This is a genomic window from Paraburkholderia ferrariae NBRC 106233 (assembly GCF_000685035.1).
Classification (GTDB): Bacteria; Pseudomonadota; Gammaproteobacteria; order Burkholderiales; family Burkholderiaceae; genus Paraburkholderia; species Paraburkholderia ferrariae.
Genome location: NZ_BAYB01000012.1, coordinates 56,524 through 112,317, shown reverse-complemented (window position 1 = coordinate 112,317; position 55,794 = coordinate 56,524). Strand labels below are relative to the sequence as shown.

The 55,794-nt window shown below is 68.0% G+C and carries 52 protein-coding genes and 1 other RNA gene (2 of these 53 cut by a window edge); 27 read left to right on the top strand and 26 right to left on the bottom strand.

The window, feature by feature from the left end; translation table 11 throughout:
• Positions 1-1,037, top strand: the end of a protein-coding gene (gene ppc / locus BFE01S_RS14375) for a phosphoenolpyruvate carboxylase (protein ID WP_407668215.1). It extends 1,975 nt beyond the left edge of the window; the window shows 1,037 of its 3,012 coding nt (coding positions 1,976-3,012); the start codon falls outside the window, past its left edge; its stop codon occupies positions 1,035-1,037.
• A 91-nt stretch (positions 1,038-1,128) separates the two neighbouring features.
• On the opposite strand, the gene BFE01S_RS14370 is transcribed toward ppc, so the two are convergent.
• Positions 1,129-1,893: a class I SAM-dependent methyltransferase gene (locus tag BFE01S_RS14370; RefSeq protein WP_028226120.1), complete on the bottom strand. Its 765-nt coding sequence runs from the start codon at positions 1,891-1,893 to the stop codon at positions 1,129-1,131.
• Positions 1,894-2,120: 227 nt separating this feature from the next.
• Here BFE01S_RS14370 and BFE01S_RS14365 point away from each other — a divergent pair, with 227 nt between their 5' ends.
• The 3 genes from BFE01S_RS14365 (at position 2,121) to BFE01S_RS14355 (ending at position 5,474) form a co-directional block, all read left to right on the top strand.
• A complete protein-coding gene (locus BFE01S_RS14365; protein WP_028226119.1) occupies positions 2,121-2,939 on the top strand; it encodes a helix-turn-helix transcriptional regulator in 819 nt (272 codons plus the stop codon).
• A 150-nt stretch (positions 2,940-3,089) separates the two neighbouring features.
• Complete coding sequence (gene argH, locus BFE01S_RS14360; RefSeq protein ID WP_028226118.1) at positions 3,090-4,496, top strand: argininosuccinate lyase; 1,407 nt, start codon at positions 3,090-3,092, stop codon at positions 4,494-4,496.
• Between the two features lie 45 nt (positions 4,497-4,541).
• The gene (locus tag BFE01S_RS14355; RefSeq protein WP_028226117.1) at positions 4,542-5,474 is read left to right on the top strand and encodes a bestrophin family protein; all 933 of its coding nucleotides are present in this window, start codon (positions 4,542-4,544) and stop codon (positions 5,472-5,474) included.
• 37 nt (positions 5,475-5,511) lie between these two features.
• Here BFE01S_RS14355 and BFE01S_RS14350 read toward each other — a convergent pair whose 3' ends face one another.
• From BFE01S_RS14350 to apbC, 5 genes are all read right to left on the bottom strand, one after another.
• Positions 5,512-6,201, bottom strand: a complete 690-nt coding sequence (locus BFE01S_RS14350; protein WP_042337664.1) for a lysozyme inhibitor LprI family protein — start codon at positions 6,199-6,201, stop codon at positions 5,512-5,514.
• Between the two features lie 23 nt (positions 6,202-6,224).
• The gene (locus tag BFE01S_RS14345; protein WP_028226115.1) at positions 6,225-8,504 is read right to left on the bottom strand and encodes an arginine/lysine/ornithine decarboxylase; all 2,280 of its coding nucleotides are present in this window, start codon (positions 8,502-8,504) and stop codon (positions 6,225-6,227) included.
• 102 nt (positions 8,505-8,606) lie between these two features.
• Entirely contained in the window at positions 8,607-9,176 is a 570-nt protein-coding gene (dcd, locus tag BFE01S_RS14340) for a dCTP deaminase (RefSeq protein WP_028226114.1), read from the bottom strand.
• 231 nt (positions 9,177-9,407) lie between these two features.
• Complete coding sequence (locus BFE01S_RS14335; RefSeq protein ID WP_028226113.1) at positions 9,408-9,947, bottom strand: superoxide dismutase family protein; 540 nt, start codon at positions 9,945-9,947, stop codon at positions 9,408-9,410.
• A gap of 161 nt (positions 9,948-10,108) precedes the next feature.
• Positions 10,109-11,197 (bottom strand): iron-sulfur cluster carrier protein ApbC, encoded by a 1,089-nt coding sequence (gene apbC, locus BFE01S_RS14330; RefSeq protein ID WP_028226112.1) that lies wholly within the window; start codon positions 11,195-11,197, stop codon positions 10,109-10,111.
• A 275-nt stretch (positions 11,198-11,472) separates the two neighbouring features.
• Here apbC and BFE01S_RS14325 point away from each other — a divergent pair, with 275 nt between their 5' ends.
• Positions 11,473-12,126 (top strand): OmpA family protein, encoded by a 654-nt coding sequence (locus BFE01S_RS14325; protein WP_028226111.1) that lies wholly within the window; start codon positions 11,473-11,475, stop codon positions 12,124-12,126.
• 375 nt (positions 12,127-12,501) lie between these two features.
• Entirely contained in the window at positions 12,502-14,664 is a 2,163-nt protein-coding gene (gene metG / locus BFE01S_RS14320; protein WP_028226110.1) for a methionine--tRNA ligase, read from the top strand.
• Positions 14,665-14,786: 122 nt separating this feature from the next.
• On the opposite strand, the gene BFE01S_RS14315 is transcribed toward metG, so the two are convergent.
• Complete coding sequence (locus BFE01S_RS14315) at positions 14,787-19,067, bottom strand: translocation/assembly module TamB domain-containing protein (RefSeq protein WP_028226109.1); 4,281 nt, start codon at positions 19,065-19,067, stop codon at positions 14,787-14,789.
• Entirely contained in the window at positions 19,067-20,875 is a 1,809-nt protein-coding gene (locus tag BFE01S_RS14310; RefSeq protein ID WP_156967019.1) for an autotransporter assembly complex protein TamA, read from the bottom strand. The genes BFE01S_RS14315 and BFE01S_RS14310 overlap by 1 nt, the downstream gene beginning before the upstream one ends.
• A gap of 467 nt (positions 20,876-21,342) precedes the next feature.
• On the opposite strand from BFE01S_RS14310, the gene BFE01S_RS14305 reads away from it, so the two are divergent.
• From BFE01S_RS14305 to panD, 4 genes are all read left to right on the top strand, one after another.
• Complete coding sequence (locus BFE01S_RS14305; protein WP_028226107.1) at positions 21,343-21,528, top strand: DUF3460 family protein; 186 nt, start codon at positions 21,343-21,345, stop codon at positions 21,526-21,528.
• Complete coding sequence (locus BFE01S_RS14300; protein ID WP_028226106.1) at positions 21,528-22,430, top strand: segregation and condensation protein A; 903 nt, start codon at positions 21,528-21,530, stop codon at positions 22,428-22,430. Before BFE01S_RS14305 ends, BFE01S_RS14300 begins: the two co-directional genes overlap by 1 nt.
• A gap of 302 nt (positions 22,431-22,732) precedes the next feature.
• Positions 22,733-23,566, top strand: coding sequence for a pantoate--beta-alanine ligase (gene panC, locus BFE01S_RS14295; protein ID WP_028226105.1), 834 nt, complete (start codon positions 22,733-22,735; stop codon positions 23,564-23,566).
• Positions 23,567-23,697: 131 nt separating this feature from the next.
• A complete protein-coding gene (gene panD / locus BFE01S_RS14290) occupies positions 23,698-24,084 on the top strand; it encodes an aspartate 1-decarboxylase (protein WP_028226104.1) in 387 nt (128 codons plus the stop codon).
• Positions 24,085-24,206: 122 nt separating this feature from the next.
• Here the strand turns inward: panD and BFE01S_RS14285 are convergent, their stop codons facing one another.
• Positions 24,207-24,833: a ParA family protein gene (locus BFE01S_RS14285; RefSeq protein ID WP_028226103.1), complete on the bottom strand. Its 627-nt coding sequence runs from the start codon at positions 24,831-24,833 to the stop codon at positions 24,207-24,209.
• 271 nt (positions 24,834-25,104) lie between these two features.
• Between BFE01S_RS14285 and BFE01S_RS14280 the strand changes: the two genes are divergently transcribed.
• Complete coding sequence (locus BFE01S_RS14280) at positions 25,105-25,524, top strand: PaaI family thioesterase (RefSeq protein ID WP_028226102.1); 420 nt, start codon at positions 25,105-25,107, stop codon at positions 25,522-25,524.
• A 13-nt stretch (positions 25,525-25,537) separates the two neighbouring features.
• Here the strand turns inward: BFE01S_RS14280 and BFE01S_RS14275 are convergent, their stop codons facing one another.
• The gene (locus tag BFE01S_RS14275) at positions 25,538-27,049 is read right to left on the bottom strand and encodes a cobyric acid synthase (protein WP_174464452.1); all 1,512 of its coding nucleotides are present in this window, start codon (positions 27,047-27,049) and stop codon (positions 25,538-25,540) included.
• Between the two features lie 118 nt (positions 27,050-27,167).
• Between BFE01S_RS14275 and cobU the strand changes: the two genes are divergently transcribed.
• From cobU to BFE01S_RS14255, 4 genes are read left to right on the top strand one after another with little or no spacing between them, the layout of a single operon-like run.
• Entirely contained in the window at positions 27,168-27,707 is a 540-nt protein-coding gene (gene cobU / locus BFE01S_RS14270; protein ID WP_028226100.1) for a bifunctional adenosylcobinamide kinase/adenosylcobinamide-phosphate guanylyltransferase, read from the top strand.
• Between the two features lie 22 nt (positions 27,708-27,729).
• Entirely contained in the window at positions 27,730-28,665 is a 936-nt protein-coding gene (cbiB, locus tag BFE01S_RS14265) for an adenosylcobinamide-phosphate synthase CbiB (protein ID WP_028226099.1), read from the top strand.
• The gene (cobD, locus tag BFE01S_RS14260) at positions 28,658-29,719 is read left to right on the top strand and encodes a threonine-phosphate decarboxylase CobD (protein ID WP_028226098.1); all 1,062 of its coding nucleotides are present in this window, start codon (positions 28,658-28,660) and stop codon (positions 29,717-29,719) included. Before cbiB ends, cobD begins: the two co-directional genes overlap by 8 nt.
• Entirely contained in the window at positions 29,716-30,639 is a 924-nt protein-coding gene (locus tag BFE01S_RS14255) for a cobalamin-binding protein (RefSeq protein WP_028226097.1), read from the top strand. The genes cobD and BFE01S_RS14255 overlap by 4 nt, the downstream gene beginning before the upstream one ends.
• Positions 30,640-30,661: 22 nt before the next feature.
• On the opposite strand, the gene cobC is transcribed toward BFE01S_RS14255, so the two are convergent.
• Genes cobC through BFE01S_RS14230 form a run of 5 tightly spaced genes read right to left on the bottom strand, consistent with a single transcriptional unit; the run spans position 30,662 to position 35,010 of the window.
• Positions 30,662-31,252, bottom strand: coding sequence for an alpha-ribazole phosphatase (gene cobC / locus BFE01S_RS14250; protein WP_028226096.1), 591 nt, complete (start codon positions 31,250-31,252; stop codon positions 30,662-30,664).
• Positions 31,237-32,004: an adenosylcobinamide-GDP ribazoletransferase gene (locus tag BFE01S_RS14245; RefSeq protein WP_028226095.1), complete on the bottom strand. Its 768-nt coding sequence runs from the start codon at positions 32,002-32,004 to the stop codon at positions 31,237-31,239. Before BFE01S_RS14245 ends, cobC begins: the two co-directional genes overlap by 16 nt.
• Before the next feature lie 28 nt (positions 32,005-32,032).
• Positions 32,033-33,106, bottom strand: a complete 1,074-nt coding sequence (gene cobT, locus BFE01S_RS14240; protein WP_028226094.1) for a nicotinate-nucleotide--dimethylbenzimidazole phosphoribosyltransferase — start codon at positions 33,104-33,106, stop codon at positions 32,033-32,035.
• A gap of 36 nt (positions 33,107-33,142) precedes the next feature.
• Positions 33,143-34,012 (bottom strand): ABC transporter ATP-binding protein, encoded by an 870-nt coding sequence (locus BFE01S_RS38605; RefSeq protein ID WP_084169833.1) that lies wholly within the window; start codon positions 34,010-34,012, stop codon positions 33,143-33,145.
• Positions 34,009-35,010, bottom strand: coding sequence for a FecCD family ABC transporter permease (locus BFE01S_RS14230; RefSeq protein WP_245621104.1), 1,002 nt, complete (start codon positions 35,008-35,010; stop codon positions 34,009-34,011). The genes BFE01S_RS38605 and BFE01S_RS14230 overlap by 4 nt, the downstream gene beginning before the upstream one ends.
• A gap of 444 nt (positions 35,011-35,454) precedes the next feature.
• On the opposite strand from BFE01S_RS14230, the gene BFE01S_RS14225 reads away from it, so the two are divergent.
• The 5 genes from BFE01S_RS14225 (at position 35,455) to BFE01S_RS14210 (ending at position 38,039) form a co-directional block, all read left to right on the top strand.
• Complete coding sequence (locus BFE01S_RS14225) at positions 35,455-35,814, top strand: hypothetical protein (RefSeq protein ID WP_028226092.1); 360 nt, start codon at positions 35,455-35,457, stop codon at positions 35,812-35,814.
• Positions 35,811-36,137: a cell division protein ZapA gene (locus BFE01S_RS14220; RefSeq protein ID WP_028226091.1), complete on the top strand. Its 327-nt coding sequence runs from the start codon at positions 35,811-35,813 to the stop codon at positions 36,135-36,137. Before BFE01S_RS14225 ends, BFE01S_RS14220 begins: the two co-directional genes overlap by 4 nt.
• A 142-nt stretch (positions 36,138-36,279) precedes the next feature.
• A non-coding RNA gene (ssrS, locus tag BFE01S_RS42230) (6S RNA) lies at positions 36,280-36,461 on the top strand.
• A 174-nt stretch (positions 36,462-36,635) separates the two neighbouring features.
• Positions 36,636-37,094: an EVE domain-containing protein gene (locus BFE01S_RS14215; RefSeq protein WP_028226090.1), complete on the top strand. Its 459-nt coding sequence runs from the start codon at positions 36,636-36,638 to the stop codon at positions 37,092-37,094.
• 213 nt (positions 37,095-37,307) lie between these two features.
• Positions 37,308-38,039, top strand: coding sequence for an SIMPL domain-containing protein (locus BFE01S_RS14210; protein WP_028226089.1), 732 nt, complete (start codon positions 37,308-37,310; stop codon positions 38,037-38,039).
• An 89-nt stretch (positions 38,040-38,128) separates the two neighbouring features.
• Here the strand turns inward: BFE01S_RS14210 and lgt are convergent, their stop codons facing one another.
• Together lgt and BFE01S_RS14200 are read right to left on the bottom strand one after the other, a co-directional pair.
• Positions 38,129-39,037, bottom strand: a complete 909-nt coding sequence (gene lgt / locus BFE01S_RS14205; protein ID WP_028226088.1) for a prolipoprotein diacylglyceryl transferase — start codon at positions 39,035-39,037, stop codon at positions 38,129-38,131.
• Positions 39,038-39,238: 201 nt separating this feature from the next.
• On the bottom strand, positions 39,239-40,189 hold the full coding sequence (locus tag BFE01S_RS14200) for a LysR family transcriptional regulator (RefSeq protein ID WP_028226087.1): 951 nt from the start codon (positions 40,187-40,189) through the stop codon (positions 39,239-39,241).
• 232 nt (positions 40,190-40,421) lie between these two features.
• On the opposite strand from BFE01S_RS14200, the gene ilvD reads away from it, so the two are divergent.
• Positions 40,422-42,095: a dihydroxy-acid dehydratase gene (gene ilvD / locus BFE01S_RS14195; RefSeq protein ID WP_028226086.1), complete on the top strand. Its 1,674-nt coding sequence runs from the start codon at positions 40,422-40,424 to the stop codon at positions 42,093-42,095.
• A gap of 148 nt (positions 42,096-42,243) precedes the next feature.
• Entirely contained in the window at positions 42,244-42,633 is a 390-nt protein-coding gene (locus tag BFE01S_RS38595) for a c-type cytochrome (protein WP_084169831.1), read from the top strand.
• 41 nt (positions 42,634-42,674) lie between these two features.
• Here BFE01S_RS38595 and BFE01S_RS14185 read toward each other — a convergent pair whose 3' ends face one another.
• Genes BFE01S_RS14185 through BFE01S_RS14175 form a run of 3 tightly spaced genes read right to left on the bottom strand, consistent with a single transcriptional unit; the run spans position 42,675 to position 45,103 of the window.
• Positions 42,675-43,085 (bottom strand): DUF2486 family protein, encoded by a 411-nt coding sequence (locus BFE01S_RS14185; protein WP_028226084.1) that lies wholly within the window; start codon positions 43,083-43,085, stop codon positions 42,675-42,677.
• 35 nt (positions 43,086-43,120) lie between these two features.
• Positions 43,121-43,537 carry a DNA polymerase III subunit chi gene (locus tag BFE01S_RS14180; protein ID WP_028226083.1) on the bottom strand — a complete coding sequence of 139 codons (417 nt, stop codon included), beginning with the start codon at positions 43,535-43,537 and terminating at the stop codon, positions 43,121-43,123.
• A 54-nt stretch (positions 43,538-43,591) separates the two neighbouring features.
• Complete coding sequence (locus tag BFE01S_RS14175) at positions 43,592-45,103, bottom strand: leucyl aminopeptidase (protein ID WP_028226082.1); 1,512 nt, start codon at positions 45,101-45,103, stop codon at positions 43,592-43,594.
• A 131-nt stretch (positions 45,104-45,234) separates the two neighbouring features.
• Between BFE01S_RS14175 and lptF the strand changes: the two genes are divergently transcribed.
• From lptF to BFE01S_RS14160, 3 genes are read left to right on the top strand one after another with little or no spacing between them, the layout of a single operon-like run.
• Complete coding sequence (gene lptF, locus BFE01S_RS14170) at positions 45,235-46,335, top strand: LPS export ABC transporter permease LptF (RefSeq protein ID WP_028226081.1); 1,101 nt, start codon at positions 45,235-45,237, stop codon at positions 46,333-46,335.
• Positions 46,336-46,338: 3 nt separating this feature from the next.
• Positions 46,339-47,487 carry an LPS export ABC transporter permease LptG gene (lptG, locus tag BFE01S_RS14165; RefSeq protein WP_028226080.1) on the top strand — a complete coding sequence of 383 codons (1,149 nt, stop codon included), beginning with the start codon at positions 46,339-46,341 and terminating at the stop codon, positions 47,485-47,487.
• Positions 47,488-47,501: 14 nt separating this feature from the next.
• A complete protein-coding gene (locus BFE01S_RS14160) occupies positions 47,502-47,891 on the top strand; it encodes a sirohydrochlorin chelatase (protein WP_028226079.1) in 390 nt (129 codons plus the stop codon).
• A 103-nt stretch (positions 47,892-47,994) separates the two neighbouring features.
• Here BFE01S_RS14160 and cobA read toward each other — a convergent pair whose 3' ends face one another.
• From cobA to BFE01S_RS14130, 6 genes are all read right to left on the bottom strand, one after another.
• Entirely contained in the window at positions 47,995-48,783 is a 789-nt protein-coding gene (cobA, locus tag BFE01S_RS14155) for a uroporphyrinogen-III C-methyltransferase (RefSeq protein WP_028226078.1), read from the bottom strand.
• Between the two features lie 68 nt (positions 48,784-48,851).
• On the bottom strand, positions 48,852-50,180 hold the full coding sequence (locus tag BFE01S_RS14150) for a sulfate adenylyltransferase subunit 1 (RefSeq protein WP_028226077.1): 1,329 nt from the start codon (positions 50,178-50,180) through the stop codon (positions 48,852-48,854).
• 25 nt (positions 50,181-50,205) lie between these two features.
• On the bottom strand, positions 50,206-51,168 hold the full coding sequence (cysD, locus tag BFE01S_RS14145; RefSeq protein ID WP_028226076.1) for a sulfate adenylyltransferase subunit CysD: 963 nt from the start codon (positions 51,166-51,168) through the stop codon (positions 50,206-50,208).
• Positions 51,169-51,273: 105 nt separating this feature from the next.
• Positions 51,274-52,053, bottom strand: coding sequence for a phosphoadenylyl-sulfate reductase (locus BFE01S_RS38590; RefSeq protein ID WP_042337661.1), 780 nt, complete (start codon positions 52,051-52,053; stop codon positions 51,274-51,276).
• Positions 52,050-52,583, bottom strand: a complete 534-nt coding sequence (locus tag BFE01S_RS14135) for a DUF934 domain-containing protein (RefSeq protein ID WP_028226075.1) — start codon at positions 52,581-52,583, stop codon at positions 52,050-52,052. The genes BFE01S_RS38590 and BFE01S_RS14135 overlap by 4 nt, the downstream gene beginning before the upstream one ends.
• A 22-nt stretch (positions 52,584-52,605) precedes the next feature.
• Positions 52,606-54,285, bottom strand: a complete 1,680-nt coding sequence (locus BFE01S_RS14130; protein ID WP_028226074.1) for a nitrite/sulfite reductase — start codon at positions 54,283-54,285, stop codon at positions 52,606-52,608.
• 236 nt (positions 54,286-54,521) lie between these two features.
• On the opposite strand from BFE01S_RS14130, the gene BFE01S_RS14125 reads away from it, so the two are divergent.
• Together BFE01S_RS14125 and BFE01S_RS14120 are read left to right on the top strand one after the other, a co-directional pair.
• Positions 54,522-55,463 (top strand): CysB family HTH-type transcriptional regulator, encoded by a 942-nt coding sequence (locus BFE01S_RS14125; protein WP_028226073.1) that lies wholly within the window; start codon positions 54,522-54,524, stop codon positions 55,461-55,463.
• A gap of 118 nt (positions 55,464-55,581) precedes the next feature.
• Positions 55,582-55,794 carry the 5' end (the start) of an ABC transporter substrate-binding protein gene (locus BFE01S_RS14120; RefSeq protein ID WP_028226072.1) on the top strand. Its footprint extends 957 nt past the window's final position, so the window shows 213 of its 1,170 coding nt (coding positions 1-213); it begins with the start codon at positions 55,582-55,584; its stop codon lies beyond the right edge, outside the window.

Below are 55,794 nucleotides of genomic sequence, written 5' to 3'. Positions count from 1 at the left end.
CGAACTGGGAGCTCTACCGCGCGGAACTCGCGCTCGTCGCGCTGTTCCGCGAGCGCGGCATCACGCTGCGCCTGTTCCACGGCCGCGGCGGCACGGTGGGCCGCGGCGGCGGCCCGACCTACAACGCGATCCTCTCGCAGCCGCCCGGCACGGTGGACGGCCAGATCCGCCTCACCGAACAGGGCGAGGTGATTGCGAGCAAGTTCGGCAACCCCGAGATCGGCCGGCGCAACCTCGAAACCGTGGTCGCCGCGACGCTCGAAGCCACGCTGCTGCCCGAGGACCACGCGGGCAACTCGCCGCAGCAACTGGCCGCCTTCGAAGAGACGATGCAGGCGCTCTCCGACACGGCCATGGCCGCCTACCGCTCGCTCGTGTACGAAACGCCCGGCTTCACGGACTACTTCTTCGCCTCGACGCCGATCACCGAAATTGCCGAACTCAACATCGGCAGCCGCCCGGCCTCGCGCAAGCTGCAGGACCCGAAGAACCGCAAGATCGACGATCTGCGCGCGATTCCGTGGGGCTTTTCGTGGGGCCAGTGCCGGCTGCTGCTCACGGGCTGGTATGGCTTCGGCAGCGCGGTGGCGTCGTATCTCGACGAAGCGGGCAGCGACGCCGAACGCGCGCGGCGCCTCGCGCTCTTCCGCAAGATGTACAAGAGCTGGCCGTTCTTCTCGAACCTGCTCTCGAACATGGACATGACGCTCGCGAAGACCGACCTCGCGGTGGCCTCGCGCTACGCCCAGCTCGTCGCCGACAAAAAGCTGCGCAAGCACGTGTTCGAGCGCATCGTGGCCGAATGGGAGCGCACGACCAAGGTGCTGGGCGAAATCACGGGATCGAGCGACCGCCTCGCCGACAACCCGCTGCTCGCGCGCTCGATCAAGAACCGCTTCCCGTATCTCGATCCGCTCAATCACTTGCAGGTGGAGCTCATCAAGCGCTATCGCGCTGGCGACCCGAGCCCGCGCGTGCGGCGCGGCATCCATCTGACGATCAACGGGATCGCGGCGGGACTGCGCAATACGGGCTGAGCCCTCGCGCTGCGCCCGCCGGCAAACGGCGTCATGCCCTCGCGGGCACGACGCCGTTTTTTTCGTCCTTCGCAGGCGGAGGGCGGCGCGCTCAGTCGCGGCGCGTCGCCTCGATCATCAGCGCGTCGAGCTTGAACGAGCCATCGTTCTGCACATCGAAGTATTGGCGCACCTCGTCGGGCGCGCTCGCCCACATCGAGCGGATGGCCGTCACGCGCTCCGCCGGCGTGCGCATGCGCGCGACCCACGAATCGAAGTCGATGCCGATGCGCCAGCGCTCGCTCACCTTCGCGTCGAACCCTGCCGCATCGAGCATCGCGAGCCACTCGTCGGCGCGGTAGTCGCGAATGTGCGAGGCGTCGCGCAGGACTTCGACGGCCTGGATGTGCGTGTCGTAAAGCGGATCGTCGATGCCCGCGATGTCGATGAACTTGAGGCGCCCGCCCGGCTTGAGCACGCGATGCACCTCGGCGAGCGCCTTCGGCACGTCGCGCCAGTGGTGCGCACTCATGCGGCTCACGGCCCAGTTGAAGCTCGCGTCGGCGAACGGCAGGGTTTCGGCGGCGCCCTGCTGCGTGCGGACGGTGGCAAGGCCCCGCTCCTTTACGGCGGCTTCGACCGTGGCGAGCATCGGCGCGGCGATGTCGTAGGCCACGACTTCGCGCACGTGCGGAGCCACCGCGAAGCTCGCGTGGCCCGCGCCGCAGCCCATGTCCAGCACGCTCGCGTTGCCGCAGGTGGCCGCGAAGGTGGCGGCGAGGTTCTCCAGATCCGCGCCGCTCGCGTGGACCTGGCTCGTGAGATAAGCGGCGGCGGTCGATCCGAATGCGTCGGCAACCTGGTCATGGTGCTTCATGGCGTGCTCCTTTTATGCCTGTGGTGTGGCTCGCGCCGCACGCGTGGGGTTCGCGCGGCGCGGTTCGTTCGTCTGGGTCGTCTGGTGAGTTTCGTTTGTTTCGTTCGTGCAGATGGCGCGGCCCGTTCGCGACGCCAGCCGCTACAATAGAACCCGTTCTGTACCAGTACAAGATAAGCAGATATTCTGGTATTAACAGCACCAGAACCCGCACCCCTCCCGCATCCATGACTCTCGACCCCGCCGAATCCGGCTCCGCCCGCCCGCTCGACGCCACGCCCGCGCAGGCGCTGGGCGACTTCATCCGCGCCCACCGCGAACGCCTCTCGCCGCAGGCCGTGGGCCTGCCGCCGGGCCCGCGCCGCCGCACGCCGGGGCTGCGGCGCGAGGAAGTCGCGCAACTGTGCGGCGTGAGCCCGACCTGGTACACGTGGATCGAGCAGGGGCGGTCCGTCTCGGCCTCGGCGGACGCGCTCGCGCGCATCGCCGTGGCGCTGCAGCTCTCGCGCGCCGAACGCGCCTATCTGTTCGAACTCGCCGCCCAGCGCGACCCCGCCGAGCCCGACGTGGCGGCCACCGCCGACGCCCCCGCTACCCTGCTGCAAACCGTGCAGCTTGTCGATGCGCCCGCCTACGTGCTCGACCGCCAGTGGACGGCGCTCGCCTGGAACACCCACGCGACGGACCTGTTCACGGGCTGGCTCGACGGCGCGCACGACCGCAACCTGCTGCGCTTCACGTTCACCGAGCCGAGCGGCCGCGACCTGATCGTCGATTGGGAAACGCGGGCCCGGCGCCTCGCAGCCGAATTCCGCGCCGACTCGATCCGGCACCTGAACGACGCCCCCACGCGCGCGCTGATCGACGCGCTCACCGCCGCCAGCGACGATTTCGCGCGCTTCTGGGGCTCGCAGGACGTATTCGAGCGCGAGGGCGGCCGGCGCGAGTTCAACCATCCGCGCCACGGCCGCATCGCGTACGACCAGATCACCTTCAAGCCCGCGCACCGCGAGGACCTGAAGCTGGTGGTGCTGGTGCGGCTTTGAGCGGCGCGTGCCGGGCATCGGCCGCGCGGCACGCCGGGCCGCCCGGCCGCCGGGCCCGCCAATGGTAAAATCGACACCTTTCCCCGCCGTGCGCCGTCCCACCGGAAAGGCTGCGCGGCACGCCTTCTCACCTCGTTCGCGCCCATCACCATGACGTCCCAACTGCACAAAAAAGGCGAAGCCTGGTCGGCTCGCTTCTCCGAACCCATGTCGGAGCTGGTCAAACGCTATACGTCGTCGGTTTTCTTCGACAAGCGCCTCGGGCTCGTCGATATCGAGGGGTCGCTCGCGCATGCCGCCATGCTGGCCGCGCAGAAGATCATCGCCGCCGACGACCTCGCGGCCATCCAGCGCGGGATGGCGCAGATCAAGGGTGAGATCGAGCGCGGCGAGTTCGAGTGGCAGCTCGACCTCGAGGACGTGCACCTGAACATCGAGGCGCGCCTCACCGCGCTGATCGGCGACGCCGGCAAGCGCCTGCACACGGGCCGCTCGCGCAACGACCAGGTGGCGACCGACATCCGCCTGTGGCTGCGCGGCGAGATCGACCGCATCGGCACGCTGCTGGGCGACCTGCGCCGCGCGCTGCTCGATCTCGCGGACCAGCACGCGGGCACGATCATGCCGGGCTTCACCCACCTGCAGGTGGCGCAGCCGGTGACGTTCGGCCATCACCTGCTCGCCTACGTGGAGATGTTCACGCGCGACGCCGAACGCATGGCCGACTGCCGCAAGCGCGTGAACCGCCTGCCGCTGGGCGCGGCGGCGCTCGCGGGCACGAGCTACCCCATCGACCGCCACGCCGTGGCGAAGACGCTCGGCTTCGACGGCATCTGCGCAAACTCGCTCGACGCCGTGTCCGACCGCGACTTCGCGATCGAATTCACCGCGGCGGCCGCACTCGTGATGACGCACGTCTCGCGCTTCTCGGAAGAACTGGTGCTGTGGATGAGCCCGCGCGTGGGCTTCATCGACCTGGCCGACCGCTTCTGCACGGGCTCGTCGATCATGCCGCAGAAAAAGAACCCGGACGTGCCCGAGCTCGCGCGCGGCAAGACCGGCCGCGTGAACGGCCATCTGATGGGGCTGCTCACGCTGATGAAGGGCCAGCCGCTCGCGTACAACAAGGACAACCAGGAAGACAAGGAACCGCTCTTCGACACCGTCGATACGGTGGCGGACACGCTGCGCATCTTCGCGGAGATGGTGGCGGGCATCACGGTCAAGGCCGAGGCGATGCGCGCGGCGGCGCTGCAGGGCTTCTCGACGGCGACCGATCTCGCCGACTACCTCGTGAAGAAGGGCCTGCCGTTCCGCGACGCGCACGAAGCGGTGGCGCACGCGGTGCGCATCTGCGTGGACCGCAACTGCGATCTGGCCGACCTCACGCTCGACGAAATGCGCCGCGAACTGCCGGCCGTCTCGCACCTGCTGGGCGAGGACGTGTTCGAAGTGCTGACGCTCGAAGGCTCGGTCTCGGCGCGTAATCATCCGGGCGGCACCGCGCCCGAGCAGGTGCGTGCAGCCATCGCCGCCGCGCGCGCCGCGCTCAGCTAACGCCACGGGGCACGCCGCAAGGCGTGCCCTGCCCCTCGCGCGCCCATGATTATCCGCCCCCACCTCAACTGGTTCCGCATGCTGCTCGCGTGGCGCGGATCGGTGCTGCCGCAGTTGCTGCCGCGGCTTTTCATCGTGCTGTGCCTCTCGATCGTCGCGGTGGCGTCGCACGACCACATCCTCAAGGTCACGGTCAATCTGAGCACCGTGCCGTTCTCGCTGATCGGCATCGCGCTCGCGGTGTTCCTCGGCTTTCGCAACAACGCGAGCTACGACCGCTACTGGGAAGGACGCAAGCTCTGGGGCCAGTTGCTCAACGACACGCGCTCGCTCACGCGCGAAGCGCTGACCCTGCCGAACGGTGCGCAGAACGATAAGCGCGTCGCCGTGCGCGCGCGCGAACTCGTGCAGATCCTCAGCGCGCTGCCCCACGCGCTGCGCCATCAGTTGCGCCGCACCGACGCGCAAAGCGACCTCGCGCGCATCCTGCCGCCCGCGCTCCTCGAGCGCGTGATGGCTTCGCGCTTTCGCCCCATGACGCTCGTGCTGTGCGCTTCGGAATGGGTGCGCGAGGAGGCGCGCGAAAGCCGCCTCGACGGCTACGCCGTGCTCGCATTCGAGCGCAATCTGAACGGACTGTCGGATGTGATCGGCGGCTGCGAGCGCATTGCCTCGACGCCGCTGCCGTTCGCCTATACGGTGATGATCCACCGCACCGTCTACTTCTTCTGCGCGCTGCTGCCGTTCGGTCTCGTCGATAGCATCGGCGCGCTCACGCCCGTCTTTGCCGTGTTCGTCGCCTATGCGTTCATGGCGCACGAAGCCATCGCTTCGCAGATCGAAGATCCGTTCGGCACCGAGGACAACGACCTCGCGCTCAACGCGATGTCCACCTATATCGGGGTCGCGTTGCACGACCTCCTCGGCGATCCGACGACGCTGCCCACGCACGCGCCAGAAGAATTCATCATCGACTGAACGGCGCGCGCGGCTGCCGCACCGCGCTTGGCCGTCATCAGCGGTTCCCCACCGTCTCCGAAAGCCGCTTGAGCGTGGCGAGCCGCGCGCCCAGCAAGTCGAGGCGCGCGTGTTCGTCGACGAGCGGCGTGGTCGCGTCGCGATAGGCGCGCCACGTGGACTGCGCGCGCACGAGCGTGGCCCGCGAGTGCTTCGGCATGCGCGCGTAGAACTTGCGGTAGTAGCGGTTGAGGTCGTAGCGCACGTGCTCGCAGCGCGCGTCGGCCGAGCATGCCCGCACGGGCGGCGCGTCCTGCCGTGCGGCGTTCGCCGCTTCGAGCCGCAGCGCGAGCGCGCGGTCGCGCACCGGCTGCAGCCGCATGTCCGCTTCGTAGATCTGATAGGACGACGAACCGTTCGTGCTCGCGAACGCGGCGGCGAGCATCGTGTCCTCGGCGTCGCGCCACGCCACCCAGCGCTGCTGGCTCAGTTGCCAGCGCTTTTGCTGCGCGGGCGGCAGCTTCGCGAGCAACGCGTTGAGCGCCGCGTCGGCGGCGCCGCGCCAGGCGTTGCGCGCCTCGTCCATGCACTGCACCTGCCCCGCCGTCGACGAGCGGTCCGCGCGCGCGAGACACGCGCGCATGCCCGAATCGATCGGGTCGGCCGCCGCCACTTCCGCGTGGGCCGGGCCCGCGAAAAGAAGCCACGCCGCCATCAGCGACGCAGCGCCCCATCGGCCCGCACGCATCGTCCTGCCGCCTCTCATTGCGATCAGTCGCGCACGCAATCGACGAAATACTCGATGCGCCCGTTGATCATCTCGCCCACCAGACCGTGGATGTCCGTGTGGAAGCCCGGGAAGCGCTCGTTGAACTCGCGCGCGAACTTCAGGTAATTCACGATCGTCTTGTTGAAGCGCTCGCCCGGAATCAGGAGCGGAATGCCCGGCGGGTACGGCGTGAGCAGGATCGACGTCACGCGGCCTTCGAGTTCGTCGATGGGCACGCGGTCCACCTCGCGGTGCGCGAGCTTCGCGAACGCGTCGGACGGCTTCATGGCGGGCTCCATGTCCGAGAGGTACATCTCGGTCGTGAGGCGCGCGATGTCGTTGGCGCGATAGACGCTGTGGATCTGCTGGCACAGGTCGCGCAGGCCCACGCGCTCGTACATCGGATGCTGCGCGACGAATTCGGGCAGCACGCGCCAGAGCGGCTGGTTGTTGTCGTAGTCGTCCTTGAACTGCTGGAGTTCGGTGACCATCGAGTTCCAGCGGCCCTTCGTGATGCCGATCGTGAACATGATGAAGAACGAGTAGAGGCCCGTCTTCTCCACGATGATGCCGTGCTCGGCCAGATACTTTGTGACGATCGCGGCCGGAATGCCGGTCTCGCCGAATTCGCCGTCCACGTCGAGGCCCGGGGTGATGATCGTGGCCTTGATCGGGTCGAGCATGTTGAAGTTTTCCGCCAGCGCGCCGAAGCCGTGCCAGTGGTCGTTCGGGCGCAGCATCCAGTCTTCGCGCGAGCCGATGCCTTCTTCGGCCAGTTCGTCCGGGCCCCAGACCTGGAAGAACCAGTCGTCGCCGTATTCGGCATCGACCTTGCGCATGGCGCGGCGGAAGTCGAGCGCCTCGGCAATCGACTCTTCCACCAGCGCCGGGCCGCCCGGCGCTTCCATCATCGCCGCGGCCACGTCGCACGACGCGATGATCGCGTACTGCGGGCTCGTGGAGGTGTGCATCAGATACGCTTCGTTGAAGCGGTGGCGGTCGAACGCGCTGTCCTCCGAATCCTGCACGACGATCTGCGAAGCCTGCGAGATGCCGGCGAGGAGCTTGTGCGTGGAGTGCGTCGCGAACACGAGCGCCTTGGTGCGCGGCCGGCCCGCGCCGATCGCGTGCATGTCCTGGTAGAACGCGTGGAACTCGGCGTGCGGCAGCCAGGCTTCGTCGAAATGCAGCGTGTCGAGCATGTCGCCGAGCAGGTCCTTGATCATCTCGACGTTGTAGATCACGCCGTCGTAGGTGCTCTGCGTGATCGTGAGAATGCGCGGCTTGAGATTCGGGTTCTTCGCGAGCGCCTCGCGCGCGAACGGATTCGCGAGGATCTTCTTGCGGATGTTTTCCGGCTTGAACTCCTCGCGCGGAATCGGCCCGATGATGCCGAAGTTGTTGCGCGTGGGCGTGAGGAACACGGGGATCGCGCCCGTCATCGTGATCGCGTGCAGGATCGACTTGTGGCAGTTGCGGTCCACCAGCACGATGTCGCCCGGCGCGACCGTGGCGTGCCAGACGATCTTGTTCGACGTGGACGTGCCGTTGGTCACGAAGAACACGTGGTCGGCGCTGAAAATGCGCGCCGCGTTGCGCTCCGAGGCCGCCACGGGGCCGGTGTGGTCGAGCAGCTGGCCGAGTTCGTCCACGGCGTTGCAGACGTCCGCGCGCAGCATGTTCTCGCCGAAGAACTGATGGAACATCTGGCCAAGCGGGTTCTTCAGGAACGCCACGCCGCCCGAGTGGCCCGGGCAGTGCCACGAGTAGGAGCCTTCGTCGGCGTACTTCACGAGCTCCTTGAAGAACGGCGGCGCCAGCGCGTCGAGGTACACCTTCGCCTCGCGGATGATATGGCGCGCGACGAACTCCGGCGTGTCCTCGAACATGTGGATGAAGCCGTGCAGCTCGCGCAGGATGTCGTTGGGCAGGTGGCGCGAGGTGCGCGTTTCGCCGTACAGGAAGATCGGGATGTCCGCGTTGCGCTTGCGCACCGCCTCCACGAACGCGCGCAGCGCGATGATGGCCGGCGCGTGCGCGGGCGCGGCCTCGTCGCTGCCTTCCAGGTAGGGCAGCAGCTCGTCGTCGTCGATCGAGAGGATGAAGCAGGCCGCGCGGCTCGACTGCTGCGCGAACGAGGTGAGGTCGCCGTAGCTCGTCAGCCCGAGGACTTCGGCGCCCTCTTTCTCGATGGCTTCGGCGAGCGCCCGGATGCCGGAACCCGAGATGTTCTCGGAGCGAAAGTCTTCGTCGATGATGACGACGGGAAAACGAAACTTCATGGGCGAATCTCCAAAAGAAACGACCGCTGCATGTGTTGCGCAGCGGTCCCCGTATGTCGTTGGGGCGGCGGGCCTTTCAGGCCCGCGCCGCCGGGAGCCGGATCAGGTTTTCGGCAGCGTGACGCCGTGCTGCCCCTGGTACTTGCCGCCGCGGTCCGCGTAAGACACCTCGCAGACCTCGTCGCTTTCGAAGAAGAGCACCTGCGCAACGCCTTCGTTCGCGTAGATTTTCGCAGGCAACGGTGTCGTATTCGAGAATTCGAGCGTCACGTAGCCCTCCCATTCCGGCTCGAACGGCGTGACGTTCACGATGATCCCGCAGCGCGCATAGGTGGACTTGCCGAGGCACACGGTCAGCACCTTGCGCGGAATGCGGAAGTACTCCACCGTGCGCGCGAGTGCGAACGAGTTCGGCGGGATGATGCAGACATCGCCCTTGAAATCGACAAACGACTTCTCGTCGAAGTTCTTCGGATCGACGATGGTCGAGTTGATGTTCGTGAAGATCTTGAATTCGTCGGCGCAGCGGATGTCGTAGCCGTAGCTCGAGGTGCCGTAGCTCACGATCTTGCGCCCGTCTTCCGACGTGCGGACCTGATCGCGCACGAACGGCTCGATCATCTTGTGCTCTTCGGCCATGCGCCGGATCCATTTGTCGGATTTGATTGCCATATGGGTCGCTTCGGGTCGCTGTACGTCGCGTTAAGTCGCTGCGTGCCAGTGGAATGACGAAAAGGGGGCGTAAAGACCGCCGCCGCTCACGAAAGGCGCTCATTTTACGCGATGTGCAACGGCATGCCGGAAAGTGCGTACGCGGGGGCCTCTGCCGGGGCGGCCGCCCCCGCGCCTGGAGGCGGCGCGGCGGCACGGCGGTGCAACCGGCGCAACCCGCGCCGTCCAGGCTCACTGGGCGCGGATCACGCCGCAGGCGAGCGCCGGGCCGGTGCCGCGCTGCGGGTAGGCATAGGGATCGATCGGGTCGCGGTGCAGCAGCACCGCGCGCTGAACCACCGAGCGCACGCCGTCGAGCGACACATCGGGGGCGACGATGAAGCCGGTGGCCACCCCGTTCGAATCGGCGTGAATGTTGCCGAGATCGCCTTCCACGCGGGCGCCGCTCTTCAGGCGCTCGGCGGCCGGCGCGAAAACGTCGCCCGCGCTCGACGCATCGGCGGCGTTGCAGTCGCCGCGCTCGTGCACCTGCAAGGCGTGATCGCTGTCGGGCTGCAGGCCCACGAGGTTGTAGTTCACCTGAACGCCGTCCGAGCGCTCGACGAACGACACCGTGCCGCGCGCCTGAGCGCCCATCGTGGGCAGCAGCTGCGCGGCCGCGTGCTTGTCCTGCTGCCCCATGAAACTGGTGCAGCCGCCGAGCAGCATGCACGCAGCCACTGCCAGTACGACGTACGGATACCCCGCTTGCCTGTCGTGTCCTTTACCCATTCGATCCTCTAGCCGGCCGGGGGCTGCCCCTGCAGCCTTCGAACCGGACCCGATGAAGCCCACATCATACCGCGCGCCTCCGCGTCTGCGCGCGTGCGGGGCCGCACGATGGCGGCACGACAGCAGCCACGCGGGCCCGACCGGCAACGAAGCCGGGGGGCTCAGGTGTTCTGCACGACGATGCTGGGAAACTTCGAGGTCATGTCGCGCGCGCGCTCGGCGATCTGGATCGCCACGCGTCGGGCAATCGCGCGGTAGGTTTCGGCGATCCGGCCGCCGGGGTCGGCCGCCACGGTCGGATGGCCCGAATCGGCCTGCTCGCGGATCGCGATGTCGAGCGGCAGGCTGCCGAGCACCTCGACGCCGTACTCCTTGCCCATGCGCTCGCCGCCGCCGGCGCCGAAAATATGCTCGGCGTGGCCGCAGTTCGAGCAGACGTGCACGGCCATATTCTCGACGATGCCGAGAATCGGAATGCCCACCTTCTCGAACATCTTGAGGCCCTTCTTCGCATCGAGGAGCGCGATGTCCTGCGGCGTCGTCACGATCACGGCCCCGGTCACGGGCACGCGCTGCGAGAGCGTGAGCTGGATGTCGCCGGTGCCGGGCGGCATATCGACGATGAGATAGTCGAGCTCGCGCCAGTTCGTCTGCCGCAGCAGCTGGTCGAGCGCGGAGGTGGCCATCGGGCCGCGCCAGACCATGGGGTTGTCCTGCTCGATCAGGAAACCGATCGAGTTGGCCTGCACGCCGTGGCCTTCGAGCGGGTTCATCGACTGGCCGTCGGGCGACTCGGGGCGGCCTTCGATGCCGAGCATCATCGGCAGCGAGGGACCGTAGATGTCGGCGTCGAGCACGCCCACCGAGGCGCCTTCGGCGGCGAGCGCGAGCGCGAGGTTCACGGCCGTCGTGCTCTTGCCCACGCCGCCCTTGCCCGACGCGACGGCGACGATGTTCTTCACGTTCGGCAGCAGCTTCACGCCGCGCTGCACCGTATGGGCGACGATCTCGCTCTTTACGGCCACGCGGCTCGACTTCACGCCGGGCACGGCGGCCAGCGCGGCCTCGAACTGGGCGCGAACGGCATCGAACTGGCTCTTCGCCGGATAGCCGAGCACGACTTCGACGCCCACCGTCTCGCCCTCGAGCGTGACATTGCGCACGCCCTTGCCCGCCGCGTAAGGCCGGCCCGTGTTGGGATCCGTGAGGGCCGCGAGCGCGGCATCGACCAAAGCCCGATCTATGCTCATTGAAACTCCGTGGGGAACGCCGGCGCCCAGCCGCAAAATGATCGCGCTGGCGCCGGAAAACGAAAGAAATTGTTAAGCTGCATTGCAGATTTCACGGCGGCGAGGCACCCTTCGCGTGCAGCGGACAACGCTTCGGCTGCCGCGCCTCGCAAACGCAGTCTTCAAGCCGTCATTGTAGTAGCTGCTGCCGCGGGGCGCCCGAAGACCCTGACTCCCGTCGGGACCTCCGGGCACGCCGCAGCAGCCACCCTGTTCCATTCCAGAGAGGAAAGAAAATGAACACAAGAATCATGACTCGCCTGTCCGTCTTCGCCATCGCCGGCGCGCTCGTCGCCGGCTGCGCCACGCAGCAGGGCACCAACACGGCCGTCGGCACCGGCATCGGCGCCGGCACGGGCGCGGCGATCGGTGCGATCTTCGGCGGCGGCAAGGGCGCGGCGATCGGCGCCGGCGCCGGCGCGCTGGTCGGCGGCGTGGCCGGCTACAACTGGACCGCGATCCACAACAAGCTCACGGGCGCGACCAAGGGCACAGGCACGCAGATCACCGAGCAGCCGGACGGCTCGCTCAAGCTCAACATCCCGAGCAACGTGACGTTCGACACCAACAGCTACGCGATCAAGCCGTCGTTCGCGCCGGTGCTCGACCAGGTGGCGCAGACGCTGCAGCAGAACCCGGAAGTCGTCGCCCAGGTGGTGGGGCATACCGACAGCACGGGCCAGCCCGCGTATAACCAGACCCTCTCGGTCAACCGCGCACAGAGCGTGGCCAACTATCTGATGCAGCGCGGCGTGGCGGGTCAGCGCCTGTCGGCCGACGGCCGCGGCGACACCCAGCCGATCGCGGACAACAGCACGGAAGCCGGCCGCGCCGCGAACCGCCGCGTGGAAATCTATCTGCGCGCGACGGCACAGCATCAGGGCGGCTGAGAACAGGCGGGACGGACGGGACGAAGCATGGAATAAAGCGCTGGACGGACGGCCGCAAGGCCGTTCCGGCAGGGCTTCGAGCGCAACGCATCGCGGCCCTGCAAAGAGTCGAAAAAATTTTCGAACTCTCTTCGTATCCCGCTGTCTCTCTTTACGGTACGTGGCTGGCCTTGCCGCCGCGTCACCATTCTCCTCTTGTCGTTGTTGCTCCGGGGCCGTACGTACTGCCCCGGTTTTTTTTGCCTCGCGTTTGTGCAGTGCAGCATGCGCCCGCGCCGGCCCGCCGCTCCCGGAGCGCTTTCCGGCCCAGCCCGCGCGCCGCGGCGGCCCTGCTAGAATCGCAGTTTCCCCTTGCAACACCGGACCTCCCCCAATATGTCAGCACCCGCCACCGACCTCAGTGCCGCCGGCGCGCCTGCCACAGCCAGCGGCCGCCGCCAGATTCTCGTCACGTCCGCCCTGCCCTATGCCAACGGGCAGATCCACATCGGCCATCTGGTCGAGTACATCCAGACGGACATCTGGGTTCGCACGCTGCGAATGCACGGCCACGAGATCTATTACGTCGGTGCCGACGACACCCACGGCACGCCGGTCATGCTGCGCGCCGAAATGGAAGGTCTCACGCCGCAGCAGTTGATCGCGCGCGTCTGGCAGGAGCACAAGCGCGACTTCGACAGCTTCGGCGTGTCGTTCGACAACTATTATTCGACCGATTCCGAAGAGAACCGCGTGCTCTCCGAATCGGTCTATCTGGCGCTCAAGGAAGCGGGCTTCATCGAGACGCGCGACATCGAGCAGGCCTACGATCCGGTCAAGAACATGTTCCTGCCGGACCGCTTCATCAAGGGCGAGTGCCCGAAGTGCGGCGCGAAGGACCAGTACGGCGACAGCTGCGAAGTATGCGGCTCGACCTATGCGCCCACCGACCTGAAAAATCCGTATTCGGTGGTCTCGGGTGCGACGCCCATCCGCAAGACCTCGACGCACTACTTCTTCCGCCTTTCCGACCCGCGCTGCGAAACCTTCCTGCGCGGCTGGGTGGCCGGGCTCGCACAGCCGGAAGCGACCAACAAGATGCGCGAGTGGCTGGGCGACGCGGGCGAATCGAAGCTTGCCGACTGGGACATCTCGCGCGACGCGCCGTATTTCGGCTTCGAGATTCCCGGCGCACCCGGCAAGTACTTCTACGTGTGGCTCGACGCGCCGGTGGGCTATTACGCGAGCTTCAAGAACCTGTGCGAGAAGCGCGGCATCGACTTCGACGCCTGGATCAAGCCCGGCTCGACGACCGAGCAGTACCACTTCATCGGCAAGGACATCCTGTACTTCCACACGCTGTTCTGGCCGGCCATGCTCGAGTTCTCGGGCCACCGCACGCCGACCAACGTGTTCGCGCACGGCTTTCTGACCGTGGACGGCGCGAAGATGTCCAAGTCGCGCGGCACCTTCATCACCGCGCAAAGCTACATCACGACCGGCCTGAATCCCGAGTGGCTGCGCTACTACTTCGCGGCCAAGCTCAACGGCACGATGGAAGACCTCGACCTGAACCTCGAGGACTTCCAGGCGCGCGTGAACAGCGACCTCGTCGGCAAGTACATCAATATCGCGAGCCGCGCGGCGGGCTTCCTCATCAAGCGCTTCGACGGCCGCGTGCAGGACAGCGCGATGCAGCACCCGCTGCTCGTGCAGTTGCGCGAAGCGATTGCGCCCATCGCCGCGCACTACGAGGCGCGCGAGTACAGCCGCGCGCTGCGCCAGACGATGGAGCTCGCCGACGCCGTGAACGCCTACGTCGATACGGCCAGGCCGTGGGAGCAGGCGAAGGACCCGGCCAACGCCGTGGCGCTGCACGAGACCTGCAGCGTGAGCCTCGAAGCGTTCCGCCTGCTGTCGCTCGCGCTCAAGCCCGTGCTGCCGACGCTCGCCGAAGGCGTGGAAAGCTTCCTCGCCGTCGCGCCGCTCACGTGGACCGATGCCGCGAAGCCGCTCTCGTCGCAAACGCCCATCAACGCGTACAAGCACCTGATGACGCGCGTCGATCCCAAACAGATCGAAGCGCTGCTCGCCGCCAACCGCGATTCGCTGCAGGCCGCCGAAGCGCCGGCGGCCGCGGCGGCCGATGCGAACAAGAAGTCGGGCGCTGCGAAGGATGCAAAGAAGGACGCAAAGCCGGCCGAAGCGCAAACGCCCGAGGTCATCTCGATCGACGACTTCGCGAAGATCGACCTGCGCGTGGCGCTGATCGTCGATTGCAACGTCGTGGAAGGCTCCGACAAGCTGCTGCAACTCACGCTCGACGTGGGCGAAGGCCGCACGCGCAACGTGTTTTCGGGCATCCGCTCGGCGTACCAGCCGGAAGACCTCAAGGGCAAGCTCACGGTGATGGTCGCGAACCTCGCGCCGCGCAAGATGAAGTTCGGCATGTCCGAAGGCATGGTGCTCGCGGCCTCGTCCGCCGACGAGAAGGCCGAACCGGGCCTCTACATCCTCGAACCGCACAGCGGCGCGAAGCCTGGGATGCGGGTGCGGTAAGTCACGCGCAAGGCCCCGCACGCTCCCGCGGCGGGGCAACGGCACGCAAAAACGCACCTGAGCACAAAGAGAAGCACGCCCCCGGGCGTGCTTTTTTTATCGCCGAAAAAACCGTGCACCCGCTACCAGCGGAAGCGGTCGAAGCGCCGCGTATAGGAGATGTCCACGCCGTAGAAAGTGCCGCCGTAACCCACCACCGACCAGTAGCGCGAGAGATTGATGGTGGCCTTGATCGCGTTCGAGGCCGACTGCAGCCCCTGCTCGTAGCCGATCACGAGCCGTTCGTTGATCGCCTTCGAGAGCATCACCACCTGCGGGTCCGTGAGGCCCACTTCGCTGCGGCCAATGGTGAATTCGTCGAGCCCAACCGACTGCGCGATGCGCTTGCCGCTCGCGCTGCCGAGCAGCGCGAGCGCCGTCGTCATCGCGTTCTGCTGGCCGAGGTTGTTGCCCTGATCGGTGCCGTGGCCGAACAGCAGCCACGAGAGCTTTTCGTTGTCGGGCACGTTGGGCTCCGAAACGAGCTTCGCCACGGGCGCCTGCACCGTGCCCGTCACCTGCACGCCCGCCTCGACCTCCTGGTTGCGCCGCATCGCGAGAATGTTGATGCCCGGGTTGCCCACCGGCCCGTTGAACGTGAAGAAGCCGTTCTCGATATTGAGCTTGCGGCCGAAGGCCGTGTACGACGACCCTTCCGTCACGCGCACGTTGCCCACCGCGCGCAGCGGCAGGTCGGGCGCACTCGTCGCCGTGATGGTGCCGGCGAGCCCCAGATCGGCGCCCTGGCCGCGGAAGCGGAAGTTGCGGCCCAGGTCGATGTCGATGTTCGCGCGCGGCGCAAAGCGCGGCGCCGGCCGGGTGGAAGCCCGCGACGCCTGCTCGTCGAGCGACGGCGTGCCGCCGCGCGTCGTGCCGTCCGGGCGCACGATCACCACGTCGTCGCCGAGTTCGGGCGCGGCCGATTCGGGCAGGTCGAAGAGCGCGTGATCGACCGTGAACTTGCCGTTGATCTGCATGCCGCCCAGATGCCCGTCGTTCGCCACGCTCGCGCTGCCCGACAGCGAGAGCTGCCGGTCGGGCGCCGCGAAGAGTTCGAGCTTGTCGGCCACGATGCTGGCCGTGAGGTCGGGCTCGTCGTGGTCGAGCGCCACACGGCCCGTGGCGCGCAGCGTGCCGCTCGCGCCGTGGAACTCCACCTGCTGGAAGTCCACGAGGTTCTGCGAGAGCATCACGCGGACCACGCCGTCCTTCAACTGGATGCCCTGATCGACGAGCGTGGCGGAAAGCCCGTCGCCGATCAGCGAGCCCGAGACGTTCGGCTTCGCGAGCGTGCCGCCCAGCGCGAGTTGCAGCGCAATGTGCCCGTCGAGCACGTAGTTCGGGCCGAACAGGCCGCCCGTGGTCTTGAGCGAGGGCACGTTCGCCTTGATCGTGCCGCCCAGCGCCGATCCTTCGGATAACGTAAGAATTCCGTTCTCCGGCGCGAGCGCGGCGTTCGCATCGACATCGAGCACGCCGATGCGGCTGGCCTGCGCGTGCGCCGTCACGTCGAGCCGGTTGCCGCCGCTGAACGCCGCGCGCGCATGGATGTCCGAAATGCCGAGCGAGGCGAGGCCGCGCCCGATCTCGGCCGTGATGTCGCCCGAGCGGCGCTTGAGCTGAACGTAGCCCGTGGCGCTCTGGCCGAGCGCGAAGTCCCAGTTGCCGTCGAAGATCAGGTCGGTCTTGAGCGTGGAGGGCTTGCCCGTGATCTGCTGCTGAAGCTGCAGGATGCGCGCCACCGAAACGTCGGTGATCGAGCCTGCCGAACGGATGCGGCCGTGGTCGAGATCGAAGGATTTGAGATCGAGCACGGCCCCCAGCATCGCGAGACGCGTGGCGCCGAGCGTCACCTTGCCCGCGCCCGCGCTGACCGCGAGCGGCGCTTCGAGGTTCACGTCGGGCGAGCCGCGGTTCTGCAACTGCGTGATCGTGCCGTCCCAGCGCGAGCCGTCGCGCGTGTCGGAGAGGCCGCCGTTCGCGGCCAGTTCCACGTCGATCGCCTGGCCCTGCACCTTGCCCTTCGCGCTGGCCGTGAGCGTGTGCTTCGCGCGCGTGCCCGAGAGGCGCGCCGTGAGCGTCGCGATCTCGACGCCGGCCGCGGCGATATCGCTCGCGTCGGCGCTGAAGGCGAGCGCGCCGTTCGCACCGTCGCGCGCCTCGGCATGGCCCTCCGCGTGGCCGATGCGGTTCTCGCCGAATGCCACGCCGCTCGCCTTGTAGTCGAGCGCGACATCGGGATGCGCAAAGCTGCCCGTGAGATCACCGCTCGCGGCAACCTGGCCCGCCACGCCGAAGCCCAGCCGGTCGAGTTGCGGCGCGTTCACCGTAAAGCGCAGACGGTCGCCGCTCGCCCCGAAGCTGCCTTGCAGATCGACCTCGTTGCCCGCCACCGAGAGATTCGCGCGGCTCGGCAGAATGCGCGAGCCCGCGAGCTGGACGACGCCCTGCCCGGTGAGCGGCAGGTCGTCGTACACGCTCTGGCCGAGCTTGAATTCGGCCTTGGTGGTGAGCATGGGCGCGAGCATGCCGGTCGCGCTCAACGTGCCGTTCACGCGCGCCTCGATACGGCGTGACGGCGCAGCGGCCGGTTTGCTGCCGGCGCGCGCCGGGGGGGCGCTTTTCACTGCTTTCGCTGCTTTCGCCGCTTTCGCCGGCTCGCGCGCGGGAGCCGCCCTGGCCGGAGCCGGCGGCGGGCCCTGCGAAGTCAGCGAGAGCGGATCGAAATTGGACAACGCGGCCTTCAGCGCGTAGGTGGAGTTCGCGTCGTGCTTGATTTCGCCCGAGAGGTCGAGATGCCCCGCGCCCGAACTCACGCGCACGTCGCTCAGGGAGAGGCGCGCCGGATCGAACGTCACCTTGCCCTGCGCGCGCAGCGCGGCCTTCGGATCGGCGAGATCGAGCGTGATGCTTTGCACGTCGTCGGCAAGACGTACCGTGACGGGACCGGCCAGTTGCGTCGGACGCACGCTCGCCTCGATCGCATTGAGGTCGAGGCCCGCCACCTTGAGATCGAAACGGCCGTTGCGCCCGCTGATCGCCCCGCCGCCCGTCACGGTCGCGTTCTTCACGAGCCGCACGTTCAGGTTCGAAAGACGCTGCATGTGGGCGTCGAGCACGACATCGGCATGGGCGTCGATGAGCGGCAGCAGATGCGCGTCGATGGCGCCCGGCTTCGCGTTCACGATCGACACGCTGCCTGCCACGGCGAACCCCGCGGCAGCGGGCTTGCCGTGAGCGTGGACTTGCGGCGTAACGACGGCCGATGTAGCCGATGCAGCCGATGCCGCGGGTGCCGCCGCGCCCGAAGCGGCTCCCTTGCCAGGCGACGCCTCGCCCTGCGGCACGAACGCCGCGACCGCGCCGTCGACAGGCTGCAAATCGGCGCGCAGCGCGAGGTCGGCGAACGGCGCGCCGGGCGCAAACGCCTGCGGATTCACATGATCGAACGCGAGCGTCGCGCGCTTGAGCGGTACGGCGGCAAACGGCGTCGCCTCCACGTGCGCGCGCCCGGCGAGCTTCAGCCCGCTCGCGTCGAGATCGGCGCTCAGCGCTTCGAGCGAGCCGCCCACGCGGCCGTTCACCTGCACGGCCTCGTCGTTCACCTTGCCCGAGTAGCCGAAGTCGCCGGAGACCGCGAACGGCCGCACGCCGTCGAGCTTCGCCTCGGCGCTCACCGCGCCGTACGGCGTATCGAGCTGCTCGACGGTCGCCTCGTGATGGCGTCCGTCGCTGCGGCCGTGAAAGGCGAAGTCGGCAAGTTCGGTGGTCGAAGCGCCTTCGTGCAGCGTGAGCTTCGCCACGCGCAGGTCGCGGATCTCGAGCGCGAGCGGCAACTGCAGATCGCTGGGCAGCGTCATGGGCGACGACGGTTCCGTCGAAGGCACGATCCGCACGTCGACGTCGCCGATATGCAGGTAGCTCACCACGAAGCGCCAGGGCCGGCCCGTGAGCAGCCACTGGCCGCTCGCCCGGTCCACGGCGATCCTCGTGCCGTCGGCGCCGCGCCAGCTCACGTCGCGCAGACGCACGCCCGTGGCAATCGTGCCGCCTTCGAGCGTGCCGCCCAGTTGCCCGCCGAGCAGCTTCACGGCGGCGCGCCACGCGCAGGCCGTGCCGCGCTCGGTCGTCACCGCGCCGTAGAGGAGTCCCGCCACCAGCGCGACGATCAGCACCGGCACGGCAATCGCCCAGGCGAGCGCCTTCCAGAGGCGGCGCGGGCGGCGCTTCGGAGGCTCGGGCGGCCCGGGCGGCGGCTCGTGTGGCTCGGTTGGCCCGGGCGGCATCGGCGGAGGCGGCGTGCGTGACTCCCCCGGCGGGACCCGTGGCGCGGGCGACGTGGGCGGCAGGGCGGGCGTCGTCATCAGAAGGCGATCCCGAGCGTCAGATAGGGCCGCACGCTGCGCGTGCGAAAGCCGTACGCCACGTCGATGTTGACCGGGCCCACGGGGCTGCGCCAGCGCGCCCCGAAACCCGCGCCCGGATAGAAGATCTTCTCGCCCCAGGTGTCGGTGGCCGTGCCCACGTCGAAGAACGTGGCCGCGCCCCAGTCGCGGTTGAACCAGTGCTGGTACTCGGCCGATCCGGTCACGAGATATTTGGTCGGCAGGATCGAACCATCGACGTCGTTGCCGATGCTGTCGAAGGCGTAGCCGCGCACCGAGTTCGAGCCGCCGGCGCGAAAGAGCAGCGAAGCCGGCACGTTGCTCGAACTCGAACCCGTGAACACGCCGCCCATCTCCGCGCGAAAGAGCACGAGGTCGTCGCGGCCGATCGGCAGGTATTGCTGGCCGCGCATGTAGCCGCGCACGAAGGTGGCGTCGGCGAGCGCGTTTTTCACGGCGAAGCCCGCCTCGACGTGAACGAGGTTGCCCGAGCGCGGGAACAGCGGATCGTCGACGTCGCGGCGCGTCCAGGACCATTGCGGCACCAGCGCGCGGGCGACGGAGGGCGGCCCCGAGTTCTGGTCGAGACGGTCCTGGTAGTAGAAGAGCGAGTAGGAGTAGTCGTAGTTCTGCGACGTGCGCGTGCGCTGCACCCCGCCGCGCACGCTGTAGATGCGCGTGTCGGACACGTCGGTGGTCGTGTACGAGATGAGCGCGCTGTTGGTCCAGGCGCGCGGGCCCGGCGGCATCGAAAGCTGGATCTGGCCGTACTGCTGGATCTGGTCGAGCCGCCCCTGCACCTGGAGCGGCCACGCCGCGCCGAAGGTGTCGAGATAGGTGTACGAGCCCTGCACGTGCGGGCCGGTATCGGTGGAGTAGCCCACGCCGCCGCGAAAACTGTTGTACGGGTACTCGCTCACCTTCACGTGCAGCGGCGTTTCGAGCGGCTTCTGGGTGTTGTCGTCCACGTCGATCGCCACGCTCGCGTAGTACGGCGTGTTCTGCAACTGGCGCTGCAGCTCCGTCACGCGGTTGACGTCGTAGATCTCCCCCGGCCTGATGGGATTCACGTCCGTCACGATGGATTCCGGATAGCGCCGCGGGCCCGAAACGTCGAGCGCGCCCATCGTGAAGGTCGGCCCGCTGTCGAATGTTACGGAAAGCTTCGCGTCGTGCCTGAGCGGATCGACGCGCGCCTCGGATTGCACGATCTTCGCCCCGAGATAGCGCCGCGACTGCAGCGTCTTGAGCGCCGCGTTCTTGGCGTCGCTCCAGCCCGACTGCGTGAAGGCGTCGCCGTCGTGCAGCGAGAATGCGAAGCGCGCGGCGTTCTCCTGCTTCCTGTCCTCGGTGAGAACCGGGCCGCGGAAAGTCAGATCGACCGAGGAGATGGTGGTGCGCGGCCCCGGGTCCACGCTCACGCGCACCGTGCGCTTGCCGTTCACGGTGCGCACGTCGGTGCGCACGACGGGCGAAAAATAGCCGTCGGTCGAGGCGAGATCGCGTACCTGCTGGGGCGTGGCGGTGACGAGAAAGCCGAACTGGTCGTCGCTCACGTCTTTGCGGGTGGAAAAGCGCGCGATGTCGAGGTGCGCCTCCAGCAGCTTCTTCAGCTCGCGCGGCGTGGCGTCGATCTGCACGTCATAGACGGTGGGCTTGTGCGACCAGGGCAGCAGGTCGGAGAGCGCGGCCCGGGCGGGCGCGGCCGGCAGCAGGACGGCGGCGAGCAGGCCCGCGGCGCACCAGCCGGCGCCGCGCACGGCGTGCGCGTGCCGCACGGCCCTCAAGGGATGTGAGGGACGCCGCCAAGCGCGCCATGCTTCGATCACCCTTCCTGCCAAACAAAACCTCCAGCCTTCGCGAATCGGGTTGCCGCGGAATGCCGCCGGGAACGACGCCGGGGCGCAAACGCGTTATTTGAACATATCGGCGGGGGATTTCCCCAGCACGTGCCTCCTCTGACGGCGTGTCCGGAGCCCGGACGGCGGCCCGGACCCTGGCCCCGATGGCTGCCCGGATGGTTACCCCGGATAGCCACCCCGATGGTTGCCCGGATGACAACCGGGATGACCACCGGGACGGCAGCCCGGAGAACAACCTGGCCAGCAACGCTGGCCGGCGGCCGCAGCGGCCCTTTCGACGCGCCGCCTGCGCGGATGTTCCCCACGGTGCGCTTGCGGTAAAATTGCCGGCGACACAAGAACAGCGGCGGTCCCGCCCCCGAGCGGCCCGCCATTTTTGACGGACGTCAGCCATGTATCAGTCGGACATCACGCAGTTCATCAACCAGCTCAAGCAGCAGAAGCCGCAGCTCGAGGAGCAGCAGCGCAAGGGCCGCTCGCTCCTGTGGGACAAGCAGCCGGTCGATCTCGACGAACGCGAGCGCCAGCAGGCCTCGCGCGTCAAGCAGACGTCCTACGTCTACTACCAGAACTTCTGATGGCCGAGGCCGACGGGGCCGGCGCGCCCGAGGCGCACCACGGCGCGGCCCCCGCGCCGGCCAGTGCGGACAACGACGCGCTGACCGCCCCCGCAACCGACTCGACGCCCGACACGGTCGATGGCGTCGCGTTTGCGCGCCTGTACGGCGAGCCGCTCTTCAAGCTGCCGCAGGACCTGTACATCCCGCCCGATGCGCTCGAAGTCTTCCTCGAAACCTTCGAAGGCCCGCTGGACCTGCTGCTCTACCTGATCCGCAAGCAGAACTTCAACGTGCTCGACATTCCGATGGCGGAGGTCACGGCCCAGTACCTCGGCTACGTCGAGCAGTTGCGCAAGACCAATCTGGAGCTCGCGTCCGAGTACCTGCTGATGGCCGCGATGCTCATCGAGATCAAGTCGCGCATGCTGCTGCCGGTGAAGAAGGCGGATACGGGCGAGGAAGCCGAGGACCCGCGCGCCGAACTGGTGCGCCGCCTGCTGGAATACGAGCAGATGAAGCTCGCCGCCCAGCGCCTCGACCAGTTGCCGCAGCTCGGGCGCGACTTCATGCGCGCCGAGGTGTACATCGAGCAGAGCATCACGCCGCGCTTTCCCGACGTGGACAGCAACGACCTGCGCGCCGCGTGGGCCGACGTCATCAAGCGCGCGAAGCTCGTGCAGCATCACAAGATCTCGCGCGAGGAGCTTTCCGTGCGCGAACACATGAGCGTGATCCTGCGCAAGCTGCAGAACGCGCGCTTCATGGAGTTCTCGGAACTGTTCGACGTCACGCGCGGCGTGCCGGTCGTGGTCGTGAACTTCATCGCCATGCTCGAACTCTCGCGCGAATCGCTCATCGAGATCACCCAGGCCGAACCGTTCGCGCCCATCTACGTCCGGCTCGCCTATCTGCCGGCCTGAAGCACGCCGGACCGGCGTCTGAATCCGCGCCGCAACCGGCGCTCGAACCGCCCCGCCCGCCGTCATGGCCCCGATTTCGGCGCCCCGCTGCGCGCGGCCTGCGGGAAAGCCCCCCTTCCGCAGCGGCTGCGTTGCGCGTCCAAATCCTCTACAATCGCCCGCGCCTGCCCCTGCCCGGACTCAGCCCGGACGGGACGGGCCTGCGCCGCCCGAACGACGGCACTCCGTAACCGGCCCGCCGCACGCGGCCGCCGGTGGCTGCAACCCCGTCTTGCCCCGCGCGAGGCATAACGCATCCGATCATGAAAGTCATCAGCTCGATTCACGAACTGCGCGACCAGTTGCGCGGCCAGAACCGCACCGCGTTCGTACCGACCATGGGCAACCTGCACGAAGGCCATCTCTCGCTGATGCGGCTTGCGCGCCAGTACGGCGACCCGGTGGTGGCGAGCATCTTCGTCAACCGGCTGCAGTTCGGCCCGAACGAGGACTTCGACAAGTACCCGCGCACGCTCCAGGACGACATCGAGAAGCTGCAGAAGGAGAACGTGTACGTGCTGTTCGCGCCCACCGAGGCCGACATGTACCCGCAGCCGCAGGAGTACCGCGTGCACCCGCCGCACAACCTGGGCGACATTCTCGAAGGCGAGTTCCGCCCCGGCTTCTTCGAAGGCGTGTGCACGGTCGTGATGAAGCTGATGTCGTGCGTGCAGCCGCGTGTGGCCGTATTCGGCAAGAAGGACTACCAGCAGCTCATGATCGTGCGCGCGATGTGCCAGCAGTTCGCGCTGCCGACCGAGATCATCGCTGCCGAAACCGTGCGCGACGCCGACGGCCTCGCGCTCAGCTCGCGCAACCGCTACCTCACGCCCACCGAGCGCGCCGAAGCGCCGCAGCTCGCGGGCGTGCTGCGCGCGATCCGTGAATCGGTGCTGTCGGGCCGCCGCGACTTCCCGCAACTCGAACTCGACGCCATGGCCACGCTGGCCGCGCGCGGCTGGAAGCCCGACTACATCGCCATCCGCAAGCGCGCCGACCTGCTGGCGCCCACGGCGCAGGACGCCGAGGCCCCGCTCGTCGTGCTCGCCGCCGCGAAGCTGGGCGCCACGCGCCTGATCGACAATCTCGAAATCTGACCCGCCGCTTTCCCGGTTTCTCCCGGGTTTCTCCCGGGTTTCCCCCGTTCACCGGGCGCCCGTGCCGGCCGCCCCAGCCTGACTTGCGGGCGCGCCGCACCCCGCCCGCAAGACGCAAGAGGAGATGCACCATGCAACGCCACATGCTGAAGTCGAAGATCCACCGCGCCGCCGTGACGCACTGCGAACTGCACTACGAGGGTTCGTGCGCCATCGACGAAAATCTGCTCGAAGCGGCCAACATCGTCGAAAACGAGCGCATCGACATCTGGAACATCAACAATGGCGAGCGCTTCTCGACCTACGCGATCAAGGGCGAGCGCGGCAGCGGCATGATTTCGCTGAACGGCTCGGCGGCACGGCGCGCGCAGCTGGGCGACCTCGTGATCATCGCGGCCTTCGCGAACGTGGACGAGGCGGAGCTGAAGGCGGGCTGGAAGCCCGATCTCGTGTTCGTGGACGAAAACAACCGCATCAAGGGCAGCCGCGACCACGTGCCGACCCAGAACTGGACCTGAGATCCCGTCCCCGCGCCGCGCGGAGCGTAACCGCGTGGCGCCCTGCCGGCGCGCTATTTTCCAGTTAGTTGCCGCTCACTTCCTGCGGCCTGCCGGCCGCGCAGCGGACCTTCCGCGGCCGGTCACTTGCGGTCGATCCACGCCAGGATCGACTGCCACTGCTCCAGATCCTTCTCCACCCGGCTCTTCGCCACATCCCACAGCGTGAGGCCGTGCGCGGCCAGTTGCACGTAGTTCTGCGTGTCGCGCAAATAGCCCAGCACCGGCAGGTTCAGCCCCTCCACGAAGCGCTGAAGCTGCTCCGCCGAACGCGTGCGCGCGTCCACCCGCATGCCCACCACCCCCACCTCGATCGCGCCCTTGCGCACGGCCTTCTCTTTCGCAAGGCGGTCGAGGAAGTCCTGGGTGGCGAGGATGTCGAACATCGAGGGCTGCAGCGGCACGATCACCTTGTCCGCCAGCGCCAGGATGGTCGCGAGCCGGTTGCCGTGCAGGCCCGCCGGGGTATCGATGACTGCGTGCTCGAGTCCCTTGGGCGGTTTCTGGGGGTTGTCCAGATCGACGTTCCAGCTTTCGATGCCGGACAGCGCCGCGGGCCGCAGGTCGAGCCAGGCGTGGGCCGACTGCTGCCGGTCGAGGTCGGCCAGCGCCACCCACTCGCCCTGCGCGGCAAAGTAGCCGGCCAGATTGGTGGACAGCGTGCTCTTGCCGACGCCGCCCTTGGGATTCGCCACCACGATTACCGTCATGAATACTCCCGTCAGGAAGGCTGGCGCTTCAGGCCAGCCGGATTGCCGATATGTTCCGATGCGTTTTACCGTGTTTTCCGGGCTTTTGCGCGCTCATGCGGACGTTTTCCGGCATGCACCGCACCACGGAACCGGGCAAGGCCCGCCTCGCGGCAGGAATCCTGCCGGCGCGCCCGCCCAACCGTCCGATAATATCGGCAAATCCGGCGGCGCCGAAGTCCCCGGGCGGACGCCCTCTACCATTGATCCCTTTTTCGAGGAAACGTTTCCCATGAGCACGCTGCGCCCCGAAATCACCATCGACGCCCTGCACGAGCGCCAGCAGGGCCGCCTGCCGGAACTGCTCGGCTTTCGCGCGGTGGCGCTCGAACAAGGCACGCTGCGCGCCGAACTGGACGTGCGCAGCAACCTGCTCGCGCCCAACGGCTTCCTGCACGCGGCCACGGTGATCGGTCTCGCCGACACGGCTTGCGGCTATGCCTGCTTTGCCCATCTGCCGGCCGGCGCGAAGAACTTCACAACCATCGAGCTCAAGAGCAACTTTCTCGGCACCGCGCGCGAAGGCACGCTCACGGCGGTCGCGACGGGGGTGCACCTCGGGCGCAGCACGCAGATCTGGGACGCCACGGTAAGCGGCCCCGACGGCAAGACCATCGCGCTCTTTCGCTGCACGCAGATGATCCTTTACTGAATCGGGCGAGACCTTAACCGATGGCGGCGAACACGCGGTCCAGATCGAGGCTCGCGGCAAGCGTGTCGGCGAGTCGCTCCAGCGACGCCTCGCGCAACGCCGGATAGTCCACCGTGCGCGCGGCGGCGAGGCCCGCCCAGCGCAGCAGCGCGGTGCAGGCCTCGGGGGTGTCGAACAGGCCGTGGACGTAGGTGGCGAGAATCTGCCCGTCGGCCGACAGCGCACCATCGGGCCGCGTGCCCCGCGCCGCGCCCCCATCCCCATCGAGGCTCAGCGCTGCCGCGTCGAGCGCCGGTCCGCGCGTCTCGCCCATGTGGATTTCGTAGCCCTTCACCTGCGCGGCCTCGCCCGCCAGCGCCAGCGTGCCCGTCACGTTCTTCAGCGTCTTTTCGCGCGTAAGCTCCGTTTCGTAGTCGAGCCAGCCGAGGCCCGCCACGGCGCCCGGCGCGCCCTCCACGCCATGCGGATCGGCAATCGCGCGGCCCAGCATCTGCATCCCGCCGCAGATGCCGATCACGCGCCCGCCGTAGCGCAGATGCCGCGCAAGCGCCTCCTCCCAGCCGTGCTGGCGCAGCCAGGCGAGATCGTCGCGCACGTTCTTCGAACCCGGCAGGATCACGAGATCGGCGGGCGGCGGCGCGTGGCCGGTGCGCACGTAGCTGAATTCGACCTGCGGGTGCGCGCGCAGCGCGTCGAAATCGGTGTGGTTGCTGATGTGCGGCAGCACCGGCACCACCACGCGCAGCGAAGCGCCCGAAGCGTCGGCGCGAGTGTGGGCGGCGCCGGGCAGCATGTCCTCGGCGTCGAGCATGAGACCGTGGAGATACGGCACGACGCCCAGCACGGGCTTGCCCGTCTGCGCTTCGAGCCATTCGAGCCCCGGCGCGAGGAGCGTGGGATCGCCGCGAAAGCGGTTGATGACGAAGCCCTTCACGCGCGCACGCTCGCTCTCCGAAAGACACGCGAGCGTGCCGATCAGATGCGCGAACACGCCGCCGCGGTCGATATCCGCCACCAGCAGCACCGGGCAGTCCACCGCCTGAGCAAACCCCATGTTCGCGATGTCGTTGGCGCGCAGGTTCACTTCGGCGGGACTGCCCGCGCCTTCCACGAACACGGTGTCGTACTGCGCGCGCAGCCGCGCGTACGACTGCAGCACGGCCTCGCGCGCGAGCGGCTTGTAGTCCTGGTACGCGCGCGCATCGAGGTTCATGCGCGCCTTGCCGTGGATGATGACCTGCGAGCCGAGGTCGCTGTTCGGCTTGAGCAGCACGGGGTTGAGATCCGTGTGCGGCGCGATGCCCGCGGCAAGCGCCTGCAGCGCCTGGGCGCGCCCGATCTCGCCGCCGTCCACCGTCACCGCGCTGTTGAGCGCCATGTTCTGCGGCTTGAACGGCGCCACGCGCGCGCCCGCGCGGCGCGCGAGCCGGCACAGGCCCGCGACGAGCGTGCTCTTGCCCGCGTCGGAGGTGGTGCCCTGGATCATCAGCGTGCCGCGCGGCACGGCGGGAATCGGTGCGGTCATGGCTGCGGTTATCGGGTCAATGGGGGTGAAATCGCGGGAAAGGACTATCGCCTGCGAACAGGCGGGCATTATCCCATCGCGCCGCAGCCGCGCAGGCACATGCCGGTACAATCACGCGATGATTTCGCGCGACCTCACCTTCATTGTCGGCGGCGCGCGCTCGGGCAAGAGCGCGCATGCCGAGCGCCTCGCCCGCGAGAGCGGCCTGCCCGTCACCTATATCGCCACCGCGCGCATCGGGGACGGCGAGTTCGCGCAGCGCGTCGAACACCATCGCGCGCGACGCCCCGCGCACTGGGCGCTCGTGGAGGCGCCGCTCGATCTCGCCGGCGCGCTCGAAGCCGCCGCCGCGCCCGGCCAGTGCGTGCTGATCGACTGCCTCACCCTCTGGCTCGCCAACCTGCTCTGTCCGCCGGACGCCGAAACGCCGCGCAGCGACGGGTCCGAACGCATCGACGCATTCGCCGCTGCCTGCGAGCGCGCGCAAGGCACCGTGCTGGTCGTGAGCAACGAGATCGGCATGGGGGTGGTGCCGCTCGGCGCGGCGACGCGTCTTTTCGTCGATGAACTCGGACGGCTGAACCAGCGCATCGCCGCGCTCGCCGACCGCGCGACGCTCGTCGCCGCCGGCCTGCCGCTCGCGCTCAAGACCCCGTGATGCCGCTTCCCGATCCGCGCCGATGCTGACCCTGCCCGTCACCGCCGCGCTCGCCGTTGCAGGCGTTGCCGTCGATCGCTTTTTCGGCGAGCCGCGCCGCGCCCATCCGCTGGTCGCGTTCGGCAAGCTCGCAAGCCGGATCGAAGCGCGCCTGAACACCGGGCGGCGCGGCCGCCCGCTCGGGCTCGCCGCGTGGCTGGCCGTCGTCGCGCCGCCCGTGCTCTGCGCTGCGCTCCTGGCGGCGCTGCTGCCCTGGCCGCTCGCAGCGGCGCTGCACGTGGCGCTGCTCGGGTTCGCGCTCGGCGCGCGCAGTCTCACGGAACACGTCGCACCGATCGGCGCCGCGCTCGCGCAACGCGACCTCGCCCGCGCCCGCGCGCTCACTTCACGCATCGTTTCGCGCGATACGTCCCAGGCCGACGCCACCTCGCTCGCGCGCGCGGCCGTCGAATCGGCGCTGGAAAACGGCAACGACGCCATCTTCGGCGCGCTGTTCTGGTTCGCGATTGCAGGCGGCCCGGGCGCGCTCGCGTTTCGCCTCGCCAATACGCTCGACGCGATGTGGGGCTACCGCACGCAGCGCTATCTGCGCTTCGGCTGGGCGGCCGCCCGCATCGACGACGTGCTCAACTGGATTCCCGCGCGCCTCACGGCCACGAGCTATGCGCTGCTTGGCGACACGCGCGTCGCGCTGCGCTGCTGGCGCGAGCAGGCGCGCCGCTGGGACAGCCCGAACGCCGGGCCGGTGATGGCCGCGGGCGCGGGCGCGCTGAACGTGCTGCTGGGCGGCGCGGCCGTCTATCACGGCACGATCGAGCAACGGCCGCTGCTCGGCGCGGGCTCGCCGCCGCGCGCGCAGGACGTCGATGCCGCGCTGCGGCTCGTCGAGCGCACGACCCTCCTGTGGCTCGCCGTGTTGATCGCTCTCGCCTTCGTGAGCGCGGCAAGCCATGGCTGAGCGCACGAACCCCAGCGCGCCGCCGCGCCTCGTCGCCCACGGCGGCAACCTGCACGAAGCCGCGCGCCGCTACGGCATCGCCTGGGAGACGTGGATCGATCTCTCCACGGGCATCAATCCCCATGGCTATCCGGTGCCGCCGGTCCCCGCCGCCGCCTGGCGGCGCCTGCCCGAAGACGGCGACGGCTTCGCGGCGCGCGCCGCGCGCTACTACGGCGCACCGGATGCCGCGCACGTGCTGCCCGTGGCGGGCAGCCAGGCCGCCATCCGCGCGCTGCCCGCGCTGCTGCCGCGCGCACGTGTGGCCCTCGCCCCGCTCACCTATGGCGAGTACGCCCCCGCGTTCGCGCGGGCGGGCCACGCGATCGTGACGCTCGACGTCACGGGCGAAACCTTGCCCGACGACGCCACGCACGCAGTGCTCGTGAATCCTAACAATCCGACGGCAACGCATCTCGACGCGCGCACGCTGCTGCGCTGGCACGCGCAACTGGCGGCGCGCGGCGGCACCCTGATCGTCGATGAAGCGTTCGCCGATGCCTTCGCGCCCGCGCATAGCGCCTCGCTGGCACGCGAGGTCGCGCGCGAAGGGCTCGTGGTGCTGCGCTCGCCGGGCAAGTTCTTCGGGCTCGCGGGCGCGCGCTGCGGATTCGCGCTCGCGCAGCCTGCGCTGCTCGATGCCTTGCGCGCCGCGCTGGGCGCGTGGACCGTGAGCGGGCCGGCCCGGCATGCGGTCTCGCATGCCTTCGACGACACGGCCTGGCAAAGCGCCATGCGCACGCAGCTCGCTCACGAAAGCGCACGGCTCGACGCGCTCCTGCGCGAGCACGGCTTCGCGCCGCACACGACGCCGCTCTTCGCGTGGATAGTGGACACCCGCGCGCCCGCGCTCCAGGACGCGCTCGCGCAACGCGCGGTGTGGACGCGCCGCTTCGATGCGCCCGCGAGCCTGCGCTTCGGCCTGCCTGCGACGCAAGCCGAATGGCAGCGTTTCGAAATCGCCCTCGCCGACGCCGTGCGCGCAATCGGCCCGGCTGCGGCCCACGCCTCGTGAAAGTCCGCCGCCTCGCCGCTACGCTTGCGCTTTGCGCGCTGCAAGCGTTGCTCGTTGCGCAAACCGCATGGGCCACGGTCAGCGCCGTCGACGACGCGGGCAACACCGTCACGCTCGCCGCCCCCGCGCAACGTGTAGTGAGCCTCGCGCCCCACGTCACCGAACTCGTCTATGCGGCAGGCGGCGGCGCGAAGCTCGTAGGCGCGGTGAGCTATAGCGACTATCCGCCCGAGGCCAAGGCCATCCCGCGCGTGGGCGACAACCGTTTGCTCGACCTCGAACGCATCATCGCGCTCAAGCCCGATCTGATCGTGGTCTGGCGGCACGGCAATGCCCAGCAGCAACTCGACCGGCTGCGCGAACTGCACATCCCGCTCTTCTTCAGCGAGCCGCGGCATCTGGACGACGTGGCCACATCGCTCACGCGCCTGGGCGTGCTGCTCGGCACGTCGCCCACCGCCGAACGCGCCGCGCGGGATTACCGGCACGACATCGCGCAACTGCGCGAGCGCTACGCCGGGCGCACGCCGGTCAGCGTGTTCTACCAGGTGTGGGACCAGCCGCTGATGACACTCAACGGCGAGCACATGATCAGCGACGTGATCGCGTTATGTGGCGGGCGCAACGTGTTCGCGGCGCTTCAGCCGCTCGTGCCGACCGTCTCCACGGAAGCGGTGCTCGCCGCCAATCCCGATGCGATCGTCACCTCGTCGCAAGGCGCCACGGCGCCGGACAAGCCGCTTCCCGGGCTCGAGCGCTGGCGCGCCTGGCCTTCGCTCACGGCGATGGCGCACGGCAATCTCTTCGCCATCGACGGCGACCTCCTCACGCGGCCCGCGCCGCGCATCGCACAAGGCGCCGCCGATCTGTGCAAGGATCTGGAGCTCGCCCGCGAGCGCAACGCCGCCGCCAAGCATTGATTCGCATTCCGAATCGAATGCGCTAGACGTTCCAGCGCACCAGCACCCACGGTCCGCCCGCTGCTTCGCGGCGCAGCCAGACGAGCGCACCGTACTCCAGCGGCCAGCGCGCGCAACGTGCAAGCGGCAATTCGAGCGAGTGCGCCGTAATCGCGCGCATCACGCCCGCGTGCGTCACGATCCACGCGGTCTCCTTGTCGGCCGTTGCGCACGCGTGGCGAAACCACGCCTCCACGCGCGCCTCGAACTGCGCGACGCTCTCGCCGCCGTGCGGGCGCGCATGGTCGAAATCGGCGGCCCACGCGTCGATCTGCGCGCGCTCGATCGCGTCCCAGCGCTGCAGTTCCCAGGCGCCAAAGTCCATCTCCGCGAGCCGCGCGTCCGTGGCCGGTGTCGCGCCATGTTGCGCGGCCAGCGCGCTCGCCACGCTCGCGCAACGCACGAGCGGACTCGACGCGATGCGCGCCGGCGGCCGCACGCCGAGCGCATCGAGCCGCTGCGCGAGCCGCACGGCTTCATGCGCCGGATCGCCGGCGAGCGCCACGTCGCTCCTGCCGTAGCAGACACCCGGCGCCACGGCCACAGCGGGATGGCGGATCAGAACGAGATCCATGCGAGGCCCACCAGGTAGAGGGCGAGTTCGAACACCTGCTGCGCGAAGCCGAGGCAGTCGCCCGTATAGCCGCCGATGCGCTTCACGAAGTAACGTCCCAGCAGATAGCGCAGCACCGCCAGCACGGCGAGCGACGCCACGCCCGCGCGCCAGTCGGGCCAGGCCGGCCAGAAAAGCCATGGCAGCCCGAAAACGGAGGCGCACAGCAGCGCGCCGGCGCCCATGCGCTGCGCGACCGGCTTCGCCTTGCCTTCGGCGCGCACGTAGTCGAGCGAGACGAGATAGCTGATCGCGCACGCACGGCTCGCAGCATGGCCGGCGATCATGAGCGCCGCGGCGCGCATGGGCGGCAGCGACGCCAGCGTTTGCCACTTGAGCATCAGCGCAACGACGAGCCCGATCGCCCCAAACGCGCCGATGCGCGAATCGTGCATGATGCGCAGCACGTCCTCGCGCGTGTAGCCGCCGCCGAAGGCATCGCAGCAATCGGCGAGGCCGTCTTCGTGAAAGGCGCCGGTCGCGACGAGCGTGGCGCCCATCGAAAGCAGCACCGCCACGCCGGGCGGAAAGACCCGCAGCGCGACGAGATACACCAGTGCCGCAAGCGCCCCCACGAGCGCGCCCACCAGCGGAAAGTAACGCGCCGCCGCATTGAGCCACGCGGGCTCGAAGCCCACCCAGCGCGGCACCGGCACGCGCGTGAAGTAGCCGAGCGCCGTGAAGAAGTAACGCAGTTCGGCGAGCGGATTCATGGGGCGGGTCTCGCGCAAGGCATCGGCATCACTTGCCGCGATCGCTGCGGTTATCCACGCCGGCCGATTCGAAACTCGCCATCTCGTTCAGGAACGCGCAGGCTGCGCGCAGCAGCGGCACCGCGAGCGCCGCGCCCGTGCCCTCGCCCAGCCGCAGGTCGAGCGAGAGCAGTTCGCGCGCGCCGAAATGATCGAGCATGCGCCGATGCCCCGCTTCGTTCGAAGCATGCGCGAACACGCAGTAGCCGCGCACATTGGGTGCGAGCGCATCGGCCACGACCAGCGCCGCGGTCGCGATGAAACCGTCCACGAGGATCGCCATGTGCGAGCGCGCCGCTTCGAGGTACGCGCCCACCATCATCGCGATCTCGAAGCCGCCGAAGGTGGCGAGCACATCGAGCGGCTCATGCACGTTCGCATGGTGCGCGAGGGCCGCGGCCAGCACGTTGCGCTTCTTCGCGAGACCCGCATTGTCGAGACCCGTGCCGCGCCCCACGCATTCGTCGATCGGCACGTTGCACAGGCGGCTCATGAGACAGGCCGCCGACGAGGTATTCGCAATGCCCATCTCGCCGAAGCCGATCACGTTCGTGCCGAGCGCCGCGTGATGGCGCACGCGCGCGGCACCCGCTTCGAGCGCGGCGATGGCCTGCTCGCGGGTCATCGCCGGCTCGTGCGCGAAGTTGCGCGTGCCGCGCGCGATGGGCGCCTGAATGAACGAGGGGAACGGCGGCACGGGCGGCAGGTCCGTCGCAACGCCTGCATCGACGATCTCCAGCACGAGGCCCGCTACGCCGCTGAACGCATTGATCGCCGCGCCGCCCGCGAGGAAGTTGGCCACCATCTGCGCCGTGACCGCCTGGGGATAGGGGCTCACGCCCTCGTTCGCCACGCCATGGTCGCCCGCGAAGACGATCATCGCGGGCCGCGCCACCGTGGGCCGCACCGTGTGCTGGATCAGGCCGAGCTGACGCGCCAGCGATTCGAGGCGGCCGAGGCTGCCGGGCGGCTTGGTCCTGGTGTCGATGAGATGCTGGAGTTCGTCGCGCAGCGAGAGATCGAGCGGTTCGATGTCGAGCAGTCCGGAAAAGGTCGGCGTCATGTTGGATTCAGAAGAGTTCAGGTGGTGCAATGTGCATCAGACATCGTGCTCGCGCGGCACTGCCTGGCCGTGCGCGGGTGCCGGTGCTGCTGCCGGCCCGGGCCCGGACACGGCGCCGAGCGCGGGCACCAGCGCTTCGTGCCGGCCATCGCGGATCAAGACGAGCGGGTGGCCGAACGCGGCGCTGGCCCGCTCGGGCGTGAGCACCTCGCGGACCGGCCCCGCATGGAAGCCGCCGCGCCCGTCGAGCAGGAGCGCATGCGTGGCGTAGCGGCGCGCCAGGTTGAGATCGTGACAGGAAAAAATGATCGCGCGCGCCGGCGTGCTCGCCCAGCGCACCAGCGCTTCGAGACACGCCACCTGATGATGCAGGTCCAGATGCGCGAGCGGCTCGTCGAGCAGCAGGAGCGGCGCCTCCTGGCAGAGCACGGCGGCGAGCGCCACACGCTGCCGCTCGCCGCCCGAAAGCGAAAGCACGTCGCGTGCGGCCAGCGCTTCGAGACCGAGCATCGCCAGCGCCGCGTACGCGGCTTCGCGATCCTCGCCGCGCTCCCAGCCCCAGCCCGCGAGATGGGGATAGCGGTTGAGCAGCACGATGTCGAGCACGCTCGCGCTGAACGCGTCGCGCACGTCTTGCGGCATCAACGCGCGGTGCAAGGCGAGTTGTGCGGCAGGCCACTGGCCAAGCGCGCGCCCTTCGATTTCCACGTGCCCCGCCGCGCCCGCATGCAAGCCCGCCAGCGCGCCGATCAACGTGGTCTTGCCCGCGCCGTTCGCGCCCGCGATGCACCAGATCTCGCCGGCACCGAAACCTTGCGTGAGCGCTTCGACAAGCGTGCGCGAGCCCGCGCGCAAGCTCAGCGCGCGGGCGGCCAGCAAAGGATGGAAACGGGACGCCGGGTTCATCGCGCGCGCCGCTGCAGCAACATCCAGAGGAACACGGGTACGCCCGCAAGCGCCGTCACCACACCGACCGGCAACTGCGCAGGCGCGGCCAGCGTCCGCGCCGCGAGATCGGCCGCCATCACCGCGAGTCCGCCCGCGAGCGCGGCGGCCGGCATCAGCATGCGCTGATCGTTGCCGAACGCGAGCCGCAGCATATGCGGCACGACGAGCCCGACGAAACCGATCGTGCCGCCCGTCGTCACCGCGGCCGCCGCCGCGATCGACGCGGCGAGATAGACGACAAGCCGCAGGCGCCGCACCGGCACGCCGAGCGCCTGCGCGGCAGCGTCGCCGCGCAGCAGCACGTTCAGTTGCGGCGCTGCGGGCACAATCACAACGAGCAGCACCGCGAGCGCCACGAGCGCGGCCCATGGCATGCCCGCGCCATTGAGGTCGCCCGTGAGCCAGAACAGCATGCCGCGCAGCCGCGTATCGGGCGCGAGCGTGAGCAGCAGCGTGATGAGCGCGCCCCACCCCGCCGCCGTCACCGCGCCCGTCAAGAGCAGACGCGGCGAGCTGTCCTGCGGCTCGCCGCGCCATAGCTCGCGGCGCGCGAGACCGAGCACAAGCAGAATCGAAGCGAACGCGCCGGCACAGGCGCTCGCCTGCACGGCCCACCATGCCGCGCCGGCAATCATCGCGACAATCGCGAAGGCAGCGGCACCGCCGGAAACACCCAGCACGTACGGTTCGGCAAGCGGATTGCGCAGCAGCACCTGCAAGAGCGCGCCCGCCAGCGCGAGCAACGCACCGCATGCGAAGCCGCCCAGCGCGCGCGGCAGCCGCAGCGTGCGTACGATTTCCGTGGCCATGTCCGCACCCGCGTGCGAAGGCGAGAGCGCGGCGAGCGCCTGGGATGGCGTCACGGGCACGCTGCCGATGACGAGGGACGCCGCGAACACCACGAGTACCGCGAGCGCCAGCACGCCCCAGATCGCACAGGCGCGGCGGGCGTTCATCGAGGGACTCGACGAACGCCTCTGCACAGCGGAGCGCGTCATGCGGGCGGGCGAGTTCATGGTTCGTGTGATTGCGATGGGGTGCGGGTTGGCGCGGCGCTTTCTCGTATGGCCTCGCGCCCTCTTTCCGCGGGTTGGCCCTTGATTTCAAGGGCCGAGCGCTTCGCCGGGGCCTGCGCAAGACGTACGCAACAAGCACACGGCAAGCGTGCGGCGCCGGAGTGCCGCAAGTGTAGGAGCGGCCCGCGGGAGCGTCAAGAAACGGGCCAGGGCGTGCCCGGGAGTGAGCGCGCGGGACCGGAAAGTGAGGGCAAAATACGTTCCCGCCCAGCCATCTCGCTGCCGTTGTCAGCACGAAGCGGTGCTGTTACGTCTGGAAACGACACAATTATCGGAATAGTCGGTAATACGCGCTAGAATGCCTGTCTTTAGAGGACGCAGCACATGCTCAACGAACTCGAAACACTCTCACAAAACATCGGGCGGCTGATCGAGATCAATCAGCGCCAGCACGAGGCACGCCTCGCGCTCGAGGAGCAACTCGCGCAATTGCGCGCACAGTGCGAAGCGACGCAAGCGGAACTCGAACAGACGCGCGAAGAGCGCAATGCCCTGCAGGCAGAGCGCGATGCGCTCTCCGCGAAGATCGACGACGCCCAGGTGCGTCTGAACGCGATCCTCGAAAAGCTGCCGCGCGCACGCGCGCATGCCGAGCCCGACAACCAGCTCGACCTGCTCGAAGCGCAAGCGCAAAACCCCAGCGACGACGAAAGCAACGCGGCCCGCCACGGAGAAAACGCATGACGACCAAGCAGATCGAAGCGACGATCCTCGGCCAGACCTATCGCCTCGTCTGTTCGCCGGAAACCGAAGGCGCGCTGCTCGAAGCCGTGGCGCGCGTCGATGCCGAGATGTCGAAGATCCGCTCGCACAGCAGCGTGCGCGGCACGGACCGCATCGCTGTCATGGCCGCACTCTCGCTCGCATCGGAGCTGCTGCGCCTGCAGACGAGCGTGCGACATGGGGAAGCATTCCCAGCCGAGGAAATCCGCCGTACAATGCATCAAATGAACGAGCAGCTTGGCGCAGTCATTCAGCAGCACAGCGAGCAACACCGCGTGCAATGAATCGCGACAAGTCGCGCAGTGAAGTCGTGCCGCAGCAAGATCGTGCAGTCAGCAGAAAAATCCGCTATATTGCGCATTCACGTTGCGTGCGGCGTTACAAGCAGTACGCGAGCAATACGTTTTAAAAGGTTTGGTTTAGTCAGCTTCCCTGCCTGGTTCGCCAAGGTCATATATTCCTTGAACCAATGCCATGTGCACGGTTGCGGAAATTTGTAGCACGGGCGTGCGCGTCACTCTGTCTGATGTACCCGAAGTGCTGCTAACTGCGACCAATTCTGAACCCCCGGTTCAGGATGCCGGCCTAGCGGCTATGGCGGGGACCTATTCAAACGGCATCGGACACAAGTCCGATGCCGTTTTCATTTGGGCGTTTTTCATTTGCGGTACGGCTCCTGGTCGTGTCCTGTTGCCGCTACGCTCAGGTCTTCCGCATGACCGCCCCGTGAGTGCGTCCCGCACGCACGTCCCTGTGTTTTCTTTCTTCGTGATCTCCGACTCATGCGCTACTGGCTGATGAAGTCCGAACCCGACGAAGCAAGCATCGACGATCTCGCGCACGCGCCGCATCGCACGCTGCCGTGGACCGGCGTGCGCAACTATCAGGCGCGCAACTTCATGCGCGACACCATGCAGGTCGGCGACGGCGTGCTCTTCTATCATTCGAGCTGCCCCGAACCCGGCATTGCCGGGCTCGCCGAGGTCTCTTCGACGGCCTACCCCGATCCCACGCAGTTCGATGCGAAGAGCCCCTACTACGATGCGAAATCCACGCAGGAGAATCCGCGCTGGATGCTCGTGGATGTCGTGTTCAAAAAGAAATGTCCGCTGATTCCGCTTGCGGCGCTGCGCGAGCACGACGAACTCGCCGACATGCGCGTGCTGGCGAAAGGCAACCGCCTCTCCATCACGCCCGTCACCCTGGCCGAGTGGAACTTCATCACGAAACGTCTGATGTGACGCGATGCCGGGGCATCGTCCCCTCCTCGTCACCTTCCCGCTCAAACGTTAAACATTAAAAAATCCTTACAGCGATGGGAACCCTCGTCTGTGCGCCCCGACTAACAGGGCACACAGACGACGCGCGCCGCACGCGTGCCGCACAATCATGCGCAACGCGCAGCAGGCCCATGCGCGTCTCGTGCGAAACCGTTCTGCAAGGAGAGCCCAACAATGAAGAGAAAGACCATCGTGACACTCGCCACCGCGCTGGCCGTGGCCGCACCGCTTGCCCTGACGCTGGCGCCGGGCGCCGCGTTCGCGCAGAGCGACGCGCGCTACCAGCCGGCCGGCGTGCTGTCACTGTCCGCGCAGGCCAGCGCGGAAGTGCCGCAGGACGTCGTCACGATCACGCTGTTCTACGAGCAGGAAGCCGCCGATCCGGCATCGCTCACCACAACGCTCAACCAGCGCGCCGACTCGGCGTTGCAAAAAGCCAGGGGCGTGGCGGGCGTGACCGCGCGCTCGGGCCAGTTCTCGATCTATCCTTCGACCGACCGCGACGGCCGCATCTCCGCATGGCGCGGCCGCACCGAGGTCGTGCTCGAATCGCACGACTTCACGGCCGCCTCGAAGCTCGCAGGCGACATTTCGTCGATCATGCAGGTGGGCAATGTGCAGTTCTCGCTCTCGCCGGAAGCGCAGCGCGCCGCCGAACAGAAGCTCTCGGGTGAAGCAATCGCCTCGTTCCGCGAGCAGGCCGCCGCCGCCGCGCGCGCATTCGGCTACGGCAGCTACACGATCCGCGAAGTGAACGTGGGTCAGAACGGCGTGCCCCCGCGCCCGATGATGATGATGGCCGCGCGCGCCATGTCCGCCGATGCGAAGGCCAGCGCGCCGATGCCGCTCGAAGGCGGCACTTCGACCGTGACCGTCAACGTATCGGGTTCGGTGCAGATGAAGTGACGTAGTAAGGCACGATGTGCCCTTGAAGAAAAAACCCCGCAAAAAATCTGCGGGGTTTTTTCATGGCTGCGCCAGGTTGCGCCCGCTGTTCAGCGCTTGCCCTCCACCGCCAGCGCACCCTTGCGGCCCGCACGGCGATACGACCAGATCATGAGGCCGATGCCCACGATGATCATCGGCAGCGAGAGCCACTGCCCCATCGAAAGGCCCAGTGCGAGCAGGCCGAGGAAATCGTCGGGCTCGCGCGCGAATTCGACGGTGAAACGCGCGAGGCCATAGCCGATCAGGAACATCGCCGAAATCGCGCCCATGGGGCGCGGCTTGCGCGAGAAGAGGATCAGCACGATGAAGAGCGTGATGCCTTCGAGTGCAATCTCGTAGAGCTCGGACGGATGGCGCGGCAGCATGTGGTACTGCGCGAACACTTCGTTCAGGTGCCACTCGGCGGCCTTCTGCGGATGCGCGGCGAGCCAGGCGGCGTCGTCGTTCGAGGCCCCCGGGAACAGCATGGCCCAAGGCGCATCGGGCGAGGTCACGCGGCCCCACAGCTCGCCGTTGATGAAGTTGCCAAGACGCCCCGCGGCAAGGCCCGTGGGCACCATGGGCGCCACGAAGTCCGTGACCTGCAGCCAGGTGCGGCCGCGCTGCCAGGCGAACAGGATCATCGCGAAGGTCACGCCGAGAAAGCCGCCGTGGAACGACATGCCGCCTTCCCACACCTTGAAGATGTCGAGCGGATGCGCGAAATACCAGCTCGCCTTGTAGAACAGCACGTAGCCGAGGCGGCCGCCCAGGATCGTGCCGAGCACGCCGTAGAACAGCATGTCGTCGATGTCCTTCGCGGTCCAGCCTTGCGCGGCCACGTACGGCAGGCGCAGACGCAGGCGGCCGATCACGATCGCGAGAATGAAGCCGACGAGGTACATGAGGCCGTACCAGCGCACGGCGAGCGGCCCCAGATGAATGGCGATGGGGTCGAAGTTCGGGTGAATGTGCATCGTGAGGTCAGTGCTTTCGGTTCGGCGATGAAAGGATGTCCGGATGGATCGGGGCGGACCGCGCGGTGTGCGTGCGTCGGTCTGACGTTCGCGGATCGGCGTGGTGCGCGGGGCAACATTATCGCCGACGCGGCGCCCGGCTGAACATTTTGGCACGCGAACGTGACAGGGCCGGATCGCGCGGGCGTCGCGGGCTCGTGCTCAGGCAGGCACGCCCACGCTCGCCGCATGGGCCCGCACGATGCCGATGAACGCCGCCAGCACCGGGCTCACCTCGGCCGTGCGCCACACGAGCCCCGTTTCGATGCTGGGCACCGCCTCCGCAAGCGGCCGGTACACCACGCCCGTGCGCCGCAGATGCCTGAGCGAGCGCGGCACGAGCGCCACGCCCATGCCCGCCGACACGAGGCTCACGATCGTCTGCATCTGGATCGCCTCCTGGCCCACGCGCGGCGCGACGCCGGCCGCGCCGTAGCAGTCCATGATCGCGTCGTGGAAGCCCGGCGCCAGCGGACGCGGAAACACCACCAGCGGCACCTCGGCAAGCTCGCGCAGGCTCACGGGCGTGTCGTTCCAGTCGTCGGCGGCCGCGGCGCCCGGCGGCGCCGACAAGGCTGCCGGCATCGCCACCACCAGCGGCTCGCGCACCACCGGCAGATACGAAAGCTGCGCCGCGTGGCGCGGCGGCACCGGCCCGATCACGAGGCCCGCGTCGATGGGCCCCGCCACCAGTTCCTCGACCTGCACGTCGCTCGTGGCCTCCGCCAGTTGCAGGCGCACGCGCGGGTAGCGCGCGCCGAAGTCGCGCAAAAGGAGCGGCAGCAGGCCGTAGTCGGCGGTCGAGACGAAGGAGAGCGCCAGCACGCCCGCCTCGCCGCGCGCGAGGCTCTGCGCGAGCGGGCGCAGCGCTTCGGCCGCGGCGATCAGGCGCCGCACCTCGGGCAGCAGGTCGGCCCCCACGGCGCTCAGTTCGACCGAGCGGCGCGTGCGCGCGAACAGCTCGACGCCGAGCGTCTCCTCCAGCGCCCGGATGGCCTGCGAGAGCGGCGGCTGGGTCATCGAAAGGCGCGCCGCGGCGCGTCCGAAGTGCTGCTCCTCCGCCACGGCCACGAAGTAGCGCAACTGGCGCAGATCGGGAATCGTCGAGCTCATCGCTGATATGTTTTTCGACTCAGTAAGCCACGAATAATATATTGGACATTGGGCTCGCGAAACCGCAATCTCTTTGCGAGGCCCGAACGCGTCCCCACGACACCCGCTCGGCAGCCCGGCGTCCGGCGCAGAATGGAACCCGCGCGGAACCAGCGCGGAAACAACGCAGAACGGCGCGCAACCGCGCAAAACATCACGAAACGCAGCGAGACAGCATCCTCAGGAGGTCCCCATGCCCGACAACCGTCGTTCGAAGAACATCACCCAGGGCGTTGCCCGCTCGCCCAACCGGTCGATGTTTTACGCCCTCGGCTACGAAAAAGCCGACTTCGACAAGCCGATGATCGGCGTCGCCAACGGCCATTCGACCATCACGCCCTGCAACGCCGGCCTGCAGCGCCTGACCGACGCCGCGGTGGACGCGGTCAAGGGCGCCGACGCCAATCCCCAGACCTTCGGCACGCCGACGATCTCCGACGGCATGTCGATGGGCACCGAAGGCATGAAGTACTCGCTCGTCTCGCGCGAGGTGATCGCCGACTGCATCGAAACCTGCGTGCAGGGCCAATGGATGGACGGCGTGGTCGTGATCGGCGGCTGCGACAAGAACATGCCCGGCGGCATGATCGCGCTGGCGCGCATGAACGTGCCGGGCATCTACGTGTACGGCGGCACGATCCGCCCGGGCAACTGGAAGGGGCGCGACCTCACCATCGTGTCGGCGTTCGAAGCCGTGGGCGAATTCACGGCCGGGCGCATGTCCGAGGAGGACTTCGAAGGGGTCGAGAAGAACGCGTGCCCGTCCACCGGCTCGTGCGGCGGCATGTACACGGCGAACACCATGAGTTCCTCGTTCGAGGCGCTCGGCATGTCGCTCCTCTACTCCTCGACGATGGCCAACCCCGACCAGGAAAAGGTCGATTCGGCGGCGGAATCGGCGCGCGTGCTCGTGCAGGCCGTGAGGCAGGATCTCAAGCCGCGCGACATCATCACGAAGAAGTCGATCGAAAATGCCGTGGCGCTCATCATGGCCACCGGCGGCTCGACCAATGCCGTGCTGCACTATCTCGCGATCGCGCACGCGGCGCAAATCGACTGGGCCATCGACGACTTCGAGCGCATGCGCAAGAAGGTGCCGGTGATCTGCGACCTCAAGCCCTCGGGCCAGTACGTCGCAACCGACCTCCACAAGGCGGGCGGCATTCCGCAGGTGCTCAAGCTGCTGCTCGACGCGGGCCTGCTGCACGGCGACTGCATGACCATCACCGGCAAGACCATGGCCGAAGAACTGAAGGACGTGCCCGCGGTGCCGCGCGCCGACCAGAAAGTGATCTACCCCATCGACCGGGCGCTCTACAAGGAAGGCCACCTCGCGATCCTCAAGGGCAACCTCGCCACCGAAGGCGCCGTCGCCAAGATCACGGGGCTCAAGAACCCGGTCATCACGGGCCCGGCACGCGTGTTCGAAGACGAGCAGAGCGCGCTCGAAGCGATACTGGCGGACAAGATCCTGGCCGGCGACATCGTCGTGCTGCGCTACCTCGGGCCGAAAGGCGGCCCCGGCATGCCGGAGATGCTCGCGCCGACTTCGGCGATCATCGGCAAGGGGCTGGGCGAATCGGTGGGCCTCATCACCGACGGGCGCTTCTCGGGCGGCACGTGGGGCATGGTGGTCGGCCACGTCGCGCCTGAAGCGTTCGAAGGCGGCACGCTCGCGCTCGTGCAGGAAGGCGATTCGATCACCATCGACGCGCACAAGCTCCTCTTGCAACTGAACGTGGACGACGCCGAACTCGCGCGCCGCCGCGCGGCGTGGAAGCCGCCCGCACCGCGTTACACGCGCGGCGTGCTCGCGAAATACGCGGCGCTGGCGCGGCCGGCCAACGAGGGCGCGGTCACGGGCTGAAGGCAAGAACCCGCGCAACGGCGGAGATCGCGCGCGGAACCCGTATTGAAGTCGGGAAAGTGATAGAGGGCGCACGCGGAAAGCGTGTGCCCTTTGCTTTTATAATGCGACCACACCACAGCCGGCGCTCACGCTGGCGGAGACCAGCATGAACCTGAAGTCGCAAGCGATAAGGATGACAGCGACGCTCGCCGCCGCATTCCCGCTGGCCCTGGCCGCGGGGACGGCCTGCGCCCAGACCAGCCCGGCATCGGCATCCCAGGCGGCCCCGGCCGTGCCGGCCGCCGCCGCGGGCCTCGCGCTCGCCCAGCAGCAGAACTGCATGAGCTGCCATTCGGTGAACCGCGCGTTCATGGGACCCGCGTTGCGGGATGTGGCGTCGAAGTACGCCGCGAAGCCCGATGCCCAGACCTATCTGACACACAAGATCCTGGAAGGCAGCAGCGGCGTGTGGGGTGCCGTGCCGATGCCCGCGAACACGCAGTTGAGCCCCGGGCAGGCGGCCACGCTCGCCGGCTGGATCCTCACGCTGCGCTAGGGCCGGCTGCGTCAGTCAGGCGCCATTGCGAGGGAAAGCACTCAGGACTGCGCCGGCGGATGCCCCGCGCGCGCGGCCAGTTCCTCGCGCACGGCGTCCCGCACCCAGCCCTTGAGCTCGGTTTCGAGCGCGAGGCCGATCTCTCTCGACACATGGCCCACGAGCCAGTGCGTGTGCTCCTGCAATGCGGCGTTGCAGCGCGCTTCGATCACGTTGCGTCCGTCGCCCGTGAGCCACGTCAGACAGCGCCCGCGCAGACGCTCGACGAGCGCGTCGGCGTCGTGTGCGAGCAGGCCGTCCTCGGCCGCGGCCGGACCGGATGCCGCGGATGTCACGACGGGCGCCCCGGCAAAGACCGCCGCCGACGCCCGGGCGCGCAGCGGGTTGCCCAGCACGAGGGTATCGGTCAAGAGCGGAATCGAAGCGTCGTGGATGTCATGCTCTTCCGGCACGGGAACCTCCTTCCATCAGCAGAGCCGGCAACGCCTCAGCCACCCTGCTTGTAATTGTTCAGCGCGTAGCCGCGATCGCGGTAGTAGCGATAGCGTTCGCGGCCCGAAGCCAGCTCGTCGGGCGTGTCGCCGATCACTTCGAGCAGGCGCTCGAAGCGCGCGAACTGGGCCGGCACCGCCGCGCCGAGATTGACCAGCACGCGATGATGCGGCGCACGCTCGAGGTCCGCCGCCAGCACGATGGGCGTGCCGCCGGCGAGCGGACTTTCGGCCATGCAGTGCGGCACGAAGTCGAGCGGCGAGAAGGTCCACAACATCGCGTCGAAGGCGCGCAGGCGCGCGGGCTCGGCCAGCACGACGGCCTGCTCGCCCGCGAGATACGCCTTGCGCACGAGACGGCACGCGTACGCCAGCGTTTCGCCGACGTTCGTGTGAAAGTCGATGCGTGTCATCGCCGGCTCACTCCCTGAGTGCGCCGGGCACTGCGCCGAACGCTGCGTCAAACGTCATTGCGCCGCGCGGTCGATCAGGAACTGCGACAGCAGCGGCACCGGACGGCCCGTAGCCCCCTTCGCCGCGCCGCTCTTCCAGGCGGTGCCCGCGATGTCGAGGTGCGCCCACGGGTAGCTTTGCGTGAAGCGCGACAGGAAGCACGCCGCCGTCACGCTGCCGCCCGGACGCCCGCCGATGTTGGCGAGATCGGCGAAATTCGACTTGAGCTGATCGTGGTACTCGTCGTCGAGCGGCATGCGCCACGCCGGGTCGCTCGCCTCGCGCGACGCGTCGAGCAACTCGCCCGCCAGCGCGTCGTCCTTCGAGAAGAGACCGCTGTTGTGGTGGCCGAGCGCGATCACGCAGGCGCCCGTGAGCGTGGCGATGTCGATCACGGCGGCCGGCTTGAAGCGTTCGGCGTAGGTGAGCGCGTCGCACAGGATCAGGCGGCCCTCGGCGTCGGTGTTGAGCACTTCCACGGTCAGGCCCGCCATCGTCGTGACGATGTCGCCCGGCTTCGTGGCGTTGCCCGCGGGCATGTTCTCGCAGGTCGGGATGATGCCGATCACGTTGAGCTTCAGGCCCATTTCGGCGACGGCACGCAGCGTGCCCAGCACCGAGCCCGCGCCGCACATGTCGTACTTCATTTCGTCCATGCCCTCGCCCGGCTTGAGCGAGATGCCGCCCGTGTCGAACGTGATGCCCTTGCCCACGAGGACGACGGGCGCCGCCTTCGCGCTCGCGCCCTGGTAGTGCAGCACGACGAACTGCGGCGGCTCGACCGAACCGCGCGTCACCGACAGGAACGAGCCCATCTTGAGCGCCTCGATCTGGCGCTGGCCCAGCACCTCGACCTTCAGCTTCCAGTCGCGCGCGAGCTTCTTCGCGGTGGCGGCCAGATACGTGGGCGTGCAGACGTTGCCCGGCAGGTTGCCGAGGTCGCGCGTGAGGTCCATGCCGTTGGCGATGGCCGTGGCCTGCTTCGCGGCGAGCTTCGCGGCCTTCTCGTCGGCGGCGTCCACGCTGAACACGGCGCGGCGCAGCGCACGCGCGGCCGGCTCCGGCTTGCTCTTCATCTGCGTGAAGCGGTAGGTCTCGCCGCGCAGCGCCAGAATGGCGGCGCGCACGGCCCAGTCGCCCGAACGCTCCTTGATGGGCAACTGGGCAAGCGTGAACGTGACCTGCGCGATTTTCGTGCCGAGAATGGCGCGCCAGGCGGCCCGGGCGGCGTCGCCATAGGCCTTCTGGCCGAACGCATCCTGCTTGCCGAGGCCGACGAGCAGCACCCGCGAGGCGCCGATCCCCGTCACTTCCGGCAGGAACAGCGTGGAGCCGGCCTTGCCGTCCATGTCGCCGGCCTTGACTACGCGTGCGATCATGCCGCCGATGGCGCTGTCGATGGCGAATGCGGCGCCAGAGAGCGTCTGGGCCTCGAACACGCCAACCACGATGCAGTCCGATTTGCCGGTCAGGAACGAGCCTTCCCCGCCTTTGCTCCAGTCACAGCCTTTTATGCTAAAGTCCATCGCGCTTGTCCTCGGATAAAATCTGGGCTTAGGATGAAAGCCGCAATTATCCGCTATTTTTCCCGCGGCGGCTCCTGGCTGGATGCGCACCCTGCGCGGCGTCCGGTGCGGACCGCCCCCGCTCATCAAGAATGATCTTCGAACGTTCCCTGCAGCGCGAACTCGCGTACACGGCCGGCGCCGTGTTCATGGTTCTGCTCACGATCATGCTGACGACGATGATGATCCGCATCGTCGGCTTCGCTGCGTCGGGCCAGATCGACCCGCGGGACGTGCTCGTCCTGATCGGGCTGACCGTGATCGGCTACATGGCCGTGATGCTGATCGTCACGCTGTTCGTGTCGATCCTGTTCGTGCTCACGCGCTGGTACAAAGACTCGGAAATGGTCGTGTGGCTGGCCTCGGGCGTGAGCCTCACGCGCCTCATCAAGCCGGTCGCCGTCTTCACCGCGCCGATCCTGATCCTCATCGTTTTCTTCGCGTTCATCGGCTGGCCGTGGTCGAACGCGCAGAGCAAGCTCATTCGCGCGCGCTTCCAGCAGCGCGACGAGGTTTCGCTGCTCGCGCCGGGCCAGTTCCGCGAATCGCCCACCACGCACCGCGTGTTCTTCATCGAGAACATGAGCCCCGACCAGGCGCACGTGGAGAACGTGTTCGTCACGAGCACCGAGAACGGCAAGGTCAGCGTGATCGTCTCCAAGACGGGCCACACCGAAACCATGAAGAGCGGCGACCGCTTCGTCGTGCTCGAAAACGGCCGCCGCTACGACGGCGAACCGGGCCATCCGGACTTCCGCATTTCGGAGTTCCAGCGCTACGGCGTGAAGATCCAGAGCCAGCCCGTGGTCGCCACGCCCACGGCGAGCAGCACGTCCACGCCGGACCTGTTGCGCCACCCGACCCGGGACAACCTGGGCGAGCTCGCCTGGCGCTGCGGCCTGCCGCTCATCGCGATCAACCTGATGCTGCTCGCCATCCCGCTCGCGTACCAGAATCCGCGCCGCGGCCGCACGATCAATCTCGTGATGGCGGTGCTGATCTACCTCACGTACTCCAACCTGCTGAACGTCGTGCAGTCGCAGATCGAGCAAGGCAAGATGTCGTTCGGCGTCGGGCTCGTGGCGCTGCACGTCGTCGTGCTCGCGCTCGTGGTGTTCATCTTCTGGATGCGCGTGCGCAACCGGCCGCTCTTCACCCGCGCGACATTCCGGCGCGCGTCGCAGGGGAGCTGACCGATGCTCATCTACGAAAAATATTTCGCGCGCCAGGTCTACCTGACCTTCATCTTCATCCTGTTCGCGTTCTCGGGTCTGTTCTTCTTCTTCGACCTGATCAACGAACTGAACTCGGTGGGCCACGGCAACTACAAGTTCAGCTACGCGGTGCTGCGCGTCGCCCTGCAAACGCCCTCGCGCTTCTACGAGATCATCCCCGTCGCGGCGCTCATCAGCTCGATCTACGTGTTCGCGCAGATGGCGGCCAACTCCGAATACACCATCTTCCGCGTCTCGGGCCTCGCCACGCGCCAGGCGCTGTGGTCGCTCCTGAAGATCGGCGTGCCGCTCGTGTTCATCACCTATGTGATCGGCGAGGTGGTCGGGCCGTACACGGACCAGCTTTCCGAGCGCGTGCGCCTCGAGGCGCTGGGCTCGGCGGTATCGACCGACTTCCAGTCGGGCGTCTGGGTGAAGGACACGCTCACGGCGCGCGCCGACGGCGAGCAGGTCACGCGCTTCGTGAACGTCGGCAAGCTGCAACCCGATGCGACGATCACCGACGTGCGCATCTACGAGTTCGACTCGCAGTTCCGGCTCTCGAACGTGCGGATCGCCAGGACGGGCAGCTACGAGCCGCCGGGCCACTGGCTGCTCAAGGACGTGACGGACACCGAACTCATCAGCGTGCCGCCGCCGAAGGGCCAGCCGGCCGATACGCTCGACCCGGTCTATCGCGCGCAGCAAACTACGACGCCGGAGTACTCGCTGCGCTCGGAGCTCACGCCGCAGATTCTTTCGGTGCTGCTGGTTTCGCCGGATCGCATGTCGATGTTCAACCTGTTCCGCTACATCCAGCATCTGAACGAGAACCATCAGGACGCGCAGCGCTACACGATCGCGCTCTGGCGCAAGCTGCTCTACCCGTTCGCGGTGTTCGTGATGCTCGTGCTCTCGCTGCCCTTCGCGTACCTGCACACGCGTGCGGGCGTGGTGGGCGTGAAGGTGTTCGGCGGGATCATGCTCGGCATGAGCTTCCAGCTCATCAACACGCTGTTCTCGCACATCGGCACGCTGAACACGTGGCCCGCGCCGCTCACGGCGGCAACGCCGGGTCTCATCTACCTCGCGCTCGGCTTGATCGGGCTGAAATGGGTGGACCGGCACTAGCGCCGGTCATGGCCATGAGCGAGCCCGGCAAGCACGGCTTGATCCTGTTCGGCCACGGCGCACGCGATGCGCGCTGGAAGGAACCCTTCACGCGCCTCGCCGCGAAGCTTGCCGCCGCGCGCGGCGCCGACGCGGGGCCCGTTGGCCTCGCCTTTCTCGAACTGATGACGCCCGACCTGCCGGCCGCGATTGCGGAACAGGCCGATGCGGGCTGCGCAACGATCACGGTGGTGCCGGTGTTCTTCGGCCAGGGCGGGCACGTGCGGCGCGACCTGCCGGAGATCGTCGCGCGCTGCCAGGCCGCGCATCCCGGCGTGCAACTACGCTGTGCCGGTGCGGTGGGCGAAGACGATGCGGTGCTCGATGCGGTGGTGCAGTACTGCCTGGGCGTGGCGGACGATTGAGTCTCGGCGCGATCGGATCATGGCCGCCGAAGCGCCCATGGCACGCAAGAAAAAAGGGGCGCATCTAGCGCCCCTTCTCGTTCTGTCCGTCGCCAGCGCCCGGCTAGGCCGCGGCCCGCTGTCCCAGCACCGGCTCCGTCACCTCAGCGGCAGCGGCACCAGCCCCTACTGCCTGCTGCCCTGCCCGCTCGGCAAACGCCTCGCCGATCATCACGAGGCTCGGCTGCGTCGCATCGAGCCAGTCCTGCGCGGCACCCGCCGCCAGCGCCGCAAGCGTGAGCGTCAACGTGCGCTCGCGCGCCGTGCTGCACGCCTCGACGATCGCCACCGGCGTCGTGCCCGCGCGCCCCGCTTCGATCAGCTCGCGGGCGATTTCCGGCGCGCTGTCGCGCCCCATGTAGAACACGAGCGAATCCGCCTTCACCTGCTCGCGAATTTCCGCCGAATCGGCCGCGCGCGAATGCGTGGCAAGTGCGACGCTGCGTGCCACCCCGCGCAGCGTCAGCGAGCGGCGCAGCGTGGCCGCACTGGCGAGCGCTGCCGTGATGCCCGGCACGACCTCGTACTCGATACCCGCCGCTTCGAGCGCGCGCATCTCTTCGTCGGCGCGTCCGAACAGCATCGGGTCGCCGCCCTTCAGGCGCACGACCACCTCGTGCTCGCGCGCCGCATCGACAAGCTGCTTGTTGATGAAGTGCTGCGCCGTCGAGCGCTGCCCGCAACGCTTGCCCACCGCAATGAACTTCGCATGCTTCGGCGCGTAGTCGAGCATGGCCGGCTCGACGAGCGCGTCGTGCAGCACCACGTCGGCCGCGCCGAGCAGGCGCGCGCCGCGCACCGTAATGAGGTCCGCCGCGCCTGGCCCCGCGCCGATCAGATATACCTTGCCCATGTTTCCTTGCTCCGCTGGCCGCGCCCGCCGCAAGTGCGGGCCGCGGCCGCTTCCGCTTTGCTCCGGCTTCAGGCCGAAACCGCGCGGATCATGCCCGCCGCCACCGTGTGGTGGGTGGCTTCGTCGATGAGAACGAACGCGCCGGTGCCCGGGTGGACATCATACAGGTCCGCGACGAGCGGCTTTTGCAGCGTAAGCGCCACGCGGCCGATGTCGTTCATCGCGAGGTCGTGGCGGTCGGTCGCGTGCGAGAGCGTGTGCACGTCCAGCACCTGCCTGACCGCGCCGATCTTCGCGAACACCGTGCTCGTGGTCTGCTTGAGCAGGTACTTGCGCTGCGTCGAGAGCGGCTCTTCGTCGAACCAGCAGAGGTCGGCTTCGAGCTTCTTCGCGGGCTGCGTGGTGTCCGCGGCCGGCACGAAGGTGTCGCCGCGCGACACGTCCACGTCCTGCGCGAGGCGGATCGTGACGGTCTGACCCGCGAACGCGCGATCGACCTGCGCCGTGCCGCCCGGCACCGGCGCGATAATCTCGGCCACCGTCGCCTCGCGGCCGGCCGGCAGCACCGTGACGGCGTCGCCGAGCTTCACTTCACCCGCCTCGACACGGCCCATATAGCCGCGGAAGTCGTCGGCGCTCGAACCGTCCTGGCGTGCGACCCACTGCACCGGAAAGCGCAGCGCTTCGCCCGTGGCCTGCTCGACCGGCAGCGATTCCAGCACGTCCAGCAGCGGCGCGTCCGCATACCACGGCATGCGCTCGCTCGCGCTCACGATGTTGTCGCCCTTGAGCGCCGAAACCGGCACGAAACGCACGTCTTCGAGGCCGAGCTGGCGCGCGAGCGCGACATAGGCGTCGCGGATCAGGTCGAAGGTCGCTTCGCTGTACTCCACGAGGTCCATCTTGTTGATCGCGACGATCACGTGCTGCAGGCCGAGCAGCTTGACGATCGCGCTGTGGCGCTTGGTTTGCGGCAGCAGTTGCGTCTCGCCGTTTTCCACCGTCACGCGGGTGGCGTCGATCAGGATGATCGCGGCGTGCGCGGTCGAAGCGCCCGTCACCATGTTGCGCGTGTACTGCTCGTGGCCCGGCGTGTCGGCGATGATGAACTTGCGCTTTGCCGTGGCGAAATAGCGGTACGCCACGTCGATCGTGATGCCCTGCTCGCGCTCGGCTTCGAGGCCGTCGGTCAGGAGCGACAGGTCGATCTCGTCGCCCACCGTGCGCTTGTTCTTCGCGCGCGACAGCGCCGAGAGCTGGTCGCTCAAAACCGCCTTGCTGTCGTACAGCAGGCGGCCGATCAGCGTGCTCTTGCCGTCGTCCACGCTGCCTGCCGTGATGAAGCGCAGCACGCCGAGGTCTTCAGGTTGATGCGCGGGTTGCTCAATGCGGCTCATGTCGAAACGTTCCTCTGCGTGCTCTTTAGAAATAACCCTGCTTCTTGCGCTGTTCCATCGCGGCTTCCGACGTCTGGTCGTCCATGCGCGTCGCGCCGCGTTCCGTGATTTCGGTCACGGCCGTTTCGGCGATGATCTTCTCGACCGTGTCGGCATCGCTTTCCACCGGGCACGTGCAGCTGATGTCGCCCACCGTGCGAAAGCGCACGAGCGCCGATTCGCTCGTCTCGCCTTCCTTCATCGGCGTGAGCGGCGTGACCGGCACGAGCAGGCCGTTGCGGCGCACGATCTCGCGCTGGTGCGCATAGTAGATCGACGGCAGTTCGAGCTTTTCGCGCTCGATGTATTGCCACACGTCGAGTTCGGTCCAGTTCGAGATGGGGAACACGCGCAGGTGTTCGCCGTTGTGCAGGCGCGCGTTGTACAGGCTCCAGAGTTCCGGGCGCTGGGCCTTCGGGTCCCACTGGCCGAATTCGTCGCGAAACGAGAAGATGCGCTCCTTCGCGCGGGCCTTCTCTTCGTCGCGGCGCGCGCCGCCGATCATGGCCGTGTAGCCGTATTGCGCGATGGTTTCGAGCAGCGTGACCGCCTGCGCGGCGTTGCGCGAATCGGTTTCGCGGCGCAGGCGCACGGTGCCGCGCTTGATCGAGTCTTCGACGTGGCCGACCACGAGTTCGGCGCCGATCTCCGCCGCGCGGCGATCGCGGAAGTCGATCACTTCGTCGTAGTTGTGGCCCGTGTCGATGTGCACGAGCGGGAACGGCAGCGAGGTCTTGCGGTTCGCGCCGAGGCCGAACGCCTTGAGGGCGAGCGCGAGCACGACCACCGAGTCCTTGCCGCCCGAGAACAGCAGCGCGGGCTTGCTGCATTCGGCAACGAGTTCGCGCAGGATGTGGATCGACTCGGCTTCGAGCCAGTCGAGGTGGTCCATACGGTTCGCGGTGACGTTTAGCGGCGCGTTCACAGTCGGTTCGAGCGTCGTGCTCATGGTGAGATCCTTCGTTGATTCCCGCTGCCGAGGCCCGTAGCCGGGCAGCGTGACTGGCTTGCTCTACGAGGGCGGCGGGCCAGGCCCGCACGCCGGCTTTCAATTTTAGCTTGCGCGCTCCGCGACCGGCACGATGGCGACCGGAATGGCCGGGAGGGCACTGGCGGCGGGGCCGATATGCAGGCCGCACTCCTTCGTGTCGCGCGACTCCCACCACCAGCGGCCCGCGCGGCTGTCCTCGCCGGGGCGGATCGCGCGCGTACAGGGCTCGCAGCCGATGCTCGGGTAGCCGCGCGCATGCAGCGGATTCACGGGCACGTCGAAGGCGCGCAGATAATCCCAGACCTCGGCCTCGCTCCAGTCCGCGAGCGGGTTGAACTTGGCGATGTTGCGCGCGCCGTCCTGCTCTTCCTCGTGCAGTTCCGCGCGCGTGACCGACTGCTCGCGGCGCTGGCCCGTCACCCAGGCGGAAACCTCCGAGAGCGCGCGGTTCAGCGGCTCGACCTTGCGGATTTCGCAGCAGCGCTTGCGCAGATCCACGCTCTCGTAGAACGCGTTCAGGCCATGCTGGGCCACGTATTCACCCACCGCATCCTCGCGCGGGTGGAACTGCTCGATCTCGTAGCCGTAGCGCTCGCGCACGCGGTCGATCATGCCGAGCGTTTCCGCATGCAGGCGCCCCGTGTTCAGCGAGAAGACGCCGATCTTCACGCCGCGCGAGAGGATCGCGTGCGTGAGCAGCATGTCCTCGGCCGCGAGGCTGCTCGCAAACTTCACGCTGGCGTGGCGCGCGGCGATGGAGTCGAGCAGCACATTCAGCCGCTCGACCTTCGCCTGCAGTTCAGCGCCCACCTCAGTGCCCACCCCAGCGCCGGCGGTGCTCATGCTGCCGCACCCTGCGCGGCGCGGCGGCGGAACAGCGGCGCGGGCTCGTCGTACGCGCCCTGGTACTTCACCGTGAATTCGCCGAACGCCTTGAGCGCGTCGTGAATGTCCTTGTCCGCACGCACCGCGTACGCGTCGAAGCCGCAGCGCTCGAGGTAGAGCAACTGGTCGCGCAGCACGTCGCCAATCGCGCGCAGCTCGCCCTTGTAGCCATAGCGCTCGCGCAGCAGGCGGGCCGTGGAATAGCCGCGGCCGTCGCGAAACACCGGGAAATCGACGGCGATGAGCGCGACGCGGCCGAAGTCCGCCGCGAGATCGGCCGGTTCGCTGTCGGGTGCGAGCCACACGCCGAGTTCGTCGCGCGACTTCGCGGCGAGGAGCGCCTCGCGCCCGACCTGCCACAGGGCGAGCGGCACGACGACCTTGCCTGCGGGCAGCGCGGCCACGTCGGGCAGCGCGCCGTCTTCGCCCGCGCGCACCACGGTCCAGTTGTCCTCGACGACCGCGCGGTTCTTGATGATCTGGGTCATGAAACAAAATCCTCGTTGCGGTTCAGGCGTGGGCCGGCTGGCGCGATGCGTACACGCGCTCCTTGAAAGGCGCGATGCCGACGCGGTCGTAGGTGTCGATGAAGCGCTCGCCGTCGATGCGCTGTTCGACGAAGGTGTCGATCACCTTCTGCACGACGTCCGGCATTTCATCGGCCGAGAACGACGGGCCGATCACGCGGCCAAGGCGTGCGCCGTTGGCGCCCGTGCCCTGCTCGCCGCCGAGCGAGACCTGATACCACTCGGAACCGTCCTTGTCCACGCCCAGCACGCCGATGTTGCCGACGTGGTGATGACCGCACGAATTCATGCAGCCCGAGATGTTGAACGAGATGTCGCCCAGGTCGTAGACGTAGTCGAGGTCGTTGAAGCGCTCCTGGATCGCGAGCGCAATGGGGATCGACTTCGCATTCGCGAGCGAGCAGAAGTCGCCGCCCGGGCACGCGATGATGTCGGTCAGGAGGCCGATGTTCGCCGTTGCGAAGCCTTCGGCCCTGGCCTTTTCCCAGAGTGCGAAAAGATCGCGCTTCTTCACGTCGGCAAGGATCAGGTTCTGCTCGTGCGACACGCGGATCTGGCCGAACGAGTAGGCGTCCGCCCAGTCGGCCACGGCTTCCATCTGCTTGTCGGTGGCGTCGCCGGGGGCGATGCCGTGCGGCTTGAGCGAGAGCGTGACCGACGCATAGCCCGACACGCGGTGCGGGCGCACGTTGCGCTCGACCCAGCGCGCGAACGCGCGGTTCTCCAGCAGATGCTTCTCGTACGAGGCGTCCGTATCGGGCAGCTTGTCGTACGCGGGCGGAGCGAAGTACTGCGCGACGCGGTCCACTTCGGCCTGCGTGAGCGTGGAGGGGCCGTCCTTCAGGTGCTGCCACTCCTCTTCCACCTGCTGCGCGAACTTCCCGGGCGAGAGCGCCTTCACGAGAATCTTGATGCGCGCCTTGTACAGGTTGTCGCGGCGGCCGTAGCGGTTGTACACGCGCAGCACGGCTTCGCAGTAGGTCAGGAGATGCTGCCAGGGCAGATCGCGCTTGATGATGGCGCCGACGATCGGGGTCCGGCCGAGGCCGCCGCCCGCGAGAATGCTCGCGACGATTTCGCCTTGCGCGTTGCGGTCGAGGTAGACGCCCAGGTCGTGGATCTGCACCGCAGCGCGGTCTTCCTTCGACCCGGACACGGCGATCTTGAACTTGCGCGGCAGCCAGGCGAATTCGGGGTGGAACGTGGACCACTGGCGCATGATCTCGGCCCACGGACGCGGATCGACGACTTCGTCGGGCGCCACGCCCGCGAACTGGTCGGCCGTGATGTTGCGGATGCAGTTGCCCGAGGTCTGGATGCCGTGCATCTGGACCGAGGCGAGCTTTTCGAGGATCTCGGGCGTTTCTTCGAGCTGGATCCAGTTGTACTGGATGTTCGAGCGCGTGGAGAAGTGGCCGTAGCCGCGGTCGTGCACGCGCGCGATGTGGCCGAGCATGCGAAGCTGGTCGCTGCGCAGGTTGCCGTAAGGAATCGCGATGCGGTGCATGTAGGCGTGGCGCTGCATGTACAGGCCGTTCTGCAGGCGCAGCGGGCGGAACTCTTCTTCGCTCAATTCGCCCGAGAGGCGCCGGCGGACCTGGTCGCGGTACTGCGCAACGCGCTCGTCGACGATGGTCTGGTCGTACTGATCGTATTGGTACATTCGGGGACCCCAGGGTTGTATCAATCGCGGCGTTCCGGTTACGCCGCGTTCTCCGACTTCGACTTCGCTCTGCCTCGATCCCGCTCATGGCCGGCCGCCTGACGGCGCCTGTCATTTGCTAATGACCAAAACAGATATCCATATTGGAAAAGTTGGGGAAATGGTAATAAACTCGCCTTATATTTCAAACGACCAAAAAATCAGGTTGATATGCAACCAGGTTATAAGGGGTATCGATGAACCTGCACCAGTTCCGGTTCGTGCGCGAGGCCGTGCGGCAGAATTTCAACCTCACGGAAGCCGCCAAGGCCCTGTATACGAGCCAGCCCGGCGTTTCGAAGGCGATCATCGAGCTGGAGGACGAGCTTGGGGTCGAAATCTTTACGCGCCACGGCAAGCGCGTGCGCTCGCTCACGGAGCCAGGGCGCATCATCCTCGCCTCGGTGGAACGCATTCTCCAGGAAGTGGAAAGCCTCAAGCGCGTGGGTAAGGACTATGCGGCCCAGGATCAGGGCAACCTGGTCATCGCGGCCACCCACACCCAGGCGCGCTACTCGCTGCCGGCCGCCATCGCCGAGTTCAAGCGGCGCTTTCCCAAGGTGCACCTCTCCATCCTGCAGGGCAGCCCCACCCAGGTGGCGGAAATGGTGCTCCACGACCAGGCCGACCTCTGCATCGCCACCGAGGCGATCTCGGGCTACAAGGAGCTCGTGTCGCTGCCCTGCTTCACCTGGCACCACGTGGCGGTGATGCTGCCCGACAACCCGCTGCTGGAGCGCAAGCCGCTCTCGCTCGACGATCTGGCCCAATATCCGCTGATCACCTACGACAACGCCTTCGCGGGCCGCACCAAGATCAACGATGCGTTCCGCCTGCGCGGCCTCTCGCCCGACATCGTGCTGGAAGCGATCGACGCCGACGTCATCAAGACCTACGTGGAACTGGGCATGGGCGTGGGCATCATGGCCGACATCGCCTTCAACGCCGAGCGCGACCGCCACCTGCGCGCCGTGCCCGTGGGACACCTGTTCGGCAGCAACGTGACGCGCGTGGCGCTCAAGCAGGGGGCGTATCTGCGCAGTTATGTATACACGCTCGTCGAACTGCTCTCGCCGAGCCTGAACCGCAAGCTGATCGAGCAGGCCCTCAAGGGCGAGCACGAGACTTACGAACTGTAACGACCCGGTGCACAGCGGCGCCCTCAAGCGCAGCGAAAGACCCAAGCGCAGCGGCAACGCCAGCCGGCCAGCAGGACAAACCGTACAAAAACCCCCTTCCAGCCTGGAGACCTACCGCATGAAGCTGCATCCGTTCCTGCGCCCGCTCGCCGTCACGGCAGCCGCCGCGCTCGTCGCCACCGCCGCGCCCCGCGCCTTCGCCGACCTGAAAGTCGGCATCGATTTGTCGAGCACGGGGCCGGCCGCCGTCATCGGCATCACCAGCAAGAACGCGATGCAGATGTGGCCCGACACGATCGCGGGCCAGAAGGCCGACTACATCGTGCTCGAC

Coding starts and splice junctions, on each gene's coding strand:
- BFE01S_RS14370 (WP_028226120.1), bottom strand. CDS start 1,893: ATGAAGCACCATGACCAGGTTGCCGACGCATTCGGATCGACCGCCGCC.
- BFE01S_RS14365 (WP_028226119.1), top strand. CDS start 2,121: ATGACTCTCGACCCCGCCGAATCCGGCTCCGCCCGCCCGCTCGACGCC.
- argH (WP_028226118.1), top strand. CDS start 3,090: ATGACGTCCCAACTGCACAAAAAAGGCGAAGCCTGGTCGGCTCGCTTC.
- BFE01S_RS14355 (WP_028226117.1), top strand. CDS start 4,542: ATGATTATCCGCCCCCACCTCAACTGGTTCCGCATGCTGCTCGCGTGG.
- BFE01S_RS14350 (WP_042337664.1), bottom strand. CDS start 6,201: ATGCGTGCGGGCCGATGGGGCGCTGCGTCGCTGATGGCGGCGTGGCTT.
- BFE01S_RS14345 (WP_028226115.1), bottom strand. CDS start 8,504: ATGAAGTTTCGTTTTCCCGTCGTCATCATCGACGAAGACTTTCGCTCC.
- dcd (WP_028226114.1), bottom strand. CDS start 9,176: ATGGCAATCAAATCCGACAAATGGATCCGGCGCATGGCCGAAGAGCAC.
- BFE01S_RS14335 (WP_028226113.1), bottom strand. CDS start 9,947: ATGGGTAAAGGACACGACAGGCAAGCGGGGTATCCGTACGTCGTACTG.
- apbC (WP_028226112.1), bottom strand. CDS start 11,197: ATGAGCATAGATCGGGCTTTGGTCGATGCCGCGCTCGCGGCCCTCACG.
- BFE01S_RS14325 (WP_028226111.1), top strand. CDS start 11,473: ATGAACACAAGAATCATGACTCGCCTGTCCGTCTTCGCCATCGCCGGC.
- metG (WP_028226110.1), top strand. CDS start 12,502: ATGTCAGCACCCGCCACCGACCTCAGTGCCGCCGGCGCGCCTGCCACA.
- BFE01S_RS14315 (WP_028226109.1), bottom strand. CDS start 19,067: ATGACGACGCCCGCCCTGCCGCCCACGTCGCCCGCGCCACGGGTCCCG.
- BFE01S_RS14305 (WP_028226107.1), top strand. CDS start 21,343: ATGTATCAGTCGGACATCACGCAGTTCATCAACCAGCTCAAGCAGCAG.
- BFE01S_RS14300 (WP_028226106.1), top strand. CDS start 21,528: ATGGCCGAGGCCGACGGGGCCGGCGCGCCCGAGGCGCACCACGGCGCG.
- panC (WP_028226105.1), top strand. CDS start 22,733: ATGAAAGTCATCAGCTCGATTCACGAACTGCGCGACCAGTTGCGCGGC.
- panD (WP_028226104.1), top strand. CDS start 23,698: ATGCAACGCCACATGCTGAAGTCGAAGATCCACCGCGCCGCCGTGACG.
- BFE01S_RS14285 (WP_028226103.1), bottom strand. CDS start 24,833: ATGACGGTAATCGTGGTGGCGAATCCCAAGGGCGGCGTCGGCAAGAGC.
- BFE01S_RS14280 (WP_028226102.1), top strand. CDS start 25,105: ATGAGCACGCTGCGCCCCGAAATCACCATCGACGCCCTGCACGAGCGC.
- BFE01S_RS14275 (WP_174464452.1), bottom strand. CDS start 27,049: ATGACCGCACCGATTCCCGCCGTGCCGCGCGGCACGCTGATGATCCAG.
- cobU (WP_028226100.1), top strand. CDS start 27,168: ATGATTTCGCGCGACCTCACCTTCATTGTCGGCGGCGCGCGCTCGGGC.
- cbiB (WP_028226099.1), top strand. CDS start 27,730: ATGCTGACCCTGCCCGTCACCGCCGCGCTCGCCGTTGCAGGCGTTGCC.
- cobD (WP_028226098.1), top strand. CDS start 28,658: ATGGCTGAGCGCACGAACCCCAGCGCGCCGCCGCGCCTCGTCGCCCAC.
- cobC (WP_028226096.1), bottom strand. CDS start 31,252: ATGGATCTCGTTCTGATCCGCCATCCCGCTGTGGCCGTGGCGCCGGGT.
- BFE01S_RS14245 (WP_028226095.1), bottom strand. CDS start 32,004: ATGAATCCGCTCGCCGAACTGCGTTACTTCTTCACGGCGCTCGGCTAC.
- cobT (WP_028226094.1), bottom strand. CDS start 33,106: ATGACGCCGACCTTTTCCGGACTGCTCGACATCGAACCGCTCGATCTC.
- BFE01S_RS38605 (WP_084169833.1), bottom strand. CDS start 34,012: ATGAACCCGGCGTCCCGTTTCCATCCTTTGCTGGCCGCCCGCGCGCTG.
- BFE01S_RS14230 (WP_245621104.1), bottom strand. CDS start 35,010: ATGAACGCCCGCCGCGCCTGTGCGATCTGGGGCGTGCTGGCGCTCGCG.
- BFE01S_RS14225 (WP_028226092.1), top strand. CDS start 35,455: ATGCTCAACGAACTCGAAACACTCTCACAAAACATCGGGCGGCTGATC.
- BFE01S_RS14220 (WP_028226091.1), top strand. CDS start 35,811: ATGACGACCAAGCAGATCGAAGCGACGATCCTCGGCCAGACCTATCGC.
- BFE01S_RS14215 (WP_028226090.1), top strand. CDS start 36,636: ATGCGCTACTGGCTGATGAAGTCCGAACCCGACGAAGCAAGCATCGAC.
- BFE01S_RS14210 (WP_028226089.1), top strand. CDS start 37,308: ATGAAGAGAAAGACCATCGTGACACTCGCCACCGCGCTGGCCGTGGCC.
- lgt (WP_028226088.1), bottom strand. CDS start 39,037: ATGCACATTCACCCGAACTTCGACCCCATCGCCATTCATCTGGGGCCG.
- BFE01S_RS14200 (WP_028226087.1), bottom strand. CDS start 40,189: ATGAGCTCGACGATTCCCGATCTGCGCCAGTTGCGCTACTTCGTGGCC.
- ilvD (WP_028226086.1), top strand. CDS start 40,422: ATGCCCGACAACCGTCGTTCGAAGAACATCACCCAGGGCGTTGCCCGC.
- BFE01S_RS38595 (WP_084169831.1), top strand. CDS start 42,244: ATGAACCTGAAGTCGCAAGCGATAAGGATGACAGCGACGCTCGCCGCC.
- BFE01S_RS14180 (WP_028226083.1), bottom strand. CDS start 43,537: ATGACACGCATCGACTTTCACACGAACGTCGGCGAAACGCTGGCGTAC.
- BFE01S_RS14175 (WP_028226082.1), bottom strand. CDS start 45,103: ATGGACTTTAGCATAAAAGGCTGTGACTGGAGCAAAGGCGGGGAAGGC.
- lptF (WP_028226081.1), top strand. CDS start 45,235: ATGATCTTCGAACGTTCCCTGCAGCGCGAACTCGCGTACACGGCCGGC.
- lptG (WP_028226080.1), top strand. CDS start 46,339: ATGCTCATCTACGAAAAATATTTCGCGCGCCAGGTCTACCTGACCTTC.
- BFE01S_RS14160 (WP_028226079.1), top strand. CDS start 47,502: ATGAGCGAGCCCGGCAAGCACGGCTTGATCCTGTTCGGCCACGGCGCA.
- cobA (WP_028226078.1), bottom strand. CDS start 48,783: ATGGGCAAGGTATATCTGATCGGCGCGGGGCCAGGCGCGGCGGACCTC.
- BFE01S_RS14150 (WP_028226077.1), bottom strand. CDS start 50,180: ATGAGCCGCATTGAGCAACCCGCGCATCAACCTGAAGACCTCGGCGTG.
- cysD (WP_028226076.1), bottom strand. CDS start 51,168: ATGAGCACGACGCTCGAACCGACTGTGAACGCGCCGCTAAACGTCACC.
- BFE01S_RS38590 (WP_042337661.1), bottom strand. CDS start 52,053: ATGAGCACCGCCGGCGCTGGGGTGGGCACTGAGGTGGGCGCTGAACTG.
- BFE01S_RS14135 (WP_028226075.1), bottom strand. CDS start 52,583: ATGACCCAGATCATCAAGAACCGCGCGGTCGTCGAGGACAACTGGACC.
- BFE01S_RS14130 (WP_028226074.1), bottom strand. CDS start 54,285: ATGTACCAATACGATCAGTACGACCAGACCATCGTCGACGAGCGCGTT.
- BFE01S_RS14125 (WP_028226073.1), top strand. CDS start 54,522: ATGAACCTGCACCAGTTCCGGTTCGTGCGCGAGGCCGTGCGGCAGAAT.